The sequence below is a fragment of the Saccharothrix sp. genome (assembly GCF_031180885.1).
Classification (GTDB): Bacteria; Actinomycetota; Actinomycetes; order Mycobacteriales; family Pseudonocardiaceae; genus Actinosynnema.
In genome coordinates this window covers 1-47,183 of sequence record NZ_JAPSLK010000061.1, presented here as the reverse complement: position 1 = coordinate 47,183, position 47,183 = coordinate 1, and the positions used below count along the sequence as shown (strand labels likewise).

Here is a 47,183-nt window from a genome sequence, read left to right as displayed (position 1 = left end):
GACGGGGCACTCTTCGATGCACGCCTTGTCGAGCACGTCCACGCACGGCTGGGCGATCACATAGGTCACTGCGCTCTCCTGCTCTTGTTCTGGTCCACACCGCGCAAGCCGGAGAGTACGCGGCGGATCCGATTGTCCAACGGTCAGGCTTGCCTTATCAGCACCGTGCTTCAGCTCACAGAACACCGTTTACCAGCAGAAGGGACGATGCGTGCATGGATTCGGTCACCGAGTTGGAGCAACGCTGCGCGGACGCCTGGCCCGCCCTGGTCGACGAGCCCCTCGGCCAGTGGCGGCTGCGCGCCGCCGGCGGCTTCACCGGCCGCGCCAACAGCGCTCTGACCACGGGAGACCCGGGTCTGCCGGTCGGATTGGCGCTCGACCGGGTGATCAGTTTCGCGACCACCCACGCGATCAAGCCGGCCGCGCACGTGGTGGTCGGGTCGCGCGCGGAGTCGGGTGTGGCGGCGGCGGGCTGGCGGGTCGACCATGATCACCCGGGTGGCGCATCCTCGTACGTGCTGACGGGTGCGCTGCGCGAGTTCGCCTGTCCGAAGTCCGAAGGAGTGAGCGTCGAGCCCTTGCCTTCTCCCGAATGGTGGAACCTGACCGCCCAGGGCAACCCCACGGTGGCCCAGAAGCATGTACTGGGTAGCGGGGACGTGGTCGGGTTCGGTGAGGTTCGGCGGGAGGGGGTGGTGGTCGCGGCGGTGCGCGGGGCGGTGGTGGGCGACCTGCTGCACATCGCACGGCTGGCGGTGGTGGCGTCGGCACGGCGGACGGGTGTGGCGCGGGCGTTGATGGGCGCGTTGGCGGCGTGGGGGTTGGAGCGGGGGGCGACCCGGTGTGCGCTCCAGGTGGCCGAGCACAACGAGCCCGCGCTGCGGCTGTACGCGTCTTTGGGCTGCACGGAACACCACCAGTACCGGTACTGGGTACCGGCGTGAGTCAGTCCCGGGGCGGGCGGCCGCTGGGTGCTGGGCCTGACCCAGTCGCGGGCGTGCACGTGCCGACCTGGCTCACGTCCGGCGCGGGCGCGTGCCGGCGTGGCTCAGTCCCGGGGCGGGCGACGCGGGCCGGTGTGGGTCAGTCCCGGGGTGGTTGGGTGGCGAACCAGTCGTCGGCGGCCTTGCGGACGCGTTTGAGGGCGGAGCGCTCGCCGAAGTAGTCGCCCACGACCCCGACCACGGGCAGCATGCCGAGGGCCTGGTGGTAGAACCGGCCCTGCGGCCGCTTGTCCAGCTCGTCCTCCAGCGCCCACAGCACCTTCGCGAGCTTCCACACCGTCCGGCCGATCCCGCGCAAGGTCGACGACTGCTTCAGCTCCGACGTCAACTCCTCCGTCTCGCGGTCCTCCGCCGGGGCGTCCACCACCCGCCCGTCGACCGTCCGCTGGAACAGCACGTGCGCCAGCAGCCGCACCCGGTCCTCGACCGACGTGAACCCGTGCTCCCCCGCCAGCGCGGACAGCACCAACCCCTGCCCCGCCGCGCCCAGCGCCGCCTGGATCGGCAGCCGGTCCGCCAACGCGCCGCCCACCCCGGGCAGCGCGGCCAGCAGCGACACCAGCCGCCCCACCCGGTTCAGCCACCACTCGTCCCGGTCCGCGACGCCCATCACCGCCCACGCCGCCGTCCCCGGCACCTTCACCCGCGCCAACTGGTCCCACAAGCGGTCCACGACCCGGCGGTCCGTGTCGCGCTCCAGGGACCGGTCGCGCAACGCCGACAGCTGAGCCGTGCGCAGGGTGTCGAGCAGTGGACCAGTGGCGCGCACGAACGGCCGCAGGGCCCGCACCACGTCCCGGTCACTGATCGCCGGCACGGGCCTGCCTCCCCATGAACGCGCCCACCGCCACCGCGCTGGGCAGCATGCCACCGGCGAACAGCAGCAACGTCCGCCAGTCGTTGAGCAGCATCGTGTCCCCACCCGGCCCGAACACCCCGAGCACCAGCAACGTCGCCAGCCACACCAGCAACGGCGCGGCGGCGGTCAGCGGGCGGCGGGCATGGGCGGCAGCCGCGAGGACCAGCAAAGGGGTCGTGATGATCGCGACGATGGCCGCGATCGGGAACGGGTAGTCGGAGACCTTGGGCAGCAGGGTGCCGTCCAGGCGCAGCGGCAGGAAGAACAGCTCCAGCACCGCCAGCACGAACGCCTGGACGACGATCGCCGCGATCGCCAACCGGTCGCTCAATCCAGCCCCCCGAACAGGTCCTCGTCCGCCCCGTCGGCGGAACCGCGCGCCAGCACGTAGTACTCGGCCTGCACCACGGGCTGCGCGATGCCGTTGGACAGCGCGTACGCCGACCCGTCGGGCAGCACGCTGACCTGCGTGGAGTGTGCGCGCAACGCCCGCATCTTCGCCACCAGGTGGTCCGAGACGTCGACCACCGTCGTGATGGCCGCGTCGTCGACCACCGGCAGCTCGCCGTCCGACGGCAGCCGCCACGGCAGGTCCGGCAGCTCCGACAGGGCCTTGACGCCCGCCGCGGTCGCGTCCCGTGAGGTCACCGCGTAGAACACGCGTTCGACCTCGGAGCCTTCAGTCGCGGCCATGGTGATGTCGTGCGCCCGGATGTGGTCGGGGTGGCCGTAGCCGCCGTTCTCGTCGTAGGTGACGACGACCTGGGGCTTCACCGACGCGATGATCGCGGCCAGCTCGCCCGCTTGCTCCTCCAGGGACCCCCGGATGAACGCACGGGGGTGGTCGTTCGCGGGCACGCCCACCATGCCCGAGTCGCGCCAGCGGCCGATGCCGCCGAGGAACCGGTGGTCGGTCACGCCGAGCGCCGCGCACGCGGATCTCAGCTCGGCCACCCGGTAGCCGCCGAGCTGGTCGGCCGCGTCGGCGGCCAGTTCGCGCAGTGCGGGCGGGATGATCTCGCCCTCCTCGCCGAGGGTGCAGGTGACCACGGTGACGTGCACGCCGCTCGCCGCGTAGCGGGCGATGGTGCCGCCCGTCCACAGGCTCTCGTCGTCAGGGTGTGCGTGTACCAGCAGCAACCGTGGTGGAGCAGTCAGCGTCACCGGATCAGCGTAGAGACAGCGCCGGGGCCGCCGGAAACCGGCGGCCCCGACGACGGTGCCTCAGACCGAGAGGACGGGCTTCACCTCGGCGAAGTGGCAGGCCGAGAGGGTGCCCTCGGGTCCGCCGCGCCGCTCCAGCTTGGGCTCCTCGGTGGCGCAGATGTCCTGCGCCTTCCAGCACCGGGTGCGGAACCGGCAGCCCGACGGCGGGTTCACCGGCGACGGCACGTCACCGGTGAGCACGATCCGCTGGCGCTGCCGCTCCAGCTTCGGGTCCGGCACCGGCACCGCGGACAGCAGGGCCTGCGTGTACGGGTGCATCGGCCGGGCGTAGATCTCCTCGCGCTCACCGATCTCGATGATCTTGCCGAGGTACATCACGGCGACCCGGTCGGAGATGTGCCGGACGACCGACAGGTCGTGCGCCACGAACAGGTACGCCAGGCCCAGCCGCTCCTGGAGTTCCTCCAGCAGGTTCACCACACCGGCCTGGACCGACACGTCCAGCGCCGACACCGGCTCGTCCAGCACGATGAGCTTCGGGTTGAGCGCCAGCGCGCGGGCGATGCCGATGCGCTGCCGCTGGCCGCCGGAGAACTCGTGGGCGTACCGGTTGCGGTGCTCCGGGTTGAGGCCGACCAGCTCCATCAGCTCGTTGACCCGGCGCTGGATGTTCCCGCCGCCCTCGATGCCGTGGATCTTGAACGGCTCGGAGATCAGCTCGTTGATCTGCCAGCGCGGGTTGAGCGAGGCGTACGGGTCCTGGAACACGATCTGCATGTCCCGGCGGACACCGCGCAGCGCCTTGCCGCCGAGCTTGGTCAGCTCGCGGCCCTCGAACTTCACCGAGCCGGACGTCGGCTTGTGCAGCTGGAGGATGGCCCGGCCGGTCGTGGACTTGCCGCAGCCGGACTCGCCGACCAGGCCGAGCGTCTCGCCCGGGTACAGGTCGAAGGTCACGCCGGACACGGCCTGCACCTGCCCGACCGTGCGCGGGATGATGCCGCCGCCGCGCACCGGGAAGGACTTGACCAGGTCCTTGACCTCCAGCAGCGGGGCCTGGCCGGACCCGCCGCCGGACCGGGCGCCGCCGGCCTGGGGGTTCACGTCAGTCGAAGTGGTCATGACGTGGGCTTCTCCTCTTCCTGCAACCGCGCCTCCACGTCGTCGAGGTCCTCGGCGACGGGGATGTCCGGGTTGGCCATCGTGAGCGCGGCGGGGTTCTCGACCACGCCGATCTCCTCGTGCGCGAACAGCCGCTGCGGGTTCTCGATGGTGGCCAGGTGCGCGGAGCGGTGGCAGCGCGCGAAGTGGCCGAGCCGGTCGGTCTCCAGCAGCTGCGGTTCGGTCTCGCGGCACTCGTCGATGGCCAGCGGGCACCGCGGGGAGAACGAGCAGCCCTGCGGCAGGTTCATCAGCGAGGGCGGCGCGCCCTTGATCGGGGTGAGCCGCTTGCCCAGCAGGTTCGGGTTCGGGATGGACCCGAGCAGGCCGACCGTGTAGGGCATCCGCTGGGCCTCGAACACCTCGTCCACGGAGCCCTGCTCGACGACCGTGCCGCCGTACATGACCTGGACGCGGTCGACCATGCCCGCCACGACGCCGAGGTCGTGGGTGATGATCATGATGCCCGCGCTCGTCTCGTCTCGGATGCGCAGCAGCGTGTCCAGGATCTGCGCCTGCACGGTCACGTCCAGCGCCGTGGTCGGCTCGTCCGCGATGATCACGTCCGGGTCGTTGATGATCGACATGGCGATCATCGCGCGCTGCCGCATGCCGCCGGAGAACTCGTGCGGGTACTGCGACGCGCGCCGGTCCGGCTGCGGGATGCCGACCAGTTCCAGCGCCTCGACGGCCTTGGCCCACGCGGCCTTCTTCGACACGTCGTGGTGCGCCAGGTACGCCTCGGCCAGCTGCCAGCCCACCGTGTAGACCGGGTTCAGCGACGTCATCGGGTCCTGGAAGATCATCGCGACGCCGTTGCCGCGCACGGGCTGCATCTGCTTGTAGCTCAGCCCGACGAGTTCCTTGCCCTTGAACTTGATCGAGCCGCCGATCCGCGCGGTCTTGGGCAGCAGGCCCATGATCGCCATCGACGACACCGACTTGCCGGAGCCCGACTCGCCGACGATGCCCAGCACCTCACCGGCGCCGAGGGTGAACGACACGTCCCGCACCGCGTGCACGACGCCGTCGTCGGTCGGGAAGTCCACCGACAGGTTCTCGACCTTGAGCAGCTTGTCGCCGCCCAGCCCCTCGGTCGCGGACTCGGGTTCGTTCATCACGTCCAACTCACTCATGCCTTCACCCTCTTCTGCCGCGGGTCGAAGGCGTCCCGGAGACCGTCACCGATGAAGTTGACCGACAGCGAGATCAGCACGATGAACACGAACGGCGTGAAGAACAGCCACGGGTGCAGCGTCAGCTCGTTCTTGTTCAGGCTGATCATCAGGCCCAGCGAGGTGTCCGGCGACTGCACGCCGAGGCCGAGGAACGACAGCGCGGCCTCCAGCAGCACCGCCTGGGCGATGGCCAGCGTCGCGTTGACGATGATCACGTCGATCGTGTTGGGCAGGATGTGCCGGAACACGATCCGGAAGGTCGACGCGCCCAGCGCGCGGGCCGCCTCCACGAACTCCTTCTCGCGCAGCGACAGCACCATGCCGCGGATGACCCGGGCGATCGACAGCCACATGATCAGGCCCAGGTAGAGGGCCACGATCAGCCAGTTGCTGCTGCCGCCACCGCCGGCCACGTTGACCACGAAGCTGTTGCGCACCAGCACGGCGGCGATGATCAGGCTCGGGATGACCAGGATGAGGTCGATGAACCGGCTGATCACCGCGTCCACCCAGCCCCGCAGGTAGCCCGCGAGGGCGCCGAGCACGACGCCGATGACGGTGGACAGCACCGCGACGAAGATCGCGATCTGGAGCGAGAACTGGGTGCCGCGGATGATCAGCGACACCATGTCGCCGCCGAGGCGGTCGGTGCCGAACGGGTGGTCGGCGCTGGGCGGCAGGTACCGCTTGAAGCCCAGGTCGGTGTAGTCGTACTTCCAGAGCAGCCCGCCGAAGAACGCGAACAGCACCAGGAGGACGAACAGGACCAGGCCGAACAGCGCCGCCTTGTGCCGGGCGAAGCGGCGCAGGATGACCTGCCACTGCTTCTTGGCCGCGGTGGTGTCGAACTGGCTCGCCTCGCCGGAGGTCGGCGCGGCAGGCGTTGCCACGGGGGAACCGATCTCAGTCAAGGCGAATCCTCGGGTCCAGGACCGCGTACAGGACGTCCGCGATCAGGTTGAACACGATGATGAACACGGCCGTCACCATCATGAAGCCGAGCACCTGGTAGGGCTCCAGGTCCTCGATCGCCTCGATCAGGAACTTGCCCATGCCGGACCAGCCGAAGACCCTTTCGGTGATCACCGCGCCACCGAAGCTGGCGCCGATGTTGAGCGAGGAGACGGTGATGATGGGGATGAGGGCGTTGCGGAACGCGTGCTTGAAGATCGCACGTCCCTGCGAAACGCCCTTCGCCTGCGCGGTCCGCACGTAGTCCGCGTTCAGCGTTTCCAGCATCGACGCGCGCTGGAACCGGCTGTAGAGCGCGAACTGGATGACCACCAGGCAGATGGTCGGCAGGATGTACGCGCCGGTGTACTGGAAGACTTGTTCGCCGAATCCGCCGCTGAAACCCTCACCCGGCGGGCCCGCGGTGATGATCCACCGGTCCGCGCCGAGCGATTCCAGCCAGTTGTTGAGCTGGATGCCGCCGGCCTTGAGCACCAGGGCCACGCAGAACAGCGGCATCGAGAACATGGCGAACGATATTCCCGTCGCTATGTAGTCGAAGATCGAGTACTGTCTCACCGCACCGATGACGCCGACCGCGATACCCAGCGCGAGCGCGATGATCTCGGCGCCGAGGATCAGGCGGAGCGTGACGCCGAACGCGTCCAGGACGTCTTCCTTGACGTCCTTGCCGGCGTTGCCGGGGACGACCGACTCGCCCCAGTCGCCGGTGACGAAGTTGCCCGCCCAGTCGACGTAGCGCTCGAAGAACGGCTTGTTGTAACCCGTCCGCTCGTAGGCGGCGGTGATTTCCGCCTCGGTCCGGGGCTTCGCCAGCTTCCACTCGCCCAGGGGGTCGCCCATGGCGTTCACGAGTCCGAAGCACAGGAAGGAAGCGACGATCAACAGCGGAATTGAGATCAACAACCGCCGGATTATGTAACGGAACATGACAAGTCTCTAGTCTCCCTAGGCGCCCCCGCCGCAAGCGGGCCAGCCTACCGGACGCGGACACCGTCCGGGGGGCCGGTGCTCGTGGCACCGGCCCCCCGGTCGGATTAATCAGTTATCGCATGACGGACCTTGCGACCCGGCGAACGAACTACTTCTTGATCTGCCAGGCGTACAGGTTCCAGGTCACGCCACCCGCGACACCGATGTAGGAGATCGGGCCGATGTCCGCCGTGGAGGCGGCGAAGTCGGACAGCTGGAACAACGGCACGCTGTGCATGTCGTCGCGCATCTGCTTGTCGATCTCGTTCATCATCTGGATGCGCTTGTTGTAGTCCAGCTCCTTGTTGGCAGCCGTCCACTTCTCGGTCACCGCGGCCGAGTCGTAGTTGTTGTAGTTGCCGGAGCCGCCCTTGGACTTCTGGGCGTAGTTGCCGTACGCGCCGGCCTTCAGCGGCTGGCCGACCCACGCGAACAGGGCCGCGTCGAACTCGGACGCCGGGAGGCGCTTGTCGTTGAAGTCGGCAGCCTGGTCGTCCACGATCTCGATGCCGGCCTGGCGGCACTTGTCCTGCAGGATGCGGACGGTGTCGGCACGGCGCTGGACGATCTTGTGGCCCAGCTTGAAGGAGGCGCGGAACTCGCCCTTGGTGTAGATGCCGTCGCCGCCCTGCTTCCAGCCGGCGTCCTCGAGGGTCTTCTTGGCCGCGGCCACGTCACCCTTGCCGATGTCGCCGTAGTGGTCCTCGTAGCCGACCTCGTTCGGCATGAACGTCAGCGAGCCCAGCGGCTTGGCGTTGGGGTCGACGTCCTTGACCAGCTTCTCGACCAGGTCCTCGCGGTCGAAGCACTGGGCGATCGCCAGGCGGAGCTCCTTGTTCTGCTTGAACAGGGGGCGGTCCATGTTGAAGTCGACGTGCTCGAAGGTCTGGCCACCGGCCGCGTAGACCTTGAACGCGCTGTCGCCACGCAGCTGCTGCGCCACCGCGGCGTCGGCCTGCGGCGCGATCACCACGACTTCCTTGTTCTGCAGCTGCTGGGCGGACGACTGGGCGTCGGTGTTCGTCTTCAGGATGACCTTGGACGCCGCGGGCTTCTCGCCCCACCACTTCGGGTTGCGCTCCAGGACCGTCTGGTCCTTGAGGTCCGAGGAGGTGATCATGTACGGGCCGCCGGACAGGGCGACGGCGGGGTCGAAGCCCAGCCAGCCCTTGGTGTAGAACTCGGCGACCTTCTGGACGGTCTCGTCGTTCTGCGCCGGGGTCACCTTGGTGATGTCCGCGACGCCGGTCTTCTGCTCCAGCACGTGGGCCGGGAGCAGGCTGTCGCTACCGGGGTGCGAGAACAGCGCGCGGTAGTCCGCGAACGGCGTCGAGAACGTCGTCGTGATCGTCTTGTCGTTGTCCGAGCACTCCAGCTTGGAGATGTCCTTGTAGCCGGTGTCGGTCGAGTCGAAGATCGAGGCTTCCTTGCCGTCGTCGCCCTTGACCGTCGCCTTGCTGGTCGCCGCGAGCCACTTCAGGTGGAAGTCGTCGCAGTCGATCGGCTGGCCGTCGGACCAGACCGCCGCCTTGTTGACCTTCCACTCGATGACCTGCGGGTCGCTCGAGGTGACCTTGATGGACTCCATCAGGTCGCCGTCGATCTTGATCACGACCTTGCCGTCGACCAGGTCGGTGATGTACGGCGAGGGCTGCACGTTGGACAGCGCGATGGTGCTGGAGAAGTTGTTCGTCGCGCCGATGTTGTTGTTGTAGTTGTGGAAGCCCTCTTCCACCGCGATCGCGATCTCGCCGATGTCGTCCACCTTGGGACGCTTGAACAGCTCGTCCTGCCCGCCGATCTTGCCCGGGTCGGCGTTCTGCTGGCCACCACCGTCGCCTTCACCGGCACCGCCGCCACCACACGCACTCAGCACGAGTGCGGCGCCGGTCAACAGCGCAAGCGCCGAGACAGCCTTTGATCTCCTCATCGACACGTGCCCTCCTAGCACTGGGTTGGAGCGACCGTTTGGGCCGGAACTCCACCCATAACCGTGATGTGCCAAACGCGCCCCGAACCGACACACCGTTGCAGCACGATAAGAAGCCGCCGCAAGCAGGGTCACGACCCCAAGGCCGATCGTGACCAAAGGGTGACACGCTGGTAGCAGCACGCTACTCCGTCGTTACCGGGCGGGAGCGTTCGTTAACCGGACGACGGGAATACTGTCAATATCGACCGCCGCCCGCATCCTGAGCGTAGGTCACGCTTCCGGCAAAGAGAAGAGTTAACGGTCAACGCCCTTCGCGGCGCCAGGTCGGCGCACCGCTGAGGGGTCCCGCGAAGGGCGCCCCGGCGGTGACGTTCTGCGCCTCCGGCAGCACCACCAACAGGTCCGCTACCTGGAACAACGGCATCGAGACGGCCTGCTGCCAGAGCACCGGCTCCACCCTCGCCAGGGTGTCCGCCAGCAGCGCCCGACCGGTCAGCGCGTCCTCGATGGCCCCTTGGACCGACTGGTCGCAGAAACCGGACAGATTCGCCGGAATGGGTGTACCGCCTTCCCCCGAGGAGGTGCGGCAGCCGAATGCGGAAGCGAGTGAAGCGGACGAATCACCGGAGTCCACGCGGGGCACGACGGCAATGTCGACCACCTCCGCGCCGGAAGTGGCGGTGCCCGACAGATCTCGGCCGAACAACTGATTCGGCGGCGTTGTCAGGACGCGTCCGGCGATTCCGGACAATGACAGTTGACGCTGAACTCGGCTCGCGATGGTCACATACGGCTCGATACCCGCAGGTGCGGCGATGGTGAGCGTCAGTTGTTTGCCGTCCCGCACCCACTGGCCGTTCTGGTTGGTGTAGCCCGCCTCGGTCAGCAGCTGCGCGGGCGGGGTGGCCACCGACTGGACGGTCGGTTGGTAGCCCGGCTTGCTCGGCGGCAGCACCTGGGCGTCCGCGCGCAGCTTGGCGCTGGGGCCGTTGCGGCTGCCGAGGGCGATCAGCTCGTCCCGGTTCAGCAGGCCGAACACCGCCTGCCGGACCCGGACGTCGGCCATCTGCGGCGCGGCCGGCCGGGCCAGCACCTCCACCACCTCCGGGCGCGGCACCACGGCGGTCGTCAGCGGCTTGTCCGCGGCCAGGGCCTCGACGTCCTTGAGCGCGATCGCGTCGGCGCGGATCAACGCGGCCTGGTCGTCACCGGTCTTGAGCGCCTCCACGATGTCGTGGTGCGCGGCGCGGCGCAGGACCACCCGGTCGAGGGTCGTCGGCTGCTCCCAGTACCGGTCGTTGCGCTCCAGGATGATCTCGCCGCGCGGCTGGTCCAGGGTGCGCACGGCGAACGGGCCGGCGGTGGCCGGGAAGCTGTCGCTCAACGCCGCCTGCCAGCCGCCGGGGGCGTCCTTGAGCAGGTGGGCGGGCAGCAGGTTGGCGAACAGGCTGCGCCACCCGGGGTAGGGCCGCTCGAACACGACCTCGACGACCTTGCCGCCCTCGCGGGAGGCGATGTCGGAGATCAGCCGGTAGCCCGCCGGGTTGACCACACCGGGCTCCTCGCGCATCCGCTGCCACAGGAACACGAAGTCCTCGGCGGCGATCGGCGCGCTGTCCGACCAGGAGGCGTCGCGGCGGATCGTGTAGGTCACCGTGTACGGCTCCGCCTTCGTGACCTCGGCTGACAACAACAGCGAGCGGTCCAGGGCGGGGGTGCCGTCGGTGTCGGTGCGGAAGGTGCTCGGCAGGAGGAGCGAGGAGAGCGCGGTGGTGACCGTGGACTGGCCGGCGAGGGTGTGCGGGTTGTAGCCGCCCTTGACATCGTCGACCCCGACGACGATCTCGTTGACCTTCTCCTTGGGCACGATCGTCATGCCGGGCGTGGAGGGTACGAGGGGTGGGGGCGGCGTCACACTGCACGCGGACAAGGCAAGGATCGCGACCACAGCGACGGCCGCGCGCACGCGGGTCCCCCCAGACCGACTCATGCGCACGAGAGTGCCAGACGCGTTGACACGTTGACGGAGTACCCCGGGCTTCACGTCTGTTGGACGGGCACGGCCGGGTTTCGGTTGGCGGATGTGCGCGGTTACACCTTATTAATATGTGTGCGCTGTGCTGGATGGCGCCGCCTCCGGCGTCGCGGCTCGGCCGCCCCGGGGTCGGCTCGTCGCGGGCACCCGCCCGGTCGCGGAACGCGAGACGCCCCCGGAGCGGACTCCGAGGGCGTCGCTGACCTGCTGCTTCTCAGGCGTTGCGCAGCTTCTGGCGGTTGCGCTCGCGGCCGCGCAGGTTCGCGTCCAGGATGATCTTGCGGACGCGGACGACCTCCGGCGCGACCTCGACGCACTCGTCGGCGGCGCAGAACTCCAGCGCCTCCTCCAGGCTGAGCTTGCGCGGCCGGGCCAGGGTCTCCATCACGTCGGCCGTCGAGGACCGCATGTTGGTCAGCTTCTTCTCCCGGCACACGTTCACGTCGAGGTCCTCGGCGCGCGGGTTCTCGCCCACGACCATGCCCTCGTAGGTGTCCGCGCCCGGCTCGACGAAGAACGTGCCGCGGTCGGCGAGCTGGATCATCGCGTACGCGGTGATCGAACCGGCGCGGTCGGCGACCAGGGAGCCGTTGTGGCGGGTCCGGATCTCGCCGGCCCACGGGCCGTAGCCCTCGGACACGGCGTTGGCGATGCCGGTGCCGCGGGTCTCGGTGAGGAACTCGGTGCGGAAGCCGATCAGGCCGCGCGACGGCACGACGTAGTCCAGCTTGATCCGGCCGGTGCCGTGGCCGGCCATGTTCTCCATCCGGCCCTTGCGGTTGGCCAGCAGCTGGGTGACCGCACCGAGGTGCTCCTCGGGGGCGTCGATGGTCAGCCGCTCGTAGGGCTCGTGCAGCTTGCCGTCGATCGTCTTGGTGACCACCTGCGGCTTGCCGACGGTCAGCTCGAAGCCCTCGCGGCGCATCTGCTCGACCAGGATGGCCAGCGCCAGCTCGCCGCGGCCCTGCACCTCCCAGGTGTCCGGGCGCTCGGTCGGCAGGACGCGCACCGACACGTTGCCGACCAGCTCGGAGTCCAGGCGGGACTTGAGCAGGCGGGCGGTCAGCTTGGTGCCGCCGTTGCGGCCGGCCAGCGGCGAGGTGTTGACGCCGATGGTCATCGAGATCGCCGGCTCGTCGACGGTGATCCGGGGCAGCGGCTCCGGGTTCTCCACGTCGGCCAGGGTGTCGCCGATGGTGATGTCCGGGATGCCCGCGATGGCGACCAGGTCACCGGCGCGCGCCTCCTCGGCGGGGACCCGCTCCAGCGCCTCGGTGATCAGCAGCTCGGTGATCTTCACCTTCTGCACCGAGCCGTCCTCGCGGCACCAGGACACCGTCTCGCCCTTGCGGATGCGGCCGGCGGCGATGCGGCACAGCGCGATGCGGCCCAGGAAGGTGGACGCGTCCAGGTTGGTGACCAGCGCGCGCAGCGGGGCGTCGGCGTCACCGGTGGGCGCGGGGATGTGGTTGAGCAGCACCTCGAACAGCGAGTCGAGGTTCTCCTCGTCGGGCAGGCCGCCGTCCTCGGGCTGGTTCAGCGACGCGCGACCGGCGCGGGCGGAGGCGTAGACGACCGGCAGGTCCAGCACGGAGTCGTCCGCGCCGACCTCGGTGGCCAGGTCCAGCAGCAGGTCGTGGGCCTCCTCGACGACCTCGGAGATCCGGGCGTCGGGGCGGTCGACCTTGTTCACCACCAGGATCACCGGCAGGCCGGCGGCCAGCGTCTTGCGCAGCACGAACCGGGTCTGCGGCAGCGGGCCCTCGGAGGCGTCCACCAGCAGCACCACGCCGTCGACCATGGACAGGCCGCGCTCGACCTCGCCGCCGAAGTCGGCGTGGCCGGGGGTGTCCACCACGTTGATGGTGATCACGCCGTCCGGCGTGTGCCGGCGCACCGCGGTGTTCTTGGCGAGGATCGTGATGCCCTTCTCGCGCTCCAGCTCGCCCGAGTCCATCACCCGGTCGACGAGCTCGGCGCGTTCGGAGAAGGCGCCGGACTGGCGGAGCATGGCGTCGACCAGGGTGGTCTTGCCGTGGTCAACGTGCGCGACGATCGCGACGTTGCGCAGGTCGTTGCGGACCAGCGTTTCCTTGATCGACGCGGTGGCCGTGGGCACGCGGAACTCCTAGAGCTGTCTCATCGAGGATGGGCAGGCGCCATGACATGGGATACGCGCGCAGCCTTCGGACAGCCTACCGGTCGAGTCGCCATTACCACACACGCGCGCAGGGTGAGGTCAGCCTCACCTACTCTGGGGACACCCTGATGAGTGTGAGGCAACGCGTGGGCAAGATCAAGGTGAAGAAGAAGTGCTGCCGGTCCGACCCGCGCTGCAAGAGGTGCCCGGTCACCGTGATGCTCAAGGAGCGCAAGAAGGCGCTCAAGAAAGCCGAGAAGGCCGAGAAGGCCGAGAAGAAGGCCCGCAAAGCGGCCAAGGCGGCGAAAAAGGCCGCATGAGGTCTCGCCGCCCGGTGCGCCCGGGTGGCACGGGGTGGTGCGCCGTCAGCTCAGGACGGCTTCGTTGAGCCCGGCCAGTTCCGGCGCGGTCCGGGTGGCCTGGAACTCGATCACCTGGTGACGGGCCAGTTTCTGCACGACGAACGGGTCCGTCGCGAGCAGCGCGTCGAGCTTGCCGCGCGGCATCGGGCGCGCGATGATCACGCTGCCCGTGCGGGGCACCTGGCGGCCGGAGGCGAGGAACAGACCGGCCTCGTACTGCTTCTTGAGCCAGTCCACGTGCTCCGGCAACACGTAGTCGACTTCGTCCAGCGGCTTGACGTACTCCAGCACCACGATGTACATGCGAGAAATGTAGACCCGCACGTGGTGCCGCACACGCGCTAAGATCCGCCTATGCGCACTCTTTACACGTTCTGGTGGTCCGCCACACGGCGGCCCTAGCACTGTGCGTTGACACACAGGCCGCCCGCCGAGGGCGGCCTTCGCTGTGTCCGGGGCCACTCCCCTTCGGCGGGCTCTCCCGTTCGAGAGGAACCCCGATGATCAGGCTGTCCGGCATCACCCCGTCCGGTCCCGTGCAGTTGGGCAACTACCTGGGCGCGGTCCGGCGGTGGGCCGCGGAGGGCACCGAGGAGGACGTGTACTTCATCGGCGACCTGCACGCGATGACCACGTCCCACAACCCGTCCCGGTTGCGCGCGCTGACCCGGGAGCAGGTCGCGGTGCTCATCGCGGCGGGCGTCGACCCGAGGTCGGTGGCGGTGCAGTCGGACCTGGTGCGCGAACTGGGCGCGTTGACCTGGTTGCTGGAGTGCACGTGCACGTACGGCGAGGCGGCGCGGATGATCCAGTTCAAGGAGAAGTCCGAGGGGCGGGCGTCGGTGCGGTTGAGCCTGCTCACGTACCCGGTGCTGATGGCGGCCGACATCCTGTTGCAGGGCGCGCGGGAGGTGCCGGTCGGTGACGACCAGGCGCAGCACGTGGAGCTGGCCCGGGTGCTGGCGCGGCGGTTCAACGGCACTTACGGCGAGGTCTTCGTGATGCCGCAGGGGATCGTCCCGACGGCGGCGGCACGGGTGCGCGACCTGGCCGACCCGTCCCGGAAGATGGCCAAGTCGTCCCCGGACTCGGCGGGCACGGTGTTCGTCCTGGACCCACCGGACCTGGTGCGCCGCAAGATCCGCCGGGCGGTGACCGACGACCTGGGCGTCGTGCGGTACGCGCCGGACACCCAGCCGGGGGTGGCGAACCTGCTGGAGATCCTGGGCGCGTGCACGGCGAAGGACCCGCGTGAACTGGCGGATTCGTTGTCGGGCTATGCCGAGCTGAAGGAAGCGACGGCGGAGGCGGTGGTGGAGGAGCTGCGCGGGGTGCGTGAACGGACGCAGGCCCTGCTCGACGACCCCGCCGAGTTGGACCGGGTCCGGGCGCACGGGGCGGAACGCTCCCGAGAACGCTCCACCCACCGGCTGGAAGCGGCTCTGAGGGTGTCCGGCCTGGGCTGAAGGCCAACGCCTCCGCTGCCACTCGCCGGGTTTTGTCGGTGCTCGACGGGACAATGGAAGCGGGGGCCGGAGGCCGCGCCCCAGCGGTCAGGCGAGCAGGTCGTGCAGGGCCGGCAGCAGCACTCGGTCCGCCGGCAGCCAGTCCAAGCCGTCCAACTCGGCCGCGCTCACCCACCGCACCTCCCGGTGGTCGTGCGCCGCGGGCTCGCCCGTCACCAGGTCGGCCCGGTAGATCCGCAGCAGCAGGTCCTGCCGCAGCGGCACGTCCGGGCCGACCTGGTCACCCGCCACGACAGTCACCCCCAACTCCTCGAGACACTCCCGCACCACCGCGTCCGCATCCGACTCCCCGGCCTCGACCCGGCCACCGGGCAGCTCCCACTTCCCCGCCGCCTCCGCCGGATAAGACCGCTGCTGCGCCAACAACAACCCGTCCCGCACGATCGCGGCCCCCACGACCACGCGCGCCGCCAGCAGCTCGCGGCTGCGCACGGCCACCGCCTCGGCCCGCGCCTCCAGCACCCGCAGCGCCAACCCGCGCCCCACGATCACGTCCGCCAGCCGCCCCAACGGCCCACCGGGGCTGGTCCACTCCACCGAGTCCACGACCATGGTCCCGCCGCCGGTGTGCAGCAGGTCCGTGAGCAGCACGAACCGCGGCAGCGGCCCGCCGACCAGCTCCGCCGACACCCCGGTCAGGTCCGCCCGGGTCACCAGCAGCGTCCCGTCGACCGGCCCGACCGACCCGGCCAGCTCCAACCCCGCGTGCAGCACCGGCCCGCCGCTGATCCGCCCGCCCAGCCCGCGGATCGACCGGGCCAGCAGCCGGGCGTCCAGCAGCGCCGCCGCGACGGTCCGCAGCGGGGCGTCTACCAGCGTCGTCGCGCGCAGCTCGGGCACACCACCGATCCTGCCACCACCGATCCCGGCGCCATCGATCCCGCCACCACCGATCCAGCCATCACCGGTACTCCGGCCAGCGCACCTCCAGCCGGGCACCACCTTCCGGCGACTCGCCCGCCCGGACCGTCCCGCGCCGCCGGGTCACCAGGTGCGCCACCAGCGCCAGGCCCAGCCCGAACCCGCCGGTCGCCCGGCCCCGGTCCGACTCGACCCGGTAGAACCGGTCGAACACCTTCTCCCGGTGCTCCGGCGGGATGCCGTGGCCGTCGTCGTCCACCAGCAGCCGGACCTCGCGCGCGGCGGGCAGCACCGAGATCCGGATGAACGACCGCGCGTACCGGGTGGCGTTGCGCAGCAGGTTGTCCAGCACCAGCTCGACCTCGGTGCGCGCGGCGGAGATCAGGCACGCGCTCATCGGGGCGTGGATGGACACCAGCAGCTCGTCCGCGGGCCGCCGCTCCACCGCGTACTGGGCCTGGAGCACCAGGTCCACCGGCTCGGCCCGGGGCAGCTCGCCGGTGTCCGCGCGGGCCAGCAGGAGCAGGGCGTCGACCAGGTTGGACAGCCGCTCCGACTCCTCCACCACCGACTCCAGCACCTCGATGGAGAAGTCCGGGTCCGGGTGCGCGACCGCCACCTCCGCCTGGGCGCGCACCGAGGTCACCGGCGAGCGCAGCTCGTGCGCGGCGTCCCCGGTGAACCGGCGCAGCCGCTCGGTCGCCTCGTCGCGCCGGGCCAGCAGGGCGTTCAACGCCTCCGCCAGCGCCTGCAACTCGTCCCGCGCCGCGGGCACCGGCAGCCGCTGCCCGCGCGGCAGCTGCCCGGCCGCCACCCGCATCCGCTCCACCGGCCGCAACGACGACCGCACGGCCAGCCACGTGGCGATCCCGACCAGCCCCGCGACCAGCACGGCGGCCGCGGCCAGCCACTTCGTGCCCAGCTCGTTGGCCTCGCGGTAGCCGACCAGGGTGTCCCCGGCGACGTGCAGTTGGGGCGTGCCGTCGGCGGCGAACACGACCCGGCCGATCCAGCGGTGCGCGGTGTCGCCCTCGATGCGCAGCACCTTCTCGCCCGACCGGAGCTGGCGGATGTCCTGCGGGGTCAGGTCGGGCTTGGCGAGGCCGTCCAGCGGGTTGCCCGCGGTGTCCAGCACGCGCACGGCGGAGGACCGTTCGAGCTGGTTGTCCACGGCGCTGACCTGCACCATGCCGATCAGGCTCGGCGCGAGCAGGGTCAGCGCGAGCAGCCCGAGCAGCGCCACGCCGGTGGCCACGACGGTGATGCGGAAGCGCAGCGTCCGCCGCAGCCACCAGCGGCGCGGGTTCACCTGCGCCGGGCGGCGGCCGAGTCCAGCGCCGCGTCCAGGTCCGGGGTGGAGGCCAGGTACCCGTGCCCGCGCACGGTCCGCACGACCTCACCGGCCCCCATGGCCTCCAGCTTGCGCCGCAGGTACCCCACGTACACCTCGACCGCGTTGCGCGTGGCTGCCTGCTCGTCGCCCCACACGGTGCGCAGCAGTTCGTCCTTGGTCACCACCGACCCGGCCCGGCTGGCCAGCACGTCCAGCACTGCGTACTCCCGCGGCGACAGGTTGACCGGCTCCCCCGCCCAGCTCACCTCGCGCACCGCCCGGTCCACCACCAACTCCCCCAGCTTCAACTTGCGCCGGGCGAGGTCGGCCCGGTTGCGCCGCAACAACGCCCGGACCTGGGCCACCAGCACCACGAAGCTGAACGGCTTCACCAGGTACCCGTCCGCGCCGAGGTCCAGCCCGTCGGCCTGGTCGACCTCCCCGTCCTTGGCCGACACCATGAGCACGGGCGTCCGCACCCCTTCGGCCCGCATCCGCTGGAGCACCCGGTACCCGCTGAGCCCGGGCAGCATGATGTCCAACAACACCACGTCGAAGGCACCGGTCAACGCCACGCGCAGGGCGTTGGGCCCATCGGCGGCCGTGACCACCTCCATGCCCTCAGCGGACAGCCCGCGCTCCAACGCGCGCCGAACCCCGACCTCGTCGTCAACAACCAGCACCCGTGGCCTCACGCCCCACAGGATGCCTCTTGAACGCCCGAAACGCCCCGACTTCCTCAGTCCTCTCTCAGCCGGCAGGCGTGGCCCGGGCACCCGGGTGAGGGGACAATCGAGGGCGTCGCTGAGCGGGTTCTCAGGTCGCCGTCGACTCTCAGCGCCATCTCAGGCCGGCCCGAGGAGGGTCTGTGGTGTCGGCCGGCAACCGGTCGGTCGACGCCCTTGGAGGAGGGGACACATGAACCGGAGAAGGGTGACCGTGGTCGCCGCGGCGGTCGGCGTGGTCGCCGGCGTCGCGGGCCTGGGGGTGCTCGCGATGCCCGCCGGTGCGGGCCCGGCGCCGGAGTTGCCCGAGGTGGGGGCCGAGGCGCTGGTCGAGTCGGTGCTGACCGCCAAGCCCTCGGCTTTCGGCGGCGCCGTGTCGGTGACCAACGACCTGGGGATCCCCGGCATCACCGGGCTGCCCCAGCTGTCCGACGGGGACTCGAAGCTGCGGGTCTGGACCGACGGCGCGGGCCGCGTGCGGGTGCAGTTGCCGGCGGCGGACAGCGAGAAGACGTTCGTGGACGACGGGCAGACCGGCTGGCTGTGGGACTCCGCTGAGCAGAAGGTGACCAAGCTCGCGCACGGGGAGGCGGAAGCACCGAAGCTGGAGCTGGACCCGAACGCGCCGCAGGTGCCCACCGACCCGGTGGCGGTGGCGCGGGAGGCCGTGGCGAAGATCAAGGAGTTCAGCGACGTGAGCGTGGACGGGACGGCGCGCGTCGCCGACCGGCCCGCCTACGAGCTGGTGCTCACGCCGAAGCCGACCGAGCGGACCGTGCTGCGCGAGGTGCGGGTGGCGGTGGACTCGGAGCTGCGCATCCCGCTGCGGTTCGAGGTGCTGACCAACGGGACCGCGGTGCCGGCCGTGCAGATCGGGTTCTCCGAGCTGAACGTCGGTCCGCAGGACGCCGCGCTGTTCACCTTCACGCCCCCGCCGGGCGCGAAGGTGAGCGAGCCGGAGCTGCGCGAACCGACCGCCGAGGAGAAGGCGCTCGCCGAGGGCGCGTTCACCGAGGCGAACCCGCAGGTCATCGGCGAGGGCTGGGACCAGGTGCTGGCCGCGCGGATCCCGGCGGACTCGCTGAAGAACCTCGCCCAGCAGCAGGGTGACGACCGGGAGTGGAAGCGCGACGGCGGGCCCGGCCAGGACGTGGACGTCGAGGGCCTGCTCAAGCAGGTCGGCAAGCAGGTCAGCGGCCCGTGGGGGTCGGGCACGCTGATCACCACCCGGGTCGGCGCCGCGCTCATCGCCGACGACGGCCGGGTGGCCGCGGGCGCGGTGCCGGAGCAGGTGCTGGTCGAGGCGATCGGCCAGGTGAAGTGACCACCTCGACCAGCGCACGGGTGGAGCCGGCCCAGGCCGGCTCCACCCCGGTCCTCGCCGCCCGGACGCGGGGGCTGCGCAAGGTGTACGGGCACACCGTCGCGGTGGACCGGGTGGACCTCGACGTGCCGGAGGGGGCGGTGCTGGGGATGCTCGGCCCGAACGGGTCGGGCAAGACCACCACGATCCGCATGCTGCTCGGGCTCGTGCGGCCGACCGAGGGGGAGGTCGAACTGCTGGGGAAGGCGCTGCCCGACGGCGCGGCGCAGGCGCTGCCGCACGTGGGTGCGCTGGTCGAGGGTCCCGGGTTCCACCCGTTCCTGTCGGGGCGGGAGAACCTGCGGCGGGTGGCGGCCTTCGAGCCGCTGCTCGCCACCGGCTCCATCAAGCAGGCGGTGGAGGACGCGCTGGAACGCGTCGGCCTCGCCGCCGCCGCCCACCGCCGGTACCGGGGGTACTCGCTGGGCATGAAGCAGCGCCTCGGCCTGGCCGCGGCGCTGCTGGTGGAGCGGAAGATGATCGTGCTGGACGAGCCGACCAACGGCCTCGACCCGGCGGGCACGCGCGAGGTGCGCAACGTCATCGCCGACCTGCACGACGCGGGCACGACGGTCGTGGTGTCGTCCCACCTGCTCAGCGAGATCGAGGCCACCTGCACGCACGTCGCCGTGCTGCACCGGGGCACGGTCGTCGCCCAGGGCGGGCTCGGCGACCTGCTCCAAGCGGAGAACAGCTCGCTGTTGGTCGTCACCCCGGAGCACAACCAGGCGCTCAACGTGCTGCGGGACGCCCGCATCTCGGCGCGCCCCACCCCGGAGGGCGTGCGCGTCGAACTGATCGGCACCACCGCGCCCGCCGTGATCGAGGCCCTGGTCACCGCCGGCATCCCGGTCCACGAGGCACGCCGCCAGCGCACCGGCCTGGAGGAGCTGTTCGCCCGGCTCACCGAGGCGCAGGAGGCCGACGAGGGCCTGTCCGCGGTCGACACCATCGAGGAGGGGGCCTGATGAGCGCGCCACTGGTCGCGACCCGCGCACCGCTGGGCCGACAACTGCGCTCGGAACTGCGCTGGATCATCCGCCGCCCGCGCACCGTGATCGGGCTGTTCGGGCTGTGCCTGGTGCCGATCCTGGCGGGCATCGGCCTGTGGTTCGCGGTGGACGACGGCGACGCGTCCGGCGGCCCCGGCCTGGCCGCCATCATCGGCGGCAACGGCCTGGTGCTCCCGGTGTTCACCCTGTTCCTGGCCCTGCCCCTGCTGCTGCCGCTGGTCGGGGCGATCTGGGCGGCCGACGGCCTGGCGGGCGAGTCCCAGCACGGGACGCTCCGCGGGTTGATGATCGCGCCGATCGGCCGGATGCGGCTGCTGGCGGTGAAGTCGTTCGGCGTGGCCACGATGACCCTGTTCGCGATCACGCTCATGGCGTTCGTGGCCGTCATCACGGGGGCGATCCTGTTCGGCGGCACCGGCATGCTCACCCTGTCCGGCACCACCCTGTCGTTCGGCCCGGCACTGGCCCGCATCGCGCTCACGATCCTGCTGGTCACCGTGCAGGTGTGGGGCGTGGCGGCGATCGCGATGGCGATTTCGGCGTGCACAGAGCACCCGTTGGTGGTGATGGCGGCGACCATGGCTGGCGTGATCGTGTTCGCGGTGCTGGGCCTGTTCGAGGCGCTGGACTGGCTGCACCCGTACCTGATCACCACGTACTGGAACAGCCTGATCGACGTCATGCGCGACCCGCTGCCGACCGAGGCCCTCTGGCGCAGCTCGGCCCTGGCCGGCTGCTACATCCTGATCGGCCTCTCCCTGGCCGCCATGCGCCTGGCCACCAAGGACAACTGACACCCACGCCAACGCCCCGCTCCGCGCGCAGCGCGGGGCGGGGTTCGCCTTTGCAGGGCTTGCCAAGCCACAGGAAGGGCCTCGGGGGCCTGCCGCGCGGCGAGCGCCGCTTTTACGCTTTCAGCTTTTGAGAGCGCGAAGCGCAGCAAAACCCGTTGGCGGCGACCCACCCCCAAGGGCAAGGTGTCGCGCATGTTCCTGGAGACCGACCGCGTCCGCCTCCGCGACTTCCGCGAGTCCGATGTGGACGCCCTGGCCACCCTGCACGCCGAACCCGCCGTCATGCGCTACCTGGATGGCGGCAAGCCCCTGGACCGCGACACGGTCGCCAACACGCTCCTCCCCCGCCTCATGGCCAACCCCGGCTGGTGGGCCGGCGAAGACAAGGCCACCAACCGATTCCTGGGCATGTTCGCGTTCAAAGAGACCGAACCCGGCGTCCGCGAACTCGGCTACCGCCTCCACCCCACAACCTGGGGCCAGGGCTACGCCACCGAGGTCTCCCTCGCCCTCATCGACAAGGGCTTTCGCGAACTGGGCGTCCAGCGGATCTTCGCCGTCACCATGGCGGTCAACACCGGCTCCCGCCGCGTGATGGAACGCGTGGGCCTCCGCTACGTCCGCACCTTCTTCCAGGACTGGCCCGACCCCATCCCCGGCTCGGAACACGGCGAAGTCGAGTACGCCCTCACCCGCGACGACCGATAACCGCCACCCCACCCGGACCGCTAACCGATCACCGCCACCCCGTCCGGATCAACCGCCAACCTCACCCGATCCCCCACCTCAGGCGCAGAAGCAACAGGAGCCACCGCCTCGAACTCATCCCCCTCGACCACCACCAACAACCGCACGTGGTCCCGCCGATGGACCCGCTCCAACACCTCGGCCACCACCGCCCCACCGGGGTCCACCCGCAACGCCGAAGCCCGCAACCCCACCCGCGCCCCCACCCCGAACACCGACGACCCCCTGAACACCGACAGCGCCCGCTCCGCCCCCAGCACCTTCCCGCACCCCAGGAACCGGGCAGTCTCCACGTCCACCGGCGACCGCCACACCTCCCCCGGCGGCCCGACCTGCACGATCCGCCCCGCCCGCATCACCGCCACCCGGTCGGCCAGCGTGAACGCCTCGTCGTGGTCGTGCGTGACCACCAGCGCCGTCGCCCCCGCCTCCCGCAGCAGCCGCGCCAGGTCCACCGCCAACTGCTCCCGCAACGCCCGGTCCAGCGCGGACAGCGGCTCGTCCAGCAGCACCAGCCGGGGCCGGGGCGCCAAGGCCCGCGCCAGCGCCACCCGTTGCTGCTCGCCCCCGGACAGTTCGGTCACCCGCCGCCGCTGGTAGCCGGCCAACCCGACCAGCTCCAGCAGCTCGTCCACCCGCTTGCGCCGCGCCTCGCGGTCCACCCCGTGCATCCGCAGCCCGAACGCCACGTTCCCGGCCACGTCCCGGTGCGGGAACAGCTGCCCGTCCTGGAACACCAGCCCGAACCCGCGCCGGTGCACCGGCACACCCGCCAGGTCGGACCCGTCCCAGGTCACCGAGCCCGAAGCGGGCACGAGCCCCGCCACCGCCCGCAGCAAGGTCGACTTCCCGCACCCCGACGGCCCGAGCAGCGCCACCACCTCGCCGTCCCCGACCGCCAGGTCCACATCGGACACCGCGACCAGCGACCCGTACGAGACCGTGACCCCGCGCAACCCCAACACCTAGAACTCCCCGCCCGGCACCCGCAGCCGCTCCGTGCCGCCCGGCACCCGCGCATCGCCGCCGGGCACCCGCAGCCGCTCGATCAGCAGCACCGCCGCCGCCGTCACCACCATCAACAGGGCACACGCCGCGTACGCCATCTGGCTGTTCAACTCCCCCGGCCGCGCCATCAACCGCGCGATCACCACCGGCAACGTCGGCGCGTCCGGCCGGGCCAGGAAACTGGTCGCCCCGAACTCCCCCAACGCCACCACGAACCCGAACCCCGCCGCCGCCACCAACGACCGCGACGCCAGCGGCAGGTCCACCTCCCGCCACACCCGCCACGGCGAGGCCCCCAGCGTCGCCGCCGCCTGCCGCAGCCGCTCGTCCACCGCCCGCAGCACCGGCAACACGATCCGCACGATCAACGGCGTCACCACCAACGCCTGCGCCAAGGGCACCAGCAACGGCGAGGTCCGGAAGTCCCCGGGCAAAGCGTCCATGGTCACCAGGTACCCGAACCCCACCGTCACCGCCGACACCCCCAACGGCAGCATCAACGCGGTGTCGAGCGTCTCCGCCAACCAAGCCCCGTGCCGCCGCAACCCCACCAACACCACGGCCGACACAACCCCCACCACCAGCGCCACCAGGGTCGCATCCACCGCCACCCGCACCGAGTTCAGCGCCGCGTCGACCCCGGTCACCGCCAACGTCCCCCGGTCCCCGGTCCCCGCCAACGCCCGGTACCCCGCCAGGCTCCATCCATCCGAAGTGGACAGCGACCGCACCACCAACCCCACCACCGGCGTCAGCAGCAACCCCACGACCAGCCACGCCGCAACGACAACGCCCCACTCACCACCGACCGGCCGCCGCACCGCCTCCACCCGCAACGACAGCGCCCGCTCCCGACGCCGCCGCAGCACCCCGCCGACGACCAGCACCGCCACCACCGCGACGAACTGCACCAGCGACAGCGCCGCCGCCCCGGACAGGTCGAACAGCTCGACCGTCCGCAGGTAGATCTCCGTCTCCACGGTCCGGTACCGGGCGCCACCCAGCACCAGCACCACACCGAAACTGGTGGCGCAGAACAGGAACACCACCGACGCCGCCGACCCCAGGGCCGGCGCCAGCGCGGGCAGCACCACCGACGTGAACGCCCGCAGCCGCGACGCCCCGAGCGACCGCGCCGCGTCCTCCGCCCGCCGGTCCAGCGACGCCCACACCCCGCCCACGGTCCGCGCGACCACCGCCACGTTGAAGAACGCGTTGGCCAGCACGATCGGCAGCACCCCGCCGTCCGGCCACAGCGCCCGGAACGCGAGCCCCACCACGACCGTGGGCAGCACGAACGGCACCATCACCGCCGCCCGCACCACCCCGGTCCCCCACACCCGGCACCGGGCCAGCAGGAACGCCACCGGCAAGCCTGTGACCAGCGCCAACACCGTCGCCCCGAGCGCCTGGCCGAGCGTGAACCCGACCAGTTCCCAGGTCTCCGGAGCCCCCAGCACCGGCAGCACGCCACCCTCGCCCAGCCCGAGACCGACGATCGCGACCACCGGCCAGGCGAAGAACACCCCCAGGAACCCCAGGGGCAACAACGCGGCGAACGACCAGCCGAGCCCCACCCGAGCGGACGACCGGCTCAGCCGCGCGCGAGCACGGCCGGACGAACCCGCGGACGACCAGGTCAGCCCTGCACGAGCGCGCGCCACTGCTGCACCCACCGCTCGCGGTTGGCGTCGACCTGGCTCGCGGGCAGGGTGCGCGCCTTCTCCGGCAGCGGGGCGGCCTTGGTCCACGCCGCGGGCAGCGCCACGCCCTCCCGCGACGGGTACACGTACATCTGGCCCGGCACGTCGGCCTGGAACTTCTCGCCCAGCAGGAAGTCCACGACCTTGCGCGCGTCCTCGGGGTTCTTCGCGCCCTCCAGCACGCCCGCGTACTCGACCTGGCGGTAGCAGGTGTCCAGCAGGGCCTTGGTGCGCGGGTTGCCGTCGTCGCCGATCTCCGCCGACGGCGAGGAGGCGTAGGAGACGACGATCGGGCGGGGACCCTTGCCGCTGGAGCCGGAGAAGTCCTGGGTGTAGGCCTCCTCCCAGCCGGAGACGACCTTGACGCCGTTGGCCTTCAGCTTCGTCCAGTAGTCCTGCCAGCCGGACTCGCCGAACTCCGCGACCGTGCCGAGCAGGAACGCCAGGCCCGGCGAGGACGTGGCCGGGTCCTCCACGACCAGCTTGTTCTTGAACTTCGGGTCGGCGAGGTCGGCGTAGGTCTTCGGCGCGTCCGCGCCCAGGGCGGCCACGTCGATGTTGACGCACACGTCGCCGACGTCCACCGCGTGCAGGCGGTTGGGCGGGTCGAGCTGGTAGCGCTGGGCGCCCTTCGAAGCCTCGCCGGAGGCGTACTCGGCGAACACGCCCTCCTTCAGGGCGCGCGAGGCGAACGTGGAGTCCACGCCGAAGGCCACGTCGCCGATCGGGTTGCCCTTGGTCAGCACCAGCTTGTTGGTCATCGCGCCGGCGTCCCCGCTGGCCAGCGTCTTGACCGTGATGCCGGTCTCGGCCTTGAAGGCGTCGAGCAGCTCGGGCTTGACCACGAACGAGTCATGCGTCACCAGGGTGACCACCCGCTCGCCCCGCGGGGCCTGGCCGTTGGTCGCGGAGCACGCGGCCAGCGTCGCCGCCGCGACGGCGACGGTCAGCACTCGTCGAAGCATCGTTTCTCTCCCTACGCCGGCATGACCCGGATCAGGTGGACGGTCGAGGGCTTGCGAGCCCTCCTCTCAGCCCGGCGCATTACCGGACTCCCGTGGCGAACGGGCAGTTTACGCCACGCGGTGGGACGATCGGGTGCATGGCCGAGCTGCTGACCGACGACCAGGTGACCGCCGCGCTGTCGACGCTGCCCGACTGGAGCGCCCGCGACGGCGCGCTCGTCCGCACCGCGGAACTGCCCAGCTTCGCGCAGGCGATCCAGGTGGTGAACCGGGTCGCGGAGATCGCCGAGAACGACAACCACCACCCGGACATCGACATCCGCTGGCGCACGCTGACCTTCCGGTGCAGCACGCACTCCAGCGGCGGGATCACCGCGCTGGACGTGTCACTCGCGGAGGAGATCGACGGCGTCCTCGACGCGCTCGCGTGACCGCTCCCGCAGCACCACGCCGATCACGACCAGGGTGAGCAGGCCCACGGCCGGGTACACCCAGCCCAGCAGGGACAGGTACCAGGGCCGGGGGATGATCCAGATCGACGGCTGGGCGTTGAGCAGGAACGAGATCAGGTAGCTGCCGATCGCGAGCACCCACGCCCACGCGGTCACGGCCGCGAGCCGGTGCTTGACGCCGTACACGAGCCACATCAGCGCGGGCACCGCCCACACCCAGTGGTGGCTCCACGAGATCGGCGACACCAGCAGGCCGAGGAACTGGACGGCGACGATCATCGCGAGGGTGTCGGAGGCCTTGACCGCCCACCACAGCGCCCACGCCGCGCACGCCACCGCGACCGCCGCGCCGACCAGGTAGACCGGCCCGGTCTCGACGTCGTAGCCGACGGTCCGGGACAGCGCCGCGCGCAGCGACTGGTTGATCGCCGAGCCGACGGGTCCGACCCGCGTGGCGTCCCCGAGCAGCTGGAACCAGAACTGGTGCGACTGCGCGGCCGAGATCCCGTACCCGAGGAGAACCGTCCCGGCGAACGCGACGAACGACCACACCGCCGCCTTGTACTTGCGGGTGACCAGGAAGTACAGCCCGGAGATGGCCGGGGTGAGCTTGACCCCGGCCGCCACGCCCACGCCCAGGCCGGCGAGCCACGGCCGCGCGCTCACCAGCGTGCCGATCAGCAGGGCCGCCAGCACCAGGTTGATCTGTCCGTAGTTCAGCGTGGTGCGGACGGGTTCGACCCACACGAACAACGCCGTCCACAGCATCGCCCGGCGCGGGTCGGTGCTGCCGATCAGCGTGAGCGACTTGCGGGTCAGGAAGTACAGGCACGCCAGGCTGAGCAACTGCCAGAACCAGCGCGCCACGCCCCACGGCACCCACGACAGCGGCACGAACACGAACGCGGAGAACGGCGGGTAGGTGAACGGCAGCGCGAACTGGTCGGAGAACTCCTTGAGCCTCCACTGGTACAGCTCGCCGGTGAACAGCTCGGGCGACGCGTTGCGGTAGACCATCAGGTCGACCATGGTCATCTTCGCCTGGAGGGCGACCATCGCCAGGTGGCCGAGCAGGGACAACCCCAGCAGCCACGGCGCGACCGCGAGCACGCGCGCCTCGAGCTTGATCACGCTACCTCCACCACGTTCGTGTGAATTGCACGACTGCCGGCCAACGAAACCGGGTATCCGGACGTCTGGACGAGTGGGAGATCTACGCAAGGGGATTCGTATGACCGCCGACATCGTCGTGTTCACCGTCGCCGCCCTGGGCATGCTGGCCACAGCGGGTGGCGTGTTCGCACTCGCCCGCCACAGCCGCAACCAGGTGCGGTGACCGGAGTCCGGGAACGGACAGTACCGGAACGCTCCACCAGGGCCCGCCCCGTCCGGGGTCGGGCCCTGAGTCGTTCGGCGATCCGCAGATGTGCGCCCGGCTCGCTTGCCACCCGGCATACAGTGATCGAACGCACTCGGGCGGCGGGGAGGTCGTGCGATGACCGCGTCCCCACCGGCGGACGACCCCGATGACGACCCGCGCCGGGCGAAGGCCACGGGTGCGGAGCTGGCCGAGGTCGTGTTCACGCCGGCCGAGCGGTGGGGGTGGCCGCTACTCCCCGCCGGAACCGCCGGCCGACGAGTCCGGTGATCCCGAGCCCACGTGGCAGGAGAGCCCCGATGTGCTCGCCAAGGAGGAAGAGCACCGCAGGCTCCTCAAACGGCTGCCCTGGCTGGCCACCGGTGGCGGGGTGGCCTCCGCCGCCGGGGTCGCCGCCGCGTCCGCCGGGATGGGGGTCGGGGGTGCGGCGCTGCGGTGTTCGTCGTAGCGGGGGTCGCGGCGAAGGCATTGCAGCCGTTGCTGGCGTGCCCACCTCACCGAACTGCTCGCCGTGGACACCGAGACCGCGCCGCCGTCCACCTGGTCCGGCCCCGGCCTGACCGTGCTGACCAGCGGCGGCACCGACGCCGACCGCAAGGACTTCCTGGACCGGGTGCTGTTCCAGCGGGTCGTGCACGCGCTGCGCTCGGGTCCGCCGGGACCGGGCCGCGACGTCGTGTTCGTGGCCGGCGCGGACCGCATGGGCCTGGACAACCTGGAGGCGCTGGCCAAGCAGGCGCGGCGGGCCGCGGCTGCGCGTCCTGTTCGGCGGACGCCCCGGCTTCCCGCCCGCACGGCCCGGCCGGACCGGCGACCGCGTTCCCCTGCTGTACCCGCCGGGCAGCCACGCCGAGGTGGTGGACACCGACGAGGTCCTGGCGTCCTGGGACCGCTACCCGTCGTGGGTGGTGTGCACCGGTCAGGCCGACGCGCTGTGGAGCCCCGACGACACCCGCCGGCAGCAGAACCGGGGCGGCTTCGACGACTACGTGGCGCACCTGGGCGACGAGTTCGTCTGGCTGACCCTGGCCCGCCCGCTGCCCGCCGACCACGTCGACCGCGAGCTGGTGGAGCTGGCGGTGCGCATCCCCGAGCTGCGCATCCGCGAGCGCGACGAGGCGAGCCGGATCGCGCCGCACCGGGCGTCCGGCCGGTACCGGGACCTGGCGCGGGCCCGCACGACCGGGCTGTGGCACGTCCGCGTCCTGGTGGCCAGCGGGATGCCCGCGGCGGCCCGGCGGGCGGCGGCGCTGCTGTGCGGGGCGGCGGACCTGGACGACCTGCCGTACGCGCTCGCCCCGTCCGGCGCGCCGATGTCGTTCAGCGAGGCCCTGGCCACGACCGTGGTGACGGCCGACGGCCACGCCGCGCCGTTCCCGGCCACCACCGAACTGCTGGCGGTGCTGGCCCGACCGCCCAAGCGCGAGCTGCCCGGGTCCACGTGGTCGAACGCGCGGACTTCGACGTGACCCCCGAGGCGGACGGCCCGATCGAGGTCGGCTCGGTGCTCGACGACGCGGACCGGCCGGCGGGCGCGTTCACCGTCACCGCGGACACGTTGAACCGGCACGCGTTCGTGGCGGGCGCGACCGGTGCCGGCAAGTCGCAGACCGTGCGGCACCTGCTGGAGCAGTTGCACCACAATGGGGTGCCGTGGCTGGTGATCGAGCCGGCGAAGGCGGAGTACGCGCGGATGGCGGGCCGGGTCGGCGACGTGACGGTGATCCGGCCGGGCGCGCCGGACGCCGTCCCGGTCGGACTGAACCCGCTGGAGCCCGCGCCCGGGTTCCCGATCCAGACGCACATCGACCTGGTCCGGGCGCTGTTCCTGGCCGCGTTCGAGGCGGAGGAGCCGTTCCCGCAGGTGCTCAGCCACGCGCTGACCCGGTGCTACACGGATCCGGGGTGGGACCCGGTGGTCGGCGAGCCCCGGTCGCCGGGGGTGGTGCCGAAGTTCCCCGGGTTGGGTGATCTTCAGCGGACGGCGCTGGAGGTGGTGGCCGGGATCGGGTACGGCAAGGAGATCACCGACAACGTCCGCGGGTTCATCGACGTGCGGCTGGGTTCGCTGCGACTGGGCACACCCGGCCGGTTCTTCGAGGGCGGGCACCCGCTGGATGTCGCGGACCTGTTGCGGCGCAACGTGGTGCTGGAGAGCGAGGACGTCGGCAATGACCAGGACAAGGCGTTCTTCATCGGTGCGGTGCTGATCCGGCTGCACGAACACCTGCGGGTGCGGCACCGTTCTGCCGGGGTTGAGGGGCTGCGGCACGTGACGGTGATCGAGGAGGCGCACCGGCTGCTGAAGAACGTGCTGCCGGGGAGTCCGGCGGCTCATGCGGTGGAGCTGTTCACGGTGTTGTTGGCGGAGATCCGGGCGTACGGCGAGGGGATCGTGATCGCGGAGCAGATCCCGTCGAAGATCGTCGCGGACGTCGTGAAGAACACCGCTCTGAAGATCATCCATCGATTGCCCGCGGCCGATGACCGGGAGTTGCTGGGGGCGACGGTAAACTTGGACGAGTCTCAGTCCCGGCACGTCGTGTCCCTTCCACCCGGCCGAGCGGTCGCCTTCGCCGACGGCATGGATCGCCCCGTCCGGGTGGCCGTCCCTCTGGGCCAGGACCGCGAGGGTTTGCTGCCGGGTCCTCCTCCGGCTGGGTAGACGTGATGGCCGCTTTGAAGTCCGCTTCCGCCTCCGATCCCCCACACCCCGACACCGCGTCGTGGGCAGCCCGTGGCCCGCACCTCCCCGGCAGGTCCATCGGTGACCAACTGGACGCCCTCCGCCGCCACCCGGACTCCTGGCAACCGGACGAAAAGGTCGTGACCGGCGGCGAGGCAGTCCACGAGGCGGCGGCCCGGTTGAGCCGAGCTTCCACCCGCCGAGCCCGCCTGGCCGAAGCCACCCGCTTCCTGTCCACCGGCATGACCCTCGCCCCGGACCTCTTCACCCCGCGCGGGGAGGACCGATGAGCACCGATTCCGGTTCCAGCCCGGACACCCACTCCGGCTCCGCTGATGTGTCGCAGAGCGTGGTCGACACGTTCGCCGATCTCCACACGGATGAGTACGTGGACGCCGAACGCTTGATCGACCTCGAACAGCCCCGGGTGGAGCGGCGCGACCTGGAAAGCGTCCCGCTCACCCACATCGACACCCATACCGGCGACCGGTGCGGGTACATCGACGAGCAAGAACTACTGGTCCGCGAGGTGGGGACGGAACGCACAGCCGAACACATGAGCCCGGAGGAGTTCCACCAAAGCGGCCGCTTCACCCAGATCGCCTGAGGCCAGGTTCAGCCATGACCGGCTGCCCGAGTGGACGCCACCGCCCCGAGCTGGACGAGCCGACCAGGACCTACACCCCGGCCGGCATCTTCCGCGGCACCCTCGAACTGGGGGTGCCGTTCCCGATCACCATCGACCTCGACGGCCTCTTCCGCACTACACGTTGAAGCGGAACTCCACGACGTCGCCGTCCGCCATCACGTAGTCCTTGCCCTCCATGCGGACCTTGCCGGCGGCCTTCGCCGCGGCCATCGAGCCGGCCTCCACCAGGTCCGTGAACGACACCACCTCGGCCTTGATGAACCCGCGCTCGAAGTCCGTGTGGATCACGCCCGCCGCCTGCGGTGCGGTGGCGCCCTGGGGGATGGTCCACGCACGGGACTCCTTCGGGCCCGCCGTCAGGTAGGTCTGCAAGCCCAGGGTGTGGAAGCCGGCACGGGCCAACGCGTGCAGGCCGGGTTCGTGTTGGCCGATGGACTCCAGCAGCTCGCGCGCGGACTCCTCGTCCAGCTCCAGCAGCTCCGCCTCGACCTTGGCGTCCAGGAACACCGCGTCGGCGGGCGCGACCATCTCGCGCAGTTCCTTCAGCCGAGCCTCGTCGGTCAGCACGGCCTCGTCCGCGTTGAACACGTACAGGAACGGCTTGGTCGTCAGCAGGCTCAGCTCGCGCAGCAGGTCGCCGTCGACCTCCGACTGCGCCGAGAACAGCGTCCGGCCCGAGTCGAGGATCTCCCGCGCCTTCACGGCCGCGTCGAGGGCAGGCCTGCGGTCCTTGGCCGTCCGGGCTTCCTTCTCCAGCCTCGGCACGGCCTTCTCCAGGGTCTGGAGGTCCGCGAGGATCAGCTCGGTGTTGATGGTCTCGATGTCGGCCGCCGGGTCGACGCGACCGTCCACGTGGACCACGTCGTCGTCCGCGAACACCCGGATGACCTGGCAGATCGCGTTCGCCTCGCGGATGTTGGCGAGGAACTTGTTGCCCAGGCCGGCGCCTTCGGACGCGCCCTTGACGATGCCCGCGATGTCGACGAACGACACCACGGCGGGCACCTCGCGCTCCGAGCCGAAGATCTCCGCCAGCTTGCCGAGGCGGGCGTCCGGCAACGGCACCACGCCGACGTTGGGCTCGATGGTCGCGAACGGGTAGTTCGCCGCGAGCACGTCGTTGCGCGTGAGGGCGTTGAACAGGGTGGACTTGCCGACGTTGGGCAGGCCGACGATACCGAGGGTCAAACTCACGGGGGGTGAGTCTACGCGGTGCAACGCCGTGTCCGATTCCCGCGAGACCCCTGGTGCCGGCGGTGGCACAGTGAAGCTCATGTTGGTCGACGCCGAACGCGCCTACCGGGCGGTCGCGGCCCGGGACGCCCGGTTCGACGGGTGCTTCATCCTGGCGGTCCGCACCACCCGGATCTACTGCCGCCCGTCCTGCCCGGCGGTCACGCCCAAGCGGCGCAACGCCGAGTTCTACCCGACCGCCGCCGCCGCGCAGTCGGCCGGCTACCGGGCGTGCCGGCGGTGCCTGCCGGACGCCGTGCCGGGCTCACCGGAGTGGAACCTGCGGGCCGACCTGGCCGCGCGCGCCATGCGGCTCATCGCGGACGGGGTCGTCGAGCGCGACGGCGTGCCGGGCCTGGCCGCGCGCCTCGGGTACTCCGAGCGCCACCTGACCCGCGTGCTGACCGCCGAGCTGGGCGCCGGTCCGCTGGCCCTGGCCCGGGCGCACCGGGCGCACTCCGCCCGGCTGCTGATCGAGACGACGGACCTGTCGTTCACCGACATCGCGTTCGCGGCCGGGTTCGCGAGCGTGCGGCAGTTCAACGACACCATCCGGGCCGTGTTCGCCGCGACCCCGTCGGAGATGCGGTCCAAGCGCAAGGTCGTCGGCACGGCGGGGCGGATCACGCTGCGCCTGCCGTACCGGCCGCCGTTCGACGCGGCGGGGCTGCTCGCGCAGTTCCGGGCGTCGGCGATCCCGGGCGTGGAGCACGTCACCGACACCTCCTACGCGCGGTCGCTGCGCCTGCCGCACGGGCAGGCGACGGTGCTGCTGGAGCCCGCCGAGGGGTACGTGTCGTGCTCGCTGCGGCTGGGCGACCTGCGCGACCTGGGCAGCGCGGTGAGCCGGGTGCGCCGCCTGCTGGACCTGGACGCCGACCCGCAGGCCGTGGACGACTTCCTCGGCCACGACCCGCTGCTGCGCCCGCTCGTGGCGGCCCACCCCGGGGTGCGGCTGCCGGGGAGCGTGGACGGTGCGGAGACCCTGCTGCGGGCGCTGGGCCACGTGTCGCCCGGCGAGCCGCTGGACATCCCGGACGGGCCGGTGACCCACCTGTACCCGGCGCCCGCCGACGTCGACTCGCCGGTCGCGGCGGCGCTGGCGTCCGGGGCGCTGGTGGTGGACGTGGGGCGCGACGCCGACGAACTGGAGGCCGAGCTGTCCGCGTTCCCCGGTGTGGGTCCGGAGATCGCCCGGTACGTCGTGATGCGCGTGCTGGGCGCGCCCGACATCCCGCTGACCGCGGACAACAAGGCGTGGCGGCCCTGGCGGTCGTACGCCGAGATGCACCTCAGGAGGACCGCGTGAGCACCGCTTTTTCGTCCACTGTGGACACCCCGATCGGCCCCTTCACCGCCGTGGTGGCGTCGGACGGCGCCGTGCTGGCGAGCGGGTGGACGGCGTCCCTGGACGACCTGCTGCCGCAGGTGTCGCCGTCGCTGCGCCCGTCGGGCGTCAGCACCCGGAACGACCTGGGCGCGGTGACCCGGGCCGTGCGCGACTACCACGCGGGTGACCTGGCGGCGATCGACGACATCCCGGTGCGGCAGCGGTCCGGGGAGTTCATGGAGCAGGCGTGGACGGCGCTGCGGACGGTGCCGGCGGGCAAGCCGGTGAGCTACGCGGATTACGCCCTGCTCGCGGGTCGACCGTCGGCGGTCCGCGCGGCGGCTTCGGCATGCGCCCGCAACGCGGCGACCCTGTTCGTGCCGTGCCACCGGGTGGTGCGGACGGGCGGCGCGATCGGCAACTTCCGGTGGGGCGTGGCCGTGAAGCGGTGGCTGCTCGACCACGAGGTCAGTCCATGAGATCGGCCGCTTCAAGGACGCCGAGACCCCGACAACGGGGGTCCCCTGCTTTCATTCTGCCGGCCGGGTACGACATTTCCCCGCACGCCAGCCGCTGAGCTGCGGCTATGAGCGAAACGGGTGGCACGGCACACCGGGACAGGCGTTACCTGGACAGCATGACCTCCGTGCTGATCGGGGTGGAGAACATCTCCACGCCCAAGTGGGCCAAGGTGGGGCGCAAGGCCGCTACGGTCAGCCTCGGCAAGGCGTTGCGCAGCCTGCCCGAAGCGATCCGCGTGGTCATCCGGCTCGCCTGGCGGACCTCGCCGAAGCTCACCCTCGCCGCCGCCGCGGTGCACGTCCTCAGCGGGTGCGTGACCGCGTTCGGGCTGCTCGCCACGGCGGACGTCTTCGCCGCCCTCCTGCGCGACGAACCCACTCCGCAGCGGGTCGCCGAGTCGCTGCCCGCGCTGGCGGTCGTGGTCGGCTCGTACGCCGCGCGCGCCCTCCTCGACACCGCCGTGGCGGCCGTGGAGAGTTCGCTGCGGCCCAGGGTGTCGCGGGCGGCGAACGACGAGGTCACCGCCGTGCTGGTGCGGGCGGAGCTGCTGGCGTTCGAGGACGCCGACTTCCGGGAACTGGCCCGCCAGGGCGGTCGGCACGGCGTCCGCAGCCTGGAGAGCAGCCTGCGCTACCTGGCGGACCTGGTGTCGTCGTGCATCACGATGATCGCCGCGATCGTCACGGTCGGCCTGCTGCACCCGTGGCTGGCGCCCGCGCTGCTGCTCGCGGCGGTGGCGAACGCGTGGGCCTCGGCCCGGGTGTCCAAGCTGCGGTACGAGCACTTCCTGGACTCGGTCACCCGCAACATCCGCAAGGGCGTGGTCGAGGAGGTCGCCACCGACCGCGACTTCGCCCTCGAACGCCACGCCCTGACCCTCCAGGAACGCCTCCTGGCCGAGCACCGGCGGATCGCCGACTCCCTGATGGGCGACGAGATCCGCATGGCGCACAAGACGAACCTGGTCCGCCTCACCGGCCGGGCGCTCGCGGGCCTCGGCACCGGCTTCGCGTACGCGGTGCTCGGCGTGCTCCTGTACTCGGGCGGCATGGAGTTGGCGCTCGCCGGCACGGCCCTGCTGGCGATGCGCACCGGTTTCTCGTCCCTGTCGACCACGACCCGGGCGGTCAACGCGATCTACGAGGACTCGTTCTACATCGACTTCTACCGGAAACTGCTGGTCGAGGGCGCGGAACGGGCGCAGGGCTCGTCCCCCACGAAGGCCCCGGCGGACCCGGAGCTGATCACCCTGGAGCACGTCACGTTCCGCTATCCCGGCAAGGACACCCCCGCGCTGGACGACGTGAGCCTCACCGTCCGCCGCGGCGAGGTCATCGCGCTGGTCGGCGAGAACGGTTCCGGCAAGACCACCCTCGGCAAGGTCCTGACCGGCCTGTACCCGGTCGACGAGGGGGTGGTCCGGTGGGACGGCGTCGACCTGGCCGAAGCCGACAAGACCTCCGTGCACTCCTCCATCGCGGTCATCGCCCAGGACCCGGCCCAGTGGCCCATGACCGCCCGCCGCAACGTCACGGTCGGCCGGTTGGACCGGGAGGACGACGCGGCGTGGGAGGACGCCGTGCGGCGGTCGGGGGCGGACGAGGTCCTGGCCACCCTGCCCTCGGGCGCGGACACCGTGCTGTCCCGGCAGTTCAACGACGGCCAGGACCTGTCCGGGGGCCAGTGGCAGCGGATGGGGATCGCGCGCGGGATGTACCGGGACGCGGCGGTGCTGGTGGCCGACGAGCCCACCGCAGCGCTGGACGCGAAGGCCGAGGCGAGGGTGTTCGAGGGGTTGCGGGAGGCGGCGGCCAGACGGACGACCATCCTGGTGACCCACCGGTTGGCGAACATCCGCAACGCCGACCGGATCGTGCTGCTGGACAAGGGGAAGATCGTCGAACAGGGCACCCACGAGGAGCTGATGGCCCTGGAAGGCCACTACCACGAGCTGTTCGAGCTGCAGGCCGCCGCGTACCGGGGCGACCTGCTGTCGCCGACCGACGAGGCGGCCTAGCTCGTCAGGGCCTCGCGGGTGATCATGACCGGGTTGCCGTCCGGGTCGGCGACGAAGGCGACGCGTTCACCCCATGGGGTGTCGGCGGGTTCCAGCAGGACGGGATGCCCCTGCGCGGCCAGCTCGGTCACCGCCGCGTCGACGTCGTCGTGGTAGACGCACAGCTCGAAGCGGTGGCCCGCGGTCGGGCGTTGGGGACGGCCGTGCACGCCCCGGCCGTCCGGGGCGACCTGGCCCAGGCCCAGCCGCGAGCCGTCGGGCAGGGAGACCGCCACGTACACCGGGTCGCCCTCGGCGGGGAAGCGGTAGGTGATCGAGAAGCCCAGGGCGTCCTGGTAGAACGCCAGGGAACGGGTCAGGTCGTCGCAGACCAGCATGGGGAAAGCCGAGCGGTAGGTGCTCACGCCACCACCTCCAGGGACGAACCGCCGCGTGCTTTGCGGACCCGAAGCCTGGTCGGGATGCGTTGCCGCAGCTCTTCCACGTGTGACACCAGGCCTACCACGCGACCGCCGGCGCGGAGTTCGTCCAGGACCGTCATCACCAGTTCGAGGGTGTCGGCGTCCAGCGTGCCGAACCCCTCGTCGATGAACAGGGTGTCCAGCACCGCGCCGGACGCGACCACGTCGGAGAGGCCCAGGGCCAGGGCCAGCGACGCCAGGAACGACTCGCCGCCGGACAGGGTCTTGGTGGGGCGCTGGCGGCCGGAGTAGTCGTCGAGCACGTCCAGCCCCAGGCCGCCCCGGGTGCCGCGCGGACCGGCCTCCACGGAGTGCACGAACCGGTACCGGCCCTGGCTCATGCGTTCGAGGCGGGCGCTCGCGGCCACCGCGACCTCTTCGAGCCGGGCGGCCAGCACGTACGTGCGCAGGGTCATCTTCTTGGCGTTCTGGCCCTGGCCGTTGATCACGTCGGTGAGCGCGGCCAGTTCGGCGTACTCCGCCTCGACGGGCTCCAACTCCACCCACGCGGCGGCGAGCTGCTCGGCCAGCGCTTCGGCCCGGCGGGCGTCGCGGCGGGCGGCGGCCAACGCGGCCGCGGCCTGTTCGGCTTCGGCGGTGGCGGCGCGGAACGCGGACTCCGCGCCGGCCAGGTCGACCTCGGTGTCCGGGTCGACGTCGGGCAGTTCGGCCAGCACGGACTCGGCGGTGACCTTCGCGTCCTCGACCTTGCGGATGCGGGTCTCCAGGGCCTCGACCGCGTCGTCGGTGCGCACGGCGGCGACCGCGTCGGCGACGTCCGCGAAGCCCGCCTCGGCGGCCAGGCGGGACACCTCGACGCGCTGCTCGGCCAGGCGCTCCTCGCACTCGGCGACGGCGGTGCGGCGCTCGGCGAGGGTGGCCAGGGCGTCGGCGAGGTCGAGCAGGTGGGCGCGGCGGGCGGTGACGTCGGGGAAGTCGCCGCGGGCCTCCTCCAGGCGGTCGGCGCGTTCCCGGACGGTCTCGGACAGCTCGACGTGCCGGGTGGTCAGCTCGGCGACCTCGCGCTCCAGCGCGGCCCGGTCGGCGGTGGCGGCCTCGACCTGGCGCTCCAGTTCGGACAGTGCGGCGGCGCGCTGGTCCCGTTGGGCGGCAAGCCTTTTCACGGAGTCGTGTTCGGCCACGAGTGCGCCCGGGTCCTGGTCGCCGACCACCTCGCGCAGCGCCGCCAGCCGGTTTTCGGCTTCCTGCAACGACTTCTCGGCGGCGGCACGGCGGTCCGCGGCGGCCTGCTCGGTGTCGGCGGCCCGGTCCTCGTCGGCTCCGGTGACGGCGTTGAGCATCGGTTCGGCGGGCGTGGGGTGCTCCTTGGAACCGCACACCGGGCACGCGCGGCCCGCGCGCAGGGCGGCGGCGAGTTCGACGGCCATGCCGTCCAGACGCTGCTTGCGGACCTGCAACAGGACGTCCCGCGCCTTCTGGTGGGCATCGACGGCGACCCGCCGGGCATCGTCGGCAACCCGCACGGCGGTCTCGGCACCCGGGATCTCCTTGGCCGCCAACGCCTTCGCCGCGACCGCATCGAGCCGGGCGGCCGCCAGCGCGGCCTCTTCAGCCTCGGCACGGGCCGCGACGAGCCGATCGGGCACCTCGGCCAACGCGGTGACCAACCGATCCAACCGCTGAGCCGCCGACCGCGCACGCTTCTCCAACTCCACGAGCCGCCGCCGGTCCTCCCGCTGCCGCCGGGCCTCCTCGGCCAACCGAGTCAGCCCACCAGCCTCCTCCCGAAACCGCTCCCCCTCCGCCCGCAACTCCGCCGCGGCAACTCCAAGCCCGGCAGAATTGTCGTACCCCCCTGGGACAATGGAACCGGGGGCCGGAGGCCGCGCCCCAGCACTCCCGGAACCCGCGCCAAGCCCACCCGCGCCCGCACCAGACCCGCGCCCGCCGGCCCCGCCCGCGCCAGCACCAAGCCCGCCCGCGTAGCCCAAGTCGGCCAGCGCGCGAGCCGCAGCCGACTCCTGCGCAACCGCCGAAGACAGCGCCCGCTCCAGCCGCGCCACCGCATCCCGCGCCGGCACCACCACCGACGCCCGCCGCGCCGCGTCCCGCTCCCGCACCCAAGCCACCCGGTGCGGCTCGATCTCCGCACAACGCGCCAGAGCGTCCCGAGCCCCCCGCACCCGCGACACCCGCGCCGCCAACTCGTCCGCCCGACGCCAAGCCGCCTCCGCGGCCGACCGCGCCCCGGCCGTCTCCCGCGCCCGCGCGCAAGCCTCGCGCTCCGCCTCCGCCAGCCGCTTCACCAGCGAGCTGAGCCACTCCGGGTCGCCGCCGTCCTCCGGCACGTCCTCCCCGGACACCTCCGCCACCCGCTGCACCAGGTCCCGGTTGGCCAGCCGCAGCCGCTCCAACTCCCGCCCGCGCTCCACCCGCCGGTCGCGGAACCACTTCTCCACGTCCACGAACCGCTCGGTCCCGAACAGCCGCTCCAGCAGCTTCTCCCGCTCGGCGGTGTCCGCGCGCAGGAACCTCGCGAACTCGCCCTGCGGCAGCAGCACCACCTGGAAGAACTGCTCGGCGGTCATCCCGAGCAGGCCCTCGACCTCGCGCGCCACCTCGTCGACGCGGCTGTGGCCCTCGCCGTCCCACCCGCTGATCCAGGTCAGCGACGCCTTCGCGTTCTGCCGGGTGAACCCGTCGCCGCGCTTCTTCGGCCGGTCGTACTCCGGGCTGCGCACCACCCGGAACCGCCGCCCGCGCACGGTCAGCTCCAGCGCGACCTCGGTCGCGGTGTCCCGGTCCGCGTAGTCGCAGCGCAGCCGCTTCGCCTCGTTGCGCGCCCCCGGCACCCGGCCGAACAGCGCGAACGCCACCGCGTCCAGCAACGTCGTCTTGCCCGCGCCGGTGTCGCCGTGCAGCAGGAACAGCCCGTCCGCGCCCAGCAGGTCGAAGTCCACCACCTCGCGGCCCGCGTAGGGGCCGAACGCGGTGACCTCCAGCCGGTGCAGCTTCACGACGCCTCCTCCCGCGCCGCCGCGGCGATCGCCTCCCGCAGCAGGAGCAGTTCACGCTCGTTGGGCGGCTCGCCCCGCACGTCCTCCAGGAAGCAGCACCCGATCTCCTCGTCGCTGCGCCCCCGGATCCGCTCGGCGAACCGCAGCTCGCCGACCCGCCCGCCCTCCGGCCGCCACTCCACGTGCACCGCGTGCGGGAACCGGGTCTGCAAATGGCGCAACGCGTCCAGCGGCCGGACCGGGTCGGTCAGCACCGCCGACACGAAGTGGTCCTCGACCGGCGTGTGGTCGGGGTCGGCCAAAAGCTCTTCAAGGCCGCCGGTCAGCGTCGACAGCCGCCGCGGCACGGGCAGCATCCGCCGCTCCACCCCCGCCAGCCCCGACCCGTCCACCTCGACCAGCCACACCGACTTGACCTGCTGGGACTCCGAGAACGAGTACGCCATCGGGCTGCCCGAGTAGCGCAGGCCGTCCGCCAGGGTCTGCTGGCCGTGCAGGTGCCCCAGCGCCACGTAGTCCACACCCGCGAACACCCCGGCCGGCACGTCCTGCACCCCGCCGACCGCGATCGTGCGCTCCGACTCGCTCGGCTCGCCACCGGTCACGAACGCGTGCGCCAGCACCACCGACCGGGTGTGTTCGCGCGCCGCGAGGTCCTCCCGGACCCGGCGCATCGCCTCGGTCAGCACCGCCTCGTGCCCCCGGCCCTCGACGCCCAGCGCGTGCCGCGCGGTCTCCGGCTCCAGGAACGGGATGCCGTACACCGCGACCGGCCCGTGCGCGTCGCTGAACAGCACCGGCTCGTGCAGTTCGGCGACCCGGGTCCGCAGGTGCAGCCCGCCCGCCGCGGCGAACCCGCCGAACAGGCCCAGCCGGGCGGCGGAGTCGTGGTTGCCGGGCGTGACGACGACCTGGGCGCCGGCCGCGCGGATGCGTTCCAGCACGCGCGTGCACACGGCGATCGCCTCGGCGTTGGGCACCGCCCGGTCGAACAGGTCGCCGGAGACCAGGACCACGTCGACCTTCTCGTCGGACACGAGGTCGGCCAGCCCGCCCAGCACCGCTTCCTGCTCGGCGAGCAGGTCGCGGCCGTGGAACGTCCGTCCCACGTGCCAGTCGGACGTGTGCAGCAACCGCATGGCGGCCCACGCTAGGGGCGGTCGCCGGCCGTCCCCGGTAACCGACTCGGCGTGTCGCTCGAACGTGTGATCGGGTCCACGTGCGCGATGATCGGGGTCATGACAGCGGTCCTCACGACGGCGGCGGTGGTCGTCGCGCTCCTGCTCGCCGGTGCGCTCGTGTTCGTGTGGCGGCTCTACCAGGACGGCATCCGGCGCACGGACGCCGCGCTGGCCGCCGTGCAGAAGGAACGGGAGCGGGGTGACGCCACCTACCTCGCGCTCCAGCGCTACGAGGTGGCGTTCTCGTCCGTCAGCGGGCGCGGTGAGCTGGGCGAACGGGTGCTGGTGGAGACGGCGCGGGCGCTGGGGCTGCGCGAGGGCGTGCACTTCCGGCTCCAGGTGGACGTCGCCGGCGGCGGCTCGGTGCGGCCGGACCTGGTGCTGGAGGTCGGCGGCGGCCGGCAGGTGCCGGTGGACGCGAAGATGAGCATGGCCACGTGGGCGGAGGCGGTGGAGACCGACGACCCGTCCGAGCGGGCCGACGCGCTGCGCGTGCACGTGCGCAACATCCGGGCGCGGGCGGCGGAGTTGGCGGGCAAGGGCTACCAGCGGTGGGCGGACGCGATCTACGGGACGGTCATGTTCGTGCCCAACGACGGGGCCGTGGTGGCGGCGTTGGACACCGACCCGGAGCTGCTGCGGTGGCTGCTGGACCGGCGGGTGTTCCTGTGCGGGCCGACCGGGTTCGCGGTCATCGCCTCGGCCGCTTTGTTCGCGGTGACCGACCGGGCGTTGGCCGACGACGTGGAGCAGGTGCGGGCGCAGGCGTCGTCGGCGCACCGGGCGGCGGACGCGGCGATCGACGCGGTGAACCTGTCCAGCACGCACTTGCAGCGGTTCTTGTCGGCGCGGCGGCGGGAGTTGGACGCGTTGGAGGGGTTCCGGGCGGCGGTGGAGCCGTTGACGGCGGCGTCGTCCAGTCCCAAGCCCGTGGCGGTCGTCCGGCGGTCTGAAGAGGGCGTCAGTGCACCCTTGGAGGCTCGGGAGGCGTAATAGAGTGTGTTGGCACTGCGAGCCGAACGAGGAGTTGGCGTGACCGCTGCAACGCGCGAGCCGGAGGACGAGGAGCTGGACGCCGTCCGCTGGAACGACCGCGCCCTCTTCGGCTCCTTCCGGGGTCTGCCCTGGTGGGCCGCGGTGCTCATCACGTTCGTGCTGGCGATCGTGGGGACGTACATCGACGTGACGTCCGCCGCGAAGACCGTGGGGTGGGTGTTCGCCATCACGTTCTTCGTGGGTGCGGTCGGGGCGGTGGTGTTCGTGGAGCGCCGGTCGATGTTCGGCCCGGTCGTGCAGCCGCCGCTGGTGCTGGCGATCGTGGTGCCGCTGGTCGTGGTGTTCACGTCGGGCCTGCCGTCGGGCGGGTTGACGGCGATCGGGCTGGGGCTGGGCAAGCCGCTGATCGACGGGTTCCCGGCGATGGCCATCACCACCCTGTGCACGGTCCTGATCGGCATCCTGCGGGTGTCGACCCAGAAGGACCCGAACCGCTTGACCAGGGAAGAGAAGCGCGAACTCAAGCGCCGCGACCCGGCCGAGGACCGCCCCAAGCGCCGCGACCCCGCCGCCACGTCCGACGAGGACCGCCCCCGCCGCAAGAAGCCCGCCTCCGGCACGCCGGCCGCCCCGGCTTCCGCCTCGGACGAGCCGCGCCCGAAGCGCCCCCGCCCGGCTGGTGAGGGCCGCCCGTCCGGCGACCGCCCACGCCGCCCCCGCGACCCGTCCAAGGGCGACCGCCCGGCCCAGCGCAAGCCCCGCCCGCGCACCGACGACTGACACACCCACGAACGACGACCGCCCCGGCACGGCGGGCAGCCGGCCGGGGCGGTGACTGTGGGAACTCAGGTCAGCGGACCATGTCCTTGCGGAGTTCGCGGGGCAGGGCGAAGGCGATCTTCTCGTTCGCCGTCGTGATCTCCTCGACCTCGCCGTACCCGTGCCCGGCCAGGAACTCCAGCAGCTCCATCACCAGGATGTCCGGCACCGAGGCACCGCTGGTCACGCCGACCGTCGTCACACCCTCCAGCCACGCCGGGTCCACCTCGGAGGCGTAGTCGACCAGGTACGACGCCTTCGCGCCCGCCTGCAGCGCCACCTCGACCAACCGCACCGAGTTCGACGAGTTCTTCGACCCCACGACCAGCACCAGCTCGCACTGCGGGGCCATCGTCTTCACCGCGGTCTGCCGGTTGGACGTGGCGTAGCAGATGTCGTCCGACGGCGGTTCCTGCAGGTCCGGGAAGCGCTCCTTGAGCTGCCGCACGCGCACCATGGTCTCGTCCACCGACAGCGTGGTCTGGGACAGCCACACCACCTTGGACGGGTCGCGCACGGTCACCTTCTCGACGTCCTCGGCGGTGTCCACGAGCTGGATGTGGTCGGGCGCCTCACCGGACGTGCCCTCGACCTCCTCGTGGCCCTCGTGGCCGATCAGGAGGATGTCGTAGTCCTCGCGCGCGAAGCGCTTGGCCTCGTTGTGGACCTTGGTCACCAGCGGGCAGGTGGCGTCGATGGTCTTCAGGCCGCGCTCGGCCGCCTCGGCGTGCACCATCGGCGACACGCCGTGCGCGGAGAACACCACGAGCGCGCCCTCGGGCACCTCGTCCGTCTCGTTGACGAAGATCGCGCCCCGCTGCGACAGGGTCTCCACGACGTGCTTGTTGTGGACGATCTCCTTGCGCACGTACACCGGGGCGCCGTACTGCTCCAGCGCCTTCTCGACGGTGACGACCGCACGGTCCACGCCTGCGCAGTAGCCGCGCGGCTTGGCCAGGAGCACTCGCTTGTCCATGCCACCAGGGTACGGGCGCGTCGGAGCTAGGCATCCTCAGGGAGACTGCGGCAGGCTAGGCACCATGAAGCCACTGCCGCTGCCGGTCCGCCTCGCCGCGGGACTGGCGGTCACCGCCGTCGAGCAGGCCCGGAAGCTCCCGCAGCAGCTCGCGGGGCTCCCGGTGACCGTGGTCAGCGAGGCGTTGCAGCTGTCCATGCGGGTCCAGCAGACGGTGACGGAACTCGCAATCAAGGGCGACGACGCGCTGGCCGTGCTGCGGCCGGTCGAGGAGGAGCCCGAGTGGGCCACGTTCGACGAGGACGAGGAACTCGACGAGCCGGAGGACGAGCCCGACGAGGAGCCCGCGCACGACCCGTGGGAGGCTGAGGAGCAGGCGCTGGCCGCCGAACCGCCCGCCGCGCTGCCCAACTACGACGAGCTGACGCTGCCCCAGCTGCGCGCCCGGCTGCGCACGCTGTCCGCCGACGACCTGCGGCAACTGCTGGAGCACGAGCGCACCCACGCGGGCCGCCCCGAGTTCACCGGCATGCTCGCCCGCCGCATCGCCAACCTGGACGCGCCGAGCAACCCGGGCAACCCGAGCACCGAAGCGCAGCAGTGACCGACGAGAAGTCCACACCGGAGAACCCCTGGCCGGTCCGCACGGTCGCGCGCAAGATCTTCGACTGGATCAACCGGCTCGGCGACGTCTGGGTCGAGGGCCAGGTCACGCAGCTGTCCGCCCGCCCGGGCACGGCGACGGCGTTCCTGACCCTGCGCGACCCGTCGGTCGACATGTCGATGACGCTCACCGCGCCCGTCGGCATGGTCCGCGAGCTGCAGCTGGCCGAGGGCAGCCGGGTGGTCGTCCACGGCAAGCCCAACTACTTCCCCAACCGCGGCACGCTGAGCCTGCGCGTCGACGAGATCCGCCAGGTCGGCATCGGCGAGCTGCTGGCCCGCATCGAGCGGCTGAAGAAGCTGCTGGCCGCGGAGGGGCTGTTCGACCCGCGCCGCAAGCGCCGGCCGCCGTTCCTGCCGAACAAGATCGGGCTGATCACCGGCCGCGCGTCGGCCGCCGAGCGGGACGTGCTGACCAACGCCCGCGCCCGCTGGCCCGCCGCCCGGTTCCGCGTGGTCAACGTGGCCGTGCAGGGCGCGCCGGCGGTGCCGCAGATCCTCACCGCGCTCTCCACACTCGACCGCGACCCCGAGGTGGACGTGATCGTGCTGGCCCGCGGCGGCGGCAGCGTGGAGGACCTGCTGCCGTTCTCCGACGAGGCGCTGTGCCGAGCGGTGTCCCAGGCCCGCACACCGGTGCTGTCGGCGATCGGCCACGAGCCGGACACCCCGCTGGTGGACCACGTGGCCGACGTCCGCTGCTCCACGCCGACCGACGCCGGCAAGCGCGTCGTGCCCGATGTGGCGGAGGAAACCGAACGGGTCCGGCAACTGCGCGACCGCAGCCGCCGCGCCCTGCACGGGTGGGTCGACCGCGAGCGCAAGCTGCTGGCCGCACTACGCACCCGACCTGCGCTTTCAGACCCTTACGGCCCCTTGGACCGGCGCGCTCAGGACGTCGGGCAGTGGCGCGAACGCGGCCGGCGCGCGGTCCGGAACAGACTCGATTCAGAAACATCCGCCCTGATCGCCACCACCGCCCGCTTGACGACCCTCGGACCTGCCGCCACGCTGGCGCGTGGGTACGCCGTGGTGCAGCTCGTCACGCCCGACGGGGTGGACGGTGTGGTCCGGTCGGTCGCGGACGCCCCGGCGGGTGCCCACCTCAGGGTTCGCGTCGCAGACGGGGCCTTGCACGCGGTCGTCACGGAGGAAGGAGGCGGAGGTGCCCAACCCGGCACGTGAGCCCACGTTCCTGCCCTTGACGATGTCCGCCGCCGGTGACGCGGACGACGAGGGCGCACGCACCGTGCGCGACCGCGCCGAGGCGGCGGACCGGGCGGCGGCGGACTGCTGGCTGTCCCTGGTCGCGGGCTGCACGACGGGCGGGCAGACGCTGATCAACCGGCTGCACGACCTGTCCGAGGCGACCTCGTCCTACGCCGGGATGCGCTGGTGGCTGTCGCACGGCTCGGTGCACCGCAGGCGGGTCGTGGAGGCCGAGCACCGCATCGACGACGCCGTCCGCGAAGGTGACGGAGCGGAGTTCGCCGAGGCGTTCGTCGGCTACGACCAGGCGGTGGCCACCGTCGTGGTGCACGTCCAGAACCGATTGGGGAAGTTGTCGTCTTGACCGACGAGATTGGCTACGAGCAGGCCCGCGATGAGCTGGTCGAAGTCGTGAAGCGGCTGGAGCAGGGTGGTCTGTCGCTGGAGGAGTCGCTGGCGCTGTGGGAGCGCGGCGAGGCCCTCGCGAAGACCTGTGAACGGCAGCTCGCGGGCGCTCGCGAGAGGATCGATCAAGCACTCGCTGTGACCGAGGAGGACGTGGCCGACGCCTGACACCGTGCGAGGATTGGCCTACCGGCCGGTACCCGCAGGAGGAGCGTCATGGTGTCCAGCAGCAGCCCGTCCGAGCGTCGTCGCGAAGCCCCCGACCGGAACCTCGCGCTCGAACTCGTGCGGGTGACCGAGGCGGCGGCGATGGCCGCCGGCCGCTGGGTGGGGCGCGGCGACAAGAACGGCGGCGACGGCGCGGCGGTCGACGCCATGCGCAAGCTCATCGGCACGGTCTCGATGCGCGGCGTGGTCGTGATCGGCGAGGGCGAGAAGGACGAGGCGCCCATGCTGTTCAACGGCGAGGAGGTCGGCAACGGCGACGGCCCGGAGTGCGACGTCGCGGTGGACCCGATCGACGGCACCACGCTGATGTCCAAGGGCATGCCCAACGCCCTGGCCGTGCTGGCGGTGGCCGAGCGCGGCGCGATGTTCGACCCGTCCGCGGTCTTCTACATGGAGAAGCTCGCGGTCGGCCCGGAGGCGGCGGACGTCATCGACATCACCGTGCCGATCGCCGAGAACATCCGCCGGGTGGCGAAGGCCAAGCACAGCGACGTCCACGACGTGACGGTCTGCATCCTGGACCGCCCCCGCCACGAGACCCTGGTCCACCAGGTCCGCGAGGCGGGCGCCCGCATCCACTTCATCTCCGACGGCGACGTGGCCGGCGCCATCTCCGCGGCCCGCCCGAACACCGGCATCGACCTGCTGGTGGGCATCGGCGGCACCCCCGAGGGCATCATCGCGGCGGCGGCCCTGAAGTGCATGGGCGGCGCCATCCAGGGCCGGCTGTGGCCGAAGGACGACGAGGAGCGCCAGAAGGCCATCGACGCCGGCCACGACCTGGACCGGGTCCTGACCACCAACGACCTGGTCCGCGGCGACAACGTCTTCTTCTGCGCCACGGGCGTCACGGACGGCGACCTGGTCCGCGGCGTCCACTACCGCGCGGGCGGCTGCACCACGCAGTCCATCGTGATGCGCTCGAAGTCCGGCACGGTCCGCATGATCGACGGCTTCCACCGCCTGACCAAGCTCCGCGAGTACTCCTCGGTCGACTTCGACCCCAAGCCAACCGACGAGCCGGTCCTCCCCCCACTCCCGTAACCACCGCGCCGCAGGCGCTGCTTTTGCGCCGCAGGCGCTGCTTTTGCGCCGCAGGCGCTGCTTTTGCGCCGCAGGCGCTGCTTTTGCGCCGCAGGCGCTGCTTTTGCGCCGCAGGCGCTGCTTTTGCGCCGC

48 protein-coding genes, 1 pseudogene and 1 riboswitch are annotated in these 47,183 nt (G+C 71.6%); of the genes and pseudogenes, 25 read left to right on the top strand and 24 right to left on the bottom strand.

Annotation, left to right across the window (positions count from 1 at the left end):
* Nucleotides 1-186, bottom strand: a pseudogene (locus tag RIN75_RS37575) (hypothetical protein); the annotation flags it as partial.
* Between the two features lie 29 nt (nt 187-215).
* Here RIN75_RS37575 and RIN75_RS37570 point away from each other — a divergent pair.
* Nucleotides 216-947 carry a GNAT family N-acetyltransferase gene (locus tag RIN75_RS37570; protein ID WP_309116863.1) on the top strand — a complete coding sequence of 244 codons (732 nt, stop codon included), beginning with the start codon at nt 216-218 and terminating at the stop codon, nt 945-947.
* Between the two features lie 139 nt (nt 948-1,086).
* Here RIN75_RS37570 and RIN75_RS37565 read toward each other — a convergent pair whose 3' ends face one another.
* The 10 genes from RIN75_RS37565 to typA all read right to left on the bottom strand — a co-directional run bounded on the left by RIN75_RS37565 (nt 1,087) and on the right by typA (nt 13,403).
* The gene (locus tag RIN75_RS37565; RefSeq protein WP_309116862.1) at nt 1,087-1,824 is read right to left on the bottom strand and encodes a hypothetical protein; all 738 of its coding nucleotides are present in this window, start codon (nt 1,822-1,824) and stop codon (nt 1,087-1,089) included.
* Nucleotides 1,808-2,197, bottom strand: coding sequence for a hypothetical protein (locus RIN75_RS37560; RefSeq protein WP_309116861.1), 390 nt, complete (start codon nt 2,195-2,197; stop codon nt 1,808-1,810). Before RIN75_RS37560 ends, RIN75_RS37565 begins: the two co-directional genes overlap by 17 nt.
* Nucleotides 2,194-3,030, bottom strand: a complete 837-nt coding sequence (gene mshB, locus RIN75_RS37555; RefSeq protein ID WP_309116860.1) for an N-acetyl-1-D-myo-inositol-2-amino-2-deoxy-alpha-D-glucopyranoside deacetylase — start codon at nt 3,028-3,030, stop codon at nt 2,194-2,196. The genes RIN75_RS37560 and mshB overlap by 4 nt, the downstream gene beginning before the upstream one ends.
* A 60-nt stretch (nt 3,031-3,090) precedes the next feature.
* A complete protein-coding gene (locus tag RIN75_RS37550) occupies nt 3,091-4,155 on the bottom strand; it encodes an oligopeptide/dipeptide ABC transporter ATP-binding protein (protein ID WP_309116859.1) in 1,065 nt (354 codons plus the stop codon).
* Nucleotides 4,152-5,330 (bottom strand): ABC transporter ATP-binding protein, encoded by a 1,179-nt coding sequence (locus RIN75_RS37545; RefSeq protein WP_309116858.1) that lies wholly within the window; start codon nt 5,328-5,330, stop codon nt 4,152-4,154. Before RIN75_RS37545 ends, RIN75_RS37550 begins: the two co-directional genes overlap by 4 nt.
* Nucleotides 5,327-6,283 (bottom strand): ABC transporter permease, encoded by a 957-nt coding sequence (locus RIN75_RS37540; protein ID WP_309116857.1) that lies wholly within the window; start codon nt 6,281-6,283, stop codon nt 5,327-5,329. The genes RIN75_RS37545 and RIN75_RS37540 overlap by 4 nt, the downstream gene beginning before the upstream one ends.
* Entirely contained in the window at nt 6,276-7,274 is a 999-nt protein-coding gene (locus tag RIN75_RS37535) for an ABC transporter permease (protein ID WP_309116856.1), read from the bottom strand. The genes RIN75_RS37540 and RIN75_RS37535 overlap by 8 nt, the downstream gene beginning before the upstream one ends.
* 151 nt (nt 7,275-7,425) lie before the next feature.
* Complete coding sequence (locus RIN75_RS37530; RefSeq protein ID WP_309116855.1) at nt 7,426-9,246, bottom strand: ABC transporter family substrate-binding protein; 1,821 nt, start codon at nt 9,244-9,246, stop codon at nt 7,426-7,428.
* A gap of 304 nt (nt 9,247-9,550) precedes the next feature.
* The gene (locus RIN75_RS37525) at nt 9,551-11,239 is read right to left on the bottom strand and encodes an ABC transporter family substrate-binding protein (RefSeq protein WP_375296075.1); all 1,689 of its coding nucleotides are present in this window, start codon (nt 11,237-11,239) and stop codon (nt 9,551-9,553) included.
* A 259-nt stretch (nt 11,240-11,498) separates the two neighbouring features.
* Nucleotides 11,499-13,403: a translational GTPase TypA gene (typA, locus tag RIN75_RS37520; protein ID WP_309116853.1), complete on the bottom strand. Its 1,905-nt coding sequence runs from the start codon at nt 13,401-13,403 to the stop codon at nt 11,499-11,501.
* Nucleotides 13,404-13,558: 155 nt separating this feature from the next.
* Between typA and RIN75_RS37515 the strand changes: the two genes are divergently transcribed.
* Nucleotides 13,559-13,744: a hypothetical protein gene (locus tag RIN75_RS37515; protein ID WP_309116852.1), complete on the top strand. Its 186-nt coding sequence runs from the start codon at nt 13,559-13,561 to the stop codon at nt 13,742-13,744.
* 45 nt (nt 13,745-13,789) lie between these two features.
* Here RIN75_RS37515 and RIN75_RS37510 read toward each other — a convergent pair whose 3' ends face one another.
* A complete protein-coding gene (locus RIN75_RS37510; protein ID WP_309116851.1) occupies nt 13,790-14,089 on the bottom strand; it encodes a YciI family protein in 300 nt (99 codons plus the stop codon).
* Between the two features lie 197 nt (nt 14,090-14,286).
* Here RIN75_RS37510 and trpS point away from each other — a divergent pair, with 197 nt between their 5' ends.
* On the top strand, nt 14,287-15,252 hold the full coding sequence (gene trpS, locus RIN75_RS37505) for a tryptophan--tRNA ligase (protein ID WP_309116850.1): 966 nt from the start codon (nt 14,287-14,289) through the stop codon (nt 15,250-15,252).
* An 87-nt stretch (nt 15,253-15,339) separates the two neighbouring features.
* On the opposite strand, the gene RIN75_RS37500 is transcribed toward trpS, so the two are convergent.
* The 3 genes from RIN75_RS37500 to RIN75_RS37490 all read right to left on the bottom strand — a co-directional run bounded on the left by RIN75_RS37500 (nt 15,340) and on the right by RIN75_RS37490 (nt 18,201).
* Entirely contained in the window at nt 15,340-16,152 is an 813-nt protein-coding gene (locus tag RIN75_RS37500; protein ID WP_309116849.1) for an NUDIX domain-containing protein, read from the bottom strand.
* A gap of 61 nt (nt 16,153-16,213) precedes the next feature.
* Nucleotides 16,214-17,482: an ATP-binding protein gene (locus RIN75_RS37495; RefSeq protein WP_309116848.1), complete on the bottom strand. Its 1,269-nt coding sequence runs from the start codon at nt 17,480-17,482 to the stop codon at nt 16,214-16,216.
* Nucleotides 17,479-18,201 (bottom strand): response regulator transcription factor, encoded by a 723-nt coding sequence (locus RIN75_RS37490; protein WP_375296074.1) that lies wholly within the window; start codon nt 18,199-18,201, stop codon nt 17,479-17,481. Before RIN75_RS37490 ends, RIN75_RS37495 begins: the two co-directional genes overlap by 4 nt.
* A gap of 223 nt (nt 18,202-18,424) precedes the next feature.
* On the opposite strand from RIN75_RS37490, the gene RIN75_RS37485 reads away from it, so the two are divergent.
* The 4 genes from RIN75_RS37485 to RIN75_RS37470 all read left to right on the top strand — a co-directional run bounded on the left by RIN75_RS37485 (nt 18,425) and on the right by RIN75_RS37470 (nt 22,109).
* Nucleotides 18,425-19,555, top strand: a complete 1,131-nt coding sequence (locus tag RIN75_RS37485; RefSeq protein ID WP_309116847.1) for a DUF2092 domain-containing protein — start codon at nt 18,425-18,427, stop codon at nt 19,553-19,555.
* On the top strand, nt 19,552-20,562 hold the full coding sequence (locus tag RIN75_RS37480; RefSeq protein ID WP_309116846.1) for an ABC transporter ATP-binding protein: 1,011 nt from the start codon (nt 19,552-19,554) through the stop codon (nt 20,560-20,562). Before RIN75_RS37485 ends, RIN75_RS37480 begins: the two co-directional genes overlap by 4 nt.
* Nucleotides 20,562-21,401 (top strand): ABC transporter permease subunit, encoded by an 840-nt coding sequence (locus RIN75_RS37475; RefSeq protein WP_309116845.1) that lies wholly within the window; start codon nt 20,562-20,564, stop codon nt 21,399-21,401. The genes RIN75_RS37480 and RIN75_RS37475 overlap by 1 nt, the downstream gene beginning before the upstream one ends.
* Before the next feature lie 192 nt (nt 21,402-21,593).
* Nucleotides 21,594-22,109 (top strand): GNAT family N-acetyltransferase, encoded by a 516-nt coding sequence (locus RIN75_RS37470; protein WP_309116844.1) that lies wholly within the window; start codon nt 21,594-21,596, stop codon nt 22,107-22,109.
* Between the two features lie 20 nt (nt 22,110-22,129).
* On the opposite strand, the gene RIN75_RS37465 is transcribed toward RIN75_RS37470, so the two are convergent.
* The 3 genes from RIN75_RS37465 to RIN75_RS37455 form a co-directional block, all read right to left on the bottom strand.
* Nucleotides 22,130-23,113, bottom strand: coding sequence for an ABC transporter ATP-binding protein (locus RIN75_RS37465; RefSeq protein WP_309116843.1), 984 nt, complete (start codon nt 23,111-23,113; stop codon nt 22,130-22,132).
* Nucleotides 23,114-24,820, bottom strand: a complete 1,707-nt coding sequence (locus RIN75_RS37460; RefSeq protein ID WP_375296073.1) for an ABC transporter permease — start codon at nt 24,818-24,820, stop codon at nt 23,114-23,116. It lies immediately after the preceding gene.
* Nucleotides 24,796-25,824: a thiamine ABC transporter substrate-binding protein gene (locus RIN75_RS37455; RefSeq protein ID WP_309116842.1), complete on the bottom strand. Its 1,029-nt coding sequence runs from the start codon at nt 25,822-25,824 to the stop codon at nt 24,796-24,798. The genes RIN75_RS37460 and RIN75_RS37455 overlap by 25 nt, the downstream gene beginning before the upstream one ends.
* Nucleotides 25,816-25,929: riboswitch (TPP riboswitch) on the bottom strand. Its footprint overlaps the gene before it by 9 nt.
* 32 nt (nt 25,930-25,961) lie before the next feature.
* Between RIN75_RS37455 and RIN75_RS37450 the strand changes: the two genes are divergently transcribed.
* Complete coding sequence (locus RIN75_RS37450; RefSeq protein WP_309116841.1) at nt 25,962-26,255, top strand: 4a-hydroxytetrahydrobiopterin dehydratase; 294 nt, start codon at nt 25,962-25,964, stop codon at nt 26,253-26,255.
* On the opposite strand, the gene RIN75_RS37445 is transcribed toward RIN75_RS37450, so the two are convergent.
* Nucleotides 26,211-27,407 (bottom strand): mannosyltransferase, encoded by a 1,197-nt coding sequence (locus RIN75_RS37445; RefSeq protein WP_309116840.1) that lies wholly within the window; start codon nt 27,405-27,407, stop codon nt 26,211-26,213. The two genes, RIN75_RS37450 and RIN75_RS37445, sit on opposite strands and share 45 nt — an antisense overlap.
* A 364-nt stretch (nt 27,408-27,771) precedes the next feature.
* Between RIN75_RS37445 and RIN75_RS37440 the strand changes: the two genes are divergently transcribed.
* From RIN75_RS37440 to RIN75_RS37410, 7 genes are all read left to right on the top strand, one after another.
* Nucleotides 27,772-27,924: a hypothetical protein gene (locus RIN75_RS37440; RefSeq protein ID WP_309116839.1), complete on the top strand. Its 153-nt coding sequence runs from the start codon at nt 27,772-27,774 to the stop codon at nt 27,922-27,924.
* Nucleotides 27,925-27,955: 31 nt separating this feature from the next.
* A complete protein-coding gene (locus RIN75_RS37435) occupies nt 27,956-28,102 on the top strand; it encodes a hypothetical protein (RefSeq protein WP_309116838.1) in 147 nt (48 codons plus the stop codon).
* Between the two features lie 409 nt (nt 28,103-28,511).
* Nucleotides 28,512-29,123, top strand: coding sequence for a hypothetical protein (locus RIN75_RS37430; RefSeq protein WP_309116837.1), 612 nt, complete (start codon nt 28,512-28,514; stop codon nt 29,121-29,123).
* A complete protein-coding gene (locus RIN75_RS37425; RefSeq protein ID WP_309116836.1) occupies nt 29,096-30,319 on the top strand; it encodes an ATP-binding protein in 1,224 nt (407 codons plus the stop codon). The genes RIN75_RS37430 and RIN75_RS37425 overlap by 28 nt, the downstream gene beginning before the upstream one ends.
* Before the next feature lie 5 nt (nt 30,320-30,324).
* Nucleotides 30,325-30,630, top strand: a complete 306-nt coding sequence (locus RIN75_RS37420; protein WP_309116835.1) for a hypothetical protein — start codon at nt 30,325-30,327, stop codon at nt 30,628-30,630.
* Entirely contained in the window at nt 30,627-30,947 is a 321-nt protein-coding gene (locus RIN75_RS37415; RefSeq protein WP_309116834.1) for a hypothetical protein, read from the top strand. Before RIN75_RS37420 ends, RIN75_RS37415 begins: the two co-directional genes overlap by 4 nt.
* Nucleotides 30,948-30,961: 14 nt before the next feature.
* Nucleotides 30,962-31,114, top strand: coding sequence for a hypothetical protein (locus tag RIN75_RS37410; RefSeq protein ID WP_309116833.1), 153 nt, complete (start codon nt 30,962-30,964; stop codon nt 31,112-31,114).
* Here RIN75_RS37410 and ychF read toward each other — a convergent pair.
* Complete coding sequence (gene ychF, locus RIN75_RS37405) at nt 31,104-32,183, bottom strand: redox-regulated ATPase YchF (RefSeq protein ID WP_309116832.1); 1,080 nt, start codon at nt 32,181-32,183, stop codon at nt 31,104-31,106. The two genes, RIN75_RS37410 and ychF, sit on opposite strands and share 11 nt — an antisense overlap.
* Nucleotides 32,184-32,262: 79 nt before the next feature.
* Between ychF and RIN75_RS37400 the strand changes: the two genes are divergently transcribed.
* The 3 genes from RIN75_RS37400 to RIN75_RS37390 all read left to right on the top strand — a co-directional run bounded on the left by RIN75_RS37400 (nt 32,263) and on the right by RIN75_RS37390 (nt 36,091).
* Complete coding sequence (locus RIN75_RS37400; protein ID WP_309116831.1) at nt 32,263-33,531, top strand: AlkA N-terminal domain-containing protein; 1,269 nt, start codon at nt 32,263-32,265, stop codon at nt 33,529-33,531.
* On the top strand, nt 33,528-34,031 hold the full coding sequence (locus RIN75_RS37395) for a methylated-DNA--[protein]-cysteine S-methyltransferase (protein ID WP_309116830.1): 504 nt from the start codon (nt 33,528-33,530) through the stop codon (nt 34,029-34,031). The genes RIN75_RS37400 and RIN75_RS37395 overlap by 4 nt, the downstream gene beginning before the upstream one ends.
* Before the next feature lie 107 nt (nt 34,032-34,138).
* Nucleotides 34,139-36,091, top strand: coding sequence for an ABC transporter ATP-binding protein (locus RIN75_RS37390; RefSeq protein ID WP_309116829.1), 1,953 nt, complete (start codon nt 34,139-34,141; stop codon nt 36,089-36,091).
* On the opposite strand, the gene RIN75_RS37385 is transcribed toward RIN75_RS37390, so the two are convergent.
* From RIN75_RS37385 to RIN75_RS37375, 3 genes are read right to left on the bottom strand one after another with little or no spacing between them, the layout of a single operon-like run.
* Nucleotides 36,088-36,495, bottom strand: coding sequence for a VOC family protein (locus RIN75_RS37385; RefSeq protein ID WP_309116828.1), 408 nt, complete (start codon nt 36,493-36,495; stop codon nt 36,088-36,090). The two genes, RIN75_RS37390 and RIN75_RS37385, sit on opposite strands and share 4 nt — an antisense overlap.
* A complete protein-coding gene (locus RIN75_RS37380; protein ID WP_309116827.1) occupies nt 36,492-39,530 on the bottom strand; it encodes an SMC family ATPase in 3,039 nt (1,012 codons plus the stop codon). The genes RIN75_RS37385 and RIN75_RS37380 overlap by 4 nt, the downstream gene beginning before the upstream one ends.
* Entirely contained in the window at nt 39,527-40,669 is a 1,143-nt protein-coding gene (locus RIN75_RS37375) for an exonuclease SbcCD subunit D (RefSeq protein WP_309116826.1), read from the bottom strand. The genes RIN75_RS37380 and RIN75_RS37375 overlap by 4 nt, the downstream gene beginning before the upstream one ends.
* A 99-nt stretch (nt 40,670-40,768) precedes the next feature.
* Between RIN75_RS37375 and RIN75_RS37370 the strand changes: the two genes are divergently transcribed.
* Together RIN75_RS37370 and RIN75_RS37365 are read left to right on the top strand one after the other, a co-directional pair.
* Complete coding sequence (locus RIN75_RS37370; RefSeq protein ID WP_309116825.1) at nt 40,769-41,704, top strand: DNA recombination protein RmuC; 936 nt, start codon at nt 40,769-40,771, stop codon at nt 41,702-41,704.
* Between the two features lie 39 nt (nt 41,705-41,743).
* Nucleotides 41,744-42,487, top strand: a complete 744-nt coding sequence (locus tag RIN75_RS37365; RefSeq protein WP_309116824.1) for a DUF6542 domain-containing protein — start codon at nt 41,744-41,746, stop codon at nt 42,485-42,487.
* A 70-nt stretch (nt 42,488-42,557) separates the two neighbouring features.
* Here the strand turns inward: RIN75_RS37365 and RIN75_RS37360 are convergent, their stop codons facing one another.
* Nucleotides 42,558-43,502: a 4-hydroxy-3-methylbut-2-enyl diphosphate reductase gene (locus RIN75_RS37360; protein WP_309116823.1), complete on the bottom strand. Its 945-nt coding sequence runs from the start codon at nt 43,500-43,502 to the stop codon at nt 42,558-42,560.
* Nucleotides 43,503-43,566: 64 nt separating this feature from the next.
* Between RIN75_RS37360 and RIN75_RS37355 the strand changes: the two genes are divergently transcribed.
* Genes RIN75_RS37355 through glpX form a run of 5 tightly spaced genes read left to right on the top strand, consistent with a single transcriptional unit; the run spans nt 43,567 to nt 47,051 of the window.
* Complete coding sequence (locus tag RIN75_RS37355) at nt 43,567-44,106, top strand: lipid droplet-associated protein (RefSeq protein ID WP_309116822.1); 540 nt, start codon at nt 43,567-43,569, stop codon at nt 44,104-44,106.
* Entirely contained in the window at nt 44,103-45,350 is a 1,248-nt protein-coding gene (gene xseA, locus RIN75_RS37350; protein WP_309116821.1) for an exodeoxyribonuclease VII large subunit, read from the top strand. Before RIN75_RS37355 ends, xseA begins: the two co-directional genes overlap by 4 nt.
* Nucleotides 45,331-45,738 (top strand): sugar ABC transporter substrate-binding protein, encoded by a 408-nt coding sequence (locus RIN75_RS37345; protein WP_309116820.1) that lies wholly within the window; start codon nt 45,331-45,333, stop codon nt 45,736-45,738. The genes xseA and RIN75_RS37345 overlap by 20 nt, the downstream gene beginning before the upstream one ends.
* Complete coding sequence (locus RIN75_RS37340; protein WP_121223068.1) at nt 45,735-45,947, top strand: exodeoxyribonuclease VII small subunit; 213 nt, start codon at nt 45,735-45,737, stop codon at nt 45,945-45,947. Before RIN75_RS37345 ends, RIN75_RS37340 begins: the two co-directional genes overlap by 4 nt.
* A 48-nt stretch (nt 45,948-45,995) precedes the next feature.
* On the top strand, nt 45,996-47,051 hold the full coding sequence (gene glpX, locus RIN75_RS37335; RefSeq protein ID WP_309116819.1) for a class II fructose-bisphosphatase: 1,056 nt from the start codon (nt 45,996-45,998) through the stop codon (nt 47,049-47,051).
* Nucleotides 47,052-47,183: the final 132 nt, after the last annotated feature.

Bases quoted from the DNA above. Each gene is read 5' to 3' on its own strand.
- RIN75_RS37570 (WP_309116863.1), top strand. From the start codon at position 216: ATGGATTCGGTCACCGAGTTGGAGCAACGCTGCGCGGACGCCTGGCCC.
- RIN75_RS37550 (WP_309116859.1), bottom strand. From the start codon at position 4,155: ATGACCACTTCGACTGACGTGAACCCCCAGGCCGGCGGCGCCCGGTCC.
- RIN75_RS37545 (WP_309116858.1), bottom strand. From the start codon at position 5,330: ATGAGTGAGTTGGACGTGATGAACGAACCCGAGTCCGCGACCGAGGGG.
- RIN75_RS37535 (WP_309116856.1), bottom strand. From the start codon at position 7,274: ATGTTCCGTTACATAATCCGGCGGTTGTTGATCTCAATTCCGCTGTTG.
- RIN75_RS37530 (WP_309116855.1), bottom strand. From the start codon at position 9,246: ATGAGGAGATCAAAGGCTGTCTCGGCGCTTGCGCTGTTGACCGGCGCC.
- RIN75_RS37525 (WP_375296075.1), bottom strand. From the start codon at position 11,239: ATGAGTCGGTCTGGGGGGACCCGCGTGCGCGCGGCCGTCGCTGTGGTC.
- RIN75_RS37510 (WP_309116851.1), bottom strand. From the start codon at position 14,089: ATGTACATCGTGGTGCTGGAGTACGTCAAGCCGCTGGACGAAGTCGAC.
- trpS (WP_309116850.1), top strand. From the start codon at position 14,287: ATGATCAGGCTGTCCGGCATCACCCCGTCCGGTCCCGTGCAGTTGGGC.
- RIN75_RS37485 (WP_309116847.1), top strand. From the start codon at position 18,425: ATGAACCGGAGAAGGGTGACCGTGGTCGCCGCGGCGGTCGGCGTGGTC.
- RIN75_RS37475 (WP_309116845.1), top strand. From the start codon at position 20,562: ATGAGCGCGCCACTGGTCGCGACCCGCGCACCGCTGGGCCGACAACTG.
- RIN75_RS37470 (WP_309116844.1), top strand. From the start codon at position 21,594: ATGTTCCTGGAGACCGACCGCGTCCGCCTCCGCGACTTCCGCGAGTCC.
- RIN75_RS37455 (WP_309116842.1), bottom strand. From the start codon at position 25,824: ATGCTTCGACGAGTGCTGACCGTCGCCGTCGCGGCGGCGACGCTGGCC.
- RIN75_RS37450 (WP_309116841.1), top strand. From the start codon at position 25,962: ATGGCCGAGCTGCTGACCGACGACCAGGTGACCGCCGCGCTGTCGACG.
- RIN75_RS37440 (WP_309116839.1), top strand. From the start codon at position 27,772: ATGACCGCGTCCCCACCGGCGGACGACCCCGATGACGACCCGCGCCGG.
- RIN75_RS37420 (WP_309116835.1), top strand. From the start codon at position 30,325: ATGGCCGCTTTGAAGTCCGCTTCCGCCTCCGATCCCCCACACCCCGAC.
- RIN75_RS37415 (WP_309116834.1), top strand. From the start codon at position 30,627: ATGAGCACCGATTCCGGTTCCAGCCCGGACACCCACTCCGGCTCCGCT.
- RIN75_RS37410 (WP_309116833.1), top strand. From the start codon at position 30,962: ATGACCGGCTGCCCGAGTGGACGCCACCGCCCCGAGCTGGACGAGCCG.
- RIN75_RS37400 (WP_309116831.1), top strand. From the start codon at position 32,263: ATGTTGGTCGACGCCGAACGCGCCTACCGGGCGGTCGCGGCCCGGGAC.
- RIN75_RS37390 (WP_309116829.1), top strand. From the start codon at position 34,139: ATGAGCGAAACGGGTGGCACGGCACACCGGGACAGGCGTTACCTGGAC.
- RIN75_RS37375 (WP_309116826.1), bottom strand. From the start codon at position 40,669: ATGCGGTTGCTGCACACGTCCGACTGGCACGTGGGACGGACGTTCCAC.
- RIN75_RS37370 (WP_309116825.1), top strand. From the start codon at position 40,769: ATGACAGCGGTCCTCACGACGGCGGCGGTGGTCGTCGCGCTCCTGCTC.
- RIN75_RS37360 (WP_309116823.1), bottom strand. From the start codon at position 43,502: ATGGACAAGCGAGTGCTCCTGGCCAAGCCGCGCGGCTACTGCGCAGGC.
- RIN75_RS37355 (WP_309116822.1), top strand. From the start codon at position 43,567: ATGAAGCCACTGCCGCTGCCGGTCCGCCTCGCCGCGGGACTGGCGGTC.
- glpX (WP_309116819.1), top strand. From the start codon at position 45,996: ATGGTGTCCAGCAGCAGCCCGTCCGAGCGTCGTCGCGAAGCCCCCGAC.